Raw genomic sequence first — 55,477 nt, 5'->3', positions numbered from 1 at the left:
AGATCGACTATGGCTACGGCGCGGTGTGCGACGTCGACGGGAATGTGATCGACGGGCTGATCGTGTCGGGCGCGAACCAGGAGCACGGCATCGTCTCGCGCCGCAACGGCAGCGCCGATGAGAGCCTCGTCGAGCGTTTCCCGATCGGCGCACGGCTTCGCATCCTGCCCAACCATGCCTGCGCCACGGGCGCGCAGTATCCGTCCTACCTCGCGGTGAGTTCGGCCGGTGACGCGACACCGTGGCCGCGCTTCCAAGGCTGGTAGGCTAGACCGTCGCGCCGAAATGGCTGCCCAGCGCGCGGCGGCCGGAGTCGGTGAGGCGCACGGTGCGGCTGCGGCGCAGGCGCTCGGCCCAGCCGCGCTTGAAGAACGTGTCGGCGATGGCGGCGCCCAGCGCGCCCGAGATGTGAGGCCGCCGCTCGCTCCAGTCGAGGCACTGGCGCGCGAAGTGGCGCGAACTCGTCCGGCGCGCCGTGTCGAGATCGACGCCCAGCCGCTCGCAGAACAGTTCGCCCGAGTGCGTGAGCCGCCAGTCGCGCGAACCCTCGGGTTCGAGATGGCCGTGCTGCGTCAGAGAATCGGTGACGGCGATGCCGACCTGGCCGGCGAGATGGTCGTAGCAGGTGCGGCAGAAGCGGAGATCGGGATCGCGTCGCCACGCGGCAGCCTTGGACGCCGGCGCCGCGCGCGTGCCGGCCAGCGCCATCAGCGATTCGATCGCATGCGCCACGTCCGCCGATGCCAGGCGATAGAAGCGGTTGCGGCCCTCGGCGCGGGCCGCCAGGAGGTTGGCCTCGACCATGCGCGCGAGATGGCCGCTCGCGGTCTGCGCGGTGATGCCGGCGTTGTGCGCGAGGTCGGATGCGGTATGGGCGCGGCCGTCCATCAGCAGCGACAGCATGGAGGCGCGCGCCGGATCGCCCATCAGGGCAGCGATCTCGGAAAGGGCGTTCACGGTGGTCATGGTGAAACTCTAGGCGCGGCCGCGCGCGGTCGCCATGGTCAATCGTTCGGCCAAGACCGAAGCATAATGCGCGGTGTCATCGCGCGCGGGGTAACCCCCGCGCTCAGGATGACACTAACGCCACTTCGGATTGGCGATGGCGATCTTGTCGGCGATGGTGGCTTCGAGATGGGCCATCAGGGCGACGTCGCTTTCGTCGCGCTCGCCGCTGCGCAGCTGGCGCGCCAGTTCGCGGTTCAGTTCGTCGAGCGTCGCGTTGCGGCCCAGGAGCGTCGTGAGGCGCTCGTGCTCGCGGGCGTCGGCCGCCGGTCCCAGCCGCACCTCGCGTTCGAGTATCGCGAGCGAGTTCACTGCCACCCGCATCTGGAAGCCGAGCCGCGGTTCGGCCTTGTCGAGGGCCGGCGTCGCCTCCTCGCGCAGGAAGTCGGCGATGGCAGTCAGCAATTCGGCGGCGGTGGGACGGTCCTGGGCCACGGTCAGGCTCCCTGCTTCAGCAGTTGCAGAAGGTCGACTTCGGTCTCGACGGCGCGACGACCGATCGAGGCATGCTCCATCGACCTGATGGAGCCCGAGAGATGCTTCCAGGCCTGGTTGAGGCAGATGATGCCCCAGTGCGCGGTGCCGAAGACTTCCCACCAGTGGGCCCGAACCGGATCGACCTTTCCGCCGCCCGCGCGCTCGTAGGCCGACCAAAGTTCCTCGCGGCTGCCGAAGCCGCCGGCCGGCTTGTCGATCGCGCCGAAGCGCCAGCTCTTCACGCAGAGCCAGCCGAGATCCTCCACCGGGTCGCCGAGATGGGCGAGCTCCCAGTCGAGGATCGTCGTCACGCCGGCCTCGTCGACCAGGTAGTTGCCGGTGCGGTAGTCGCCATGCACCAGCACCGGCCGGTCGAGCGGCGCGGGCTTGCGACGGTCGAGCCAGGTGAGGGCCAGTTCGAAAACCGGCTGAGGCTGGCCCAGCGCGTCGAGCGAGCGGCGGAGTTCGGCGATGTGGTCGGCCGCCTCGCGGCGCGGGAGGGCCGGCAGGGTGGCCGGATCGGTCGCATGGATGCGTGCCAGGATTTCGCCCAGCTGGCTGGCGATGCGGCCCCGCGCTGTCTCGTAGGGCGCGTCGCGCAGCAGCTTGCGGGCGATGGCGATTCCGCCGATGCGGCGCATCACATAGGCTTCGCCCAGCGCGTCCTCCTCTGTGAGCTCGAACAGCGGCTCGGGCGATTTCACCCCGGCGGCATGGGCGGCCTGCAGCACCCTGAATTCGGTGGCGCGGTCGATTGCGACAGCCCGCTCGCGGTCGGTCTTCCCCCGGGTTGGCGGATCGCGCCGCAGGATTAGCGCGTGCCGCTCGCCCCGGATCAGCGCGTCGAAGCTCCAGGTCTGGCGCGAGGCGCCGCCAGACTGGCGGCTCAGCCTTTCGATCACGGCGGGGGCGCCGAAATGGCGGCCGGTCGCTGCCGCGAGCACGCGGGCGACGTTTTCTGTTTCGGACGGCATGTGAACGGTCATTTACCGGGACTGTGGCACAGGCTCCGGCGCGTGGTAAGAGGACCGCGTCAACTGGGGAGATCAAGCACGTGTCGAGCGCCTTCGCGGCCATGAATGGCCTGTTCCTGGAAGATTTGAAGCCCGGCATGTCGGCGATGTTCGGCAAGACCGTGACCGAGGCCGACATCATGGCCTTCGCGGGCGTCTCGGGAGACACCAACCCGATCCATCTGCACGACGGCTTCGCACGCACGACACGCTTTGGTCAGCGCATCGCACACGGCATGCTGAGCGGCAGCTTCATCTCCACCGTGATCGGCACCAAGCTGCCCGGCCCCGGGGCTGTCTATATCTCCCAGACCATGAACTTCATGGCGCCGGTCATCATCGGCGACACGATCACCGCGGTGGCGACCATCACCGCGATCGACGAGAAGCGCCGCCGCGTGACGCTCAAGACCCAGTGCCTGAACGGCGACAAGGTCGTGATCGACGGCGAGGCCGTCGTGCTGGTGCCGCGGCGCGACGCGGCCTGAGCCGGCGCGATGATCCCGGTGTTTGACGACTGGCGGTCCGTGCCGGCCGACCGCAAGGGCGGCGTGGTGGCGCTCGGCAATTTCGACGGCGTGCATCGCGGCCACCAGGCGCTGCTGGCGCAGGCGCGCGAGCGGGCCGCCTCCCTCGGCGCGTCCGTGGTGGCCTTTACCTTCGAGCCGCATCCGCGCGGCTTCTTCGTGCCCGACACCGGCCCGTTCCGATTGACCCTGCTGCCCGCCAAGACGCGCCTGCTCGCGCAGCATGGCGCGCAGGCCGTGCTGGCCCAGCGTTTCGAAGCGGCGTTCGCGGACCTGCCGGCCTCGTCGTTCATCGAGGACGTGCTGCTGAGCGGGCTGGGCGCGCGCCATGTCGTGTGCGGCTACGATTTCACCTTCGGCGCGCGGCGCAGCGGCAACGTCGAGATGCTGCGCGCCGAGGGCGCACGGCGCGGCTTCGGTGTCACGGTGGTCGATCCGGTGACGCACGAGGGCGAGATCTATTCCTCGACGCGCATCCGCGAGGCGCTGCGGCACGGCTGGGCCCGCGAGGCCGCCGACCTGCTGGGGCACTCCTGGGAAATCGAGGGCACGGTGGAGCTGGGCGACCAGCGCGGACGCACCATCGGATTTCCCACCGCCAACGTCTCCCTGGGCGAGCACCTGCGCCCGCGCTTCGGCGTCTATGCCGTGCGCGCGCTGGTCGAGGGCCAGGAAGGCGAGGGTTGGCGCAACGGCGTCGCCAACCTCGGCAAGCGGCCGACCTTCGGCAAGCTGCAGGAGAATTTCGAGGTCCACCTGTTCGACTTCGCGGGCGACCTCTACGGCAAGGTCCTGCGGGTCGCGCTGGTCGATTTCATCCGCGCCGAGATGAAGTTCCCGGGCCTCGATGCGCTGAAGGCCCAGATCGCGGCGGACGGCGAGGCGGCGCGGCGAATACTTGCCCCGGCGCCCTGAATCAGCCGTGGGGCGACGGCAGGTGCGTCAACAGCTCCGCGCCCGATTCTGCCAGCAATGACCTGAACGCCGGCGAGGCCGGTCCGCGGATCAGCCACTCCGCATAGGCCAGCCAGACCTTGGCGTCCCGGCGCCGTGCGACGGCGGCGGCTTCTTCGGCGGTTGCCTGCGCACGGTCGGTGAGGCCCGCGCGCAGCTGAACATATGCCAGGTCGCACAGGATCCGGGCTTCGTTTTCGAGGCCCGCCTGGCGCTCGCGAGCGAGACGCAGCGTGTTGCTCAGGGTCGTGGTTGCTTCGGAATATTCGCCGCGCATGGCCTGGCCGAGGCCGGCGTAGGCCCGGCCATAGACCATGAGATACGGATTGCCGCTCTTCTCGCCCAGGCGATGGGCGGCCGCGCAGTGTTCGGTGGCGAGGGTCACGTCGCCCGTTCCCCAGGCGATATCGGCCATCGTGGCATGGGCCTGCAGCCGATGCAGAACATCGACCTTGGATTCATCGCTCGCGATCAGCTCGGTGGCGAGCGCGCGGGCCTCGTCGTACCTGCCCATCATCGCCAGCGTCTGGCCGCGCATGCCCTTGACCCAGACGTCGACGCGGAAGCCGAGAGTCTGCTGATCCTGCTCCTCCACCTTGTCGACATTGGCGAGCGCGACATCGTTGTCGGCGAGGGCGGCACGCAGGTCACCGGCCAGACGGAGTGCGTGGCATCGGATGGTGGTCAACACCGCGGCCAGTCCGGCATGCTTTTGCGGGTCGAGCAGGTCGCGTGCCTCGCTCACCTTGGCAACATAGTCCATCGCCGAGCCGGTGCTGCCCAGCGCGCGGCCATAGGCGGCGGTTACCAGCGTGATGGCGCGCATGTCGCCGAGCGAGCGCGCGATCTCGAGCGCCTCGGTGTAGTAGGGCTCGACATCGGCTGCGGTGAGGCCCTCGCGCCAGGCGAAGTTCACGATCTGGCCGCTCGCCATCAGCAGAGGATAGCGTGCGGGGCCTTCCAGCGGCAGGCTGAGCAGCAAACGGCGGACGCGCTTCCAGGCTTCGAGCGCCTGCGCGGGATCGCGCGTGCCGTGCCACATCGCGGCCTTCATGTTGTACGACGCCGCCTGCGGGATGTTCCCCGCCTCCTCGAGGTGGTAGGCAATGAAGCCCGCCTGGGCGCCCCCCGGATCCGGCAGAGTCTTCTCCAGTTCGGCGGCGACCGCGGAATGCAGCGCGCGCCGCTTGTCCGAGACCAGCGAGCGGTAGACGACTTCCTGAAGCATCGGGTGCTTGAAAGCGAAGGTTCCAGGCGGCGGACCGCCGGTTTCATAGACGAGCCCGGCCGTCGACAGGCGGTGCAGGGACATGTTCACGACCGCTTCCGCCAGCCCCGCGACATGCTCCAGGATCGGCACCATGAACTCGCGACCGATGACGGCGGCCGTCTGGAGCAGCGTGCGCTCCGTTTCGGGCCGGCTGTCGACGCGCGCCGCCACGATCGCCTGCACATTGTCGGGGACCGTCTTCATGTCGGGTATACGGAGAAGACGGTAGGCTCCGGGCTCGCCGGCGAGGTGGCCGCCGTCGGCGAACTTGCGCACCAGCTCCTCGATGAAGAATGGATTGCCGCGCGCCCGGTCGGCAATCAGCGGCAGCAACGGGGCGACGGATCGATCGTCGCCCAGCAGATGGGATGCCAGTTCGTCGGCGGCGTTCTTGCGCAGCGGTGCCAGCGAGACCTGATCGTAGTGGTCGCCGCGCATCCATGGCGCTGCATAGCCGGGGCGAAAATTCACCAGCAGCAGGAGACGGGTGCCGATCATGGCCTCCGCCAGAACCTCGATCAGCGATTCGCTGCCGGAGTCCATGAAGTGGAGGTCCTCGAGCAGGATCACGGCCGGTGTGGTCGCTCCGGCCGCGCGTGCCAGGCGCCGGAAGAGCGATTCGAGCCGGTCCCGCCGGGTGCCCGGATCCATGCGCGGTAGGGGAGGAGCACCGGAACCGAGGCCGAGGAAGTCGACGAGCAGCGGCAGCTCGCTGCTCAAGCCCGGATCGATGCGATCCAGAAGTTCGGCTGCCTTGGCGCGACCGCGCTCGGCGGTGTCGTCCGGTGCAATCTCGAAGAACGCCCTGAGGATATCGATCACGGGCTCAAACGGCGTGGCGCGGCTGTGCGCCAGAGCGCGACCTTCGAGCACGCGAATACCCTGGGCACGGCATCGTTCGGCAAACTCGAACGCCAGGCGACTCTTGCCGATGCCCGCCTCGGCCACCACGCCGACGGCGCAGCCGTCTCCTTCCGTCGCACGTTCGAGGTTGCGCTCGAGCAGGGCCAGTTCGGCATCGCGCCCGACAAAGCCCGAGCGCTCGCGTTCGAGGCTGAAGCGCTGGCTGGTCGGCCCACGCCGCAGGCCGGTCAGGAGGAACACTTCCATCGGCGCCGACAGGCCGCGCACCTCCCGGTCGCCCATCGAATCCACCGATACGAACTGCCGGGCGCCCCGCAGCGTGGCCGGCGAGATCGCGATGCCGCCCAACGGCGCCAGGCCTTCCAGCCGGTTGGCGATGTGAACGGTGATGCCGGTGGCGTCGAAGTCGGTGGAGAAATCGGTGGCCACGGTGCGGGCGAGCACTTCTCCGGAATGAACGCCGACGCGGATCGGCAACGCCCCGCCCGGCAGGGCCTTGACCGAGGCCTGCATGGCGAGCGCCGCGCAACAGGCGCGCACCGCATGGTCTTCCTGGGGATTGGGCGCGCCGAACAGCGCCATGACACCATCACCCTGGACCTTGACGACCGACCCCTCGAAACGCCGAACCGCCTCGTGCATGGCCTCGATGGCGGGCGCGAGCCGCCTGGCCGCCTCTTCGGGATCGAGCCGCTCGATCAGCTCGGTCGATCCGGAGACGTCGGCGAACAGTACGGTGATCTGCTTGAGTTCACCGTCGCTGGCCGGAGGTTTGCTGGTCGCAGTCTTCGTTGCGAGTGCCGTGCCGCACTGCCCGCAGAATCGGGCAGCAGGCGGGTTGCTCGAATGGCAAGAAGGGCAGGCCCGTCCCAGCGCCGCTCCGCAATCGATGCAAAAGCGGGCGTCGCTAGCGTTGTTGGTATCGCAGGCGGAGCAACGCATCCTTGACCCTGTTAGTCGTGCCCGTTGCACTAAAGATTAGTAGAAGCTCGTGATACCTGCTGGACAAATTGAAGTTCACCGAACATGCCTGCAATCACGATTCCCCGGGTGTCACTTCTCTTGCCCTAGCCATCGCGGCGACTTGGAGCGCGACTGTAGGGAAAGCTGCCCGTGAGCATTCCATAGGATGCAGGACCCATCCAGTTCTCGACAATCCTGCTGAGTTGCCGTCGGCCGAGTTCAATGAACTTCTTCGCCTTTGGCGGACCGAATAGTCGCGGTAGCGCTACTGATATTGCCCATGCATCTGCTTGTTCTTCGCTCGAGATGCTCTTGTAAAGAGGATGCGATGGCGGCCCGGCCAAGTGGTGTCCGGTTTCGTGCGCCAATGCCAGGGCGAGAGCCTCGACCCCGGCCGAGCGATGTCTTCCCAGTCCACCATACAGTCTTACCGCAGGCCCCTGTGCTCCATGGAATGCCTGTGCATTAACAATCGGGGGCTCCCATAACAGGTCGTACTTGATTTCGGGGAATGCAACGGCGAATCGGCGCAACAACAGTTCAGCCCTGCGTCGTGGCCAAAGAGCGTCGGCCGGCCACAATTCGTGAGGCTTTGCGACTTCGTCAAAAATGGGCACGGCACCTCATCCATCATACTGGATTGCAAAGCTACCGGGGCGAGAAATTTCCTCGTCTCGGTTCGTCTCGCGCGGCCTCCCCGTCGATGCGACGCCAACCCTCCAATGTGGGAATCGGTCCCAATTGGCGACAAATGATTCGGTAGAGGGCAAGCCCTTGCCCGGCTAGGGGCAACCCATCTGTCCGGCAGGCAACGTGAAAAGCGTGACGATGCGCGAGTACTTGCCCATGACGCCGGTCCCGAGGTTGCCGAGATTGACGTGAACGACCGTGTCCGGCACGGCAAAAAACTCAATCGCTTCGCAGTTCAGATCTGAGCAGGCTTTCGCAATTTCTCGTCTCAGGATCGGGCCGATAGGCTCCTTCAGGTCCGGATCGACCAAGGGATCAATGTAGTCGAGGAAGCACTTCCATCTCCGCGCCGGCGGCGAATTGCTGTTGTTGCCTGGGTATAGGCTGAGCTTGTCCGCAACGGACCAAAGCGAAGGGTAATTGACATAGTCCAAGTAATAGATCGCATCACCCCGGTGATTCGGCAGACCCGGTGGCTTGTCGTCGTACTGCTTGTTCAGTTTCTTGATGATTTGCTCGGTATCTGGCGTGTTGAAAAGCAGTCCCATGTTTCATCCCCCGGCTGGAGTTCGCGACTCTACGGCCTTAATCGCTTGGCGGTCGAGAAATTTCTCGGCACGCGCAAATAGGTCTCATGCGCGGAGACTTTTTCCTCGGCTCGCGCGGTCGGCTGTGAGCGGAGCTGGGCCGCCCCGCCTTGACCCCCCCGACCCCCATCCCTAGATTGCCCGCCCTATGTTTATCGGGGCCTTCCTGGAGCGAATTATCCGCCCGGTCCGCTGATCGCGGCCGGGTTTGTCCTGCCTGTTTGCGGCTGTCCTCCGGAAGGCCGCCATCGCTCCTCACAGTGCCGAGTTTCTTGTGACAACTGATTATAAATCCAGCGTTTTCCTGCCGAAGACCGACTTCCCGATGCGTGCGGGCCTCCCGAAGAAGGAGCCCGAACTCCTGAAGCGCTGGGCCGAGATGAAGCTGTGGGACCGGCTGCGGGCCGAGAGCCGGGGGCGGCCGAAGTTCGTGCTGCACGACGGGCCTCCCTACGCCAACGGCAACCTCCATATCGGCCACGCGCTCAACAAGATCCTCAAGGACCTCGTCTCGCGCACCCAGCAGATGCTGGGCAAGGACAGCCATTACGTGCCGGGCTGGGACTGTCACGGCCTGCCGATCGAGTGGAAGATCGAGGAACAGTACCGCGCCAAGAAGCAGGACAAGGACCAGGTCCCGATCGTCGAGTTCCGGCGCGAGTGCCGCGCCTTCGCCGATCACTGGATCACGGTCCAGCGCGAGGAGTTCAAGCGCCTCGGCGTCGATGGCGACTGGGACAATTACTACTCGACCATGAAGTACGAGTCCGAGGCGGTCATCGTGCGGGAACTGGGCAAGTTCCTGATGAATGGCGGCCTCTACAAGGGCTCGAAGGCGGTGCTCTGGTCGGTGGTCGAGAAGACCGCGCTGGCCGAGGCCGAGATCGAGTATCACGACCATACGTCGGACACGATTCATGTCCGCTTCCCGGTCGTGAAGTCGAACGGCGGCAAGCTCGACGGCGCCGCCATCGTGATCTGGACGACTACCCCCTGGACCATGCCGGGCAACCGCGCGCTCGCGTACGGCAAGGACATAGCCTACGCGCTGGTCGAAGTGGCGGCGGTCGGCGAGGGCAGCAAGGCCCGTGTCGGCGAGAAGCTGGTGCTGGCGCGCGAGCTGGTCGAGGCGGTCGCCGAGGAGACGAAGTTCACGCCGAAGATCCTGGCCGAGGTAACGGCCGACGATCTCGAGGGGCTGATTGCCGCGCATCCGTTCCGCGGCAGGGGCTTCGAGTTCGACGTGCGCCTGCTGCCGGGCGAGTTCGTGACGGCCGACGCGGGCACGGGCTTCGTGCACATCGCGCCTGGCCATGGCGCCGACGACTACGAGCTGGGTATCGCCAACGGCGTCGAGGTGCCGGACACGGTCGCCGAGGACGGCAGCTACTATCCGCACGTGCCGCTGTTCGCGGGCAAGCGCGTCTACACGCAGGACGGCAAGAAGGGCGACGCCAATCGCACCGCCATCGCGCTGCTCGACGAGATGGGCAAGCTGCTGGCCGCGGGCCGCATCACGCACAGCTACCCGCATTCCTGGCGTTCCAAGGCGCCGGTGATCTTCCGCAACGCGCCGCAGTGGTTCATCTCCATGGACAAGCCGATCGCCGAGATCGGTGGCACGCTGCGCGAGAAGGCACTGGCGGCGATCGACGCGACGCGCTTCGTGCCGCGCGCCGGCTACAACCGCCTGCGCTCGATGATCGAGACGCGGCCCGACTGGAACGTCTCGCGCCAGCGCGCCTGGGGCGTGCCGATCGCGGTGTTCGTCGACAAGAAGACCGGCGAGCCGCTTCGCGATGCCGAGGTGATGGACCGGATCGTCGAGGCGTTCCGCACCGAGGGCGCCGACGCCTGGTTCGACAGCCCGCCCGAGCGCTTCCTCGGCAACAAGTACGATGCCGCCGATTTCGAGCAGGTCACCGACATCCTCGATGTCTGGTTCGACTCCGGCTGCACGCATGCCTTCACGCTGGAGGGGAACGACAGGCTGAAGTGGCCGGCCGATCTCTACCTCGAAGGCTCCGACCAGCATCGCGGCTGGTTCCACTCCTCGCTGCTGGAGAGCTGCGGCACGCGCGGCCGCGCGCCCTATGACGGCGTGCTGACGCACGGCTTCACGCTCGACGAGCAGGGCCGCAAGATGTCGAAGTCGCTGGGCAACATCACGGCCCCCCAGGCGGTGTGCGACCAGTACGGCGCCGACATCCTGCGCCTCTGGGTGGTCGGCACCGACTACACCGAGGACCAGCGGATCGGGCCGGAGATCCTGAAGCACCAGGCCGAGGCCTATCGCCGCCTGCGCAACACGCTGCGCTACCTGCTGGGCAGCCTGGACGGCTATTCGTCGGACGAGACGGTGGGCCATGCCGAGATGCCCGAGCTTGAGCGCTGGGTGCTGCATCGCCTGGCCGAGCTGGACACCGTCCTGCGGCGCGCGGTCGACGACTACGACTTCCACACGATCGCAACGGAGCTGCACAATTTCTGCGCCGTCGATCTTTCGGCCTTCTACTTCGACATCCGCAAGGACTCGATCTACTGCGACGCCGCGGGCACGCCGCGCCGCCGCGCCGCCCGCACCGTCATGGCCGAGGTCTTCTCGTTCCTGACCGCGTGGCTGGCGCCGATCACCTGCTTCACCGCCGAGGAGGCCTGGCTCGCGCGGCCGGGCGACATGCCCGACGGCAAGGCCGAGAGCGTTCACCTGCGGCTCTATCCCATCATTCCGCCGGCGTGGCTCGATACGGCGCTGGGGGAGAAGTGGAAGACCGTTCGCGCCCTGCGCCGCGTCGTCACCGGCGCCCTGGAACTGGAGCGCGCCGAAAAGCGCATCGGCTCGAGCCTGCAGGCCGCGCCGCATGTCCACGTCGCGCCGGAATATCTCAAGGCGCTCGAAGGCCTCGACCTCAGCGAGATCTGCATCACGTCCGGCGGCCATCTGGTCGTGGGCGAAGCGCCGGCCGGCGCCTTCACCCTGCCGGACGTGGCCGGGGTTGCGGTCGTGCCGAGCCTGGCCCAGGGCACCAAGTGCGCGCGCTGCTGGCAGGTCCTGGAAGAGGTCGGCAAGTCGGCCGTCCATCCGCTGCTCTGCCTGCGGTGCGAAGACGCGGTTTCGGCATGAGGCCGATCGATCGCCAGGCCATGGTGCTGCTGCTGGTCACGCTCGTGGCGGACCAGGTCTCCAAGCAGCTGCTGCTCGGCTTCCTGCTGAAGGCCGGCGCCATCGTCCCGGTGATCGACGGTTTCTTCCGGCTGGTCATCGTCTGGAACCGCGGGGTCAGCTTCGGCCTGCTGGGCGGCGATCAGGCGGTACCGCCCTGGGTTCTTTCCGGCGTGGCGATCGCCGTCTGCATCGGACTGTTCATCTGGCTCAGGCGCACCGACCGCCCCCTGACAGGATGGGGCATCGGCCTTGTCATGGGGGGAGCCATCGGCAATGTTATCGACCGTGCCCGGTGGGGAGCGGTGTTCGATTTCGCCGATTTCCACATCGGGCGCTGGCACTGGCCGGCGTTCAACGTGGCCGACGCGGCGATCGTCGTCGGTGTCGGCCTGATGCTCGTCGACTCGTTGCTCGTCGAGAAGAAGCGGGCGCCCTGAAGCGGCCATGATCGGCGCACAAAAGCTCACTACCAAGGACGGACGATGAAACCGACTCTCCTCCCGATTCCGTTGGCCCTGGTGGCCTGCAGCACGCTCGCTCTCGGCGGCTGCGGCGCCTTCGAGAATTTCGGCGGCAACAAGAAGGTGTCGCCGGACGAGTTCAAGATCGTCTCGCATTCGCCGCTGACCATGCCACCGAACGCCGAGCTGCGGCCGCCGCGGCCGGGCGAGCCGCGTCCGCAGGAAGTCACGCCGGCCGACCAGGCCAAGGAAGCGCTGTCGCCGGCGCTGGCCGGTCGCACCCAGGCCCGCGTCAATGCCGGCCCCGACGCGGCGCGCTCGGGCAGCACGTCGGAGCAGGCGCTCGTCGCGCGTGCCGGGCAGGGCGGCATCGACCCCAACATCCGCGGTCAGGTCAACAAGGACACCCGGACGCTGGGCGAGAGCGACAAGTCGTTCCTCGACAGCCTGATCTTCTGGCAGGATTCGCCGCCCCCGGGCGTGATCGTCGATCCGGCCAAGGAACAGCAGCGCATTCGCGACTCGCAGGCCGCCGGCCAGCCGGCCGCGGGCCCGACGCCGACCATCACGCGCCGCAAGCGCGGTCTGCTCGAAGGCATCTTCTGAGTTCGATGCCGCTCCTCGGCCGCCGCGCCCTGCTCGGCGGCCTGCTGGCCGGCGCGGCGCTCCCGCCGGCGCCCGCGTTGGCGAAGCTCTTCTCCGTGGGCCGGCGCAACGCCGAGACCTTCACGCTCGCCAACGGCCTTCAGGCCATCGTGCTGCCGTCCCGCCGCGCGCCGATCGTGACCCAGGTGGTGGTCTACAAGGTCGGCAGCGCCGACGAGACGTTCGGCCATACCGGCGCCGCGCACTTCCTCGAGCACATGATGTTCAAGGGCACCGACAAGGTGCCCGCCGGCGAGTTTTCGCGCATCGTGTCGCGCAACGGCGGCCGCGACAACGCCTACACGACCTTCGATTCCACCGGCTACCATCAGACGATCGCCGCTGAGCAACTCGAGCTGGTGATGCGCATGGAAGCCGACCGCATGGTCAATGTGCACATCACCGAGCGCGAGATCGTGCCCGAACGGCAGGTCATCCTCGAGGAACGTCGCATGCGCACCGACAACGTGCCGGCGTCGCTGCTCGACGAGGCGGTGCGAGAGCAGCTCTACGGCCGGCACAAGCCCTACGCCATGCCGGTCATCGGCTATGCGGACGACATCCGGAGACTTGGAGTCAACGACCTGCTCGCCTTCTACCGCCGTCACTATGCGCCGAACAACGCTGTCCTGATTGTCGCCGGCGACACCACGCCGGAGAAGGTTCGCACGCTCGCCGAGCGCCACTACGGACCGATCGCGCGCCGCAGGACCGAGCCGCGGACGCGGCCCTCGCAGGGCGGCACCGACCTGCCGCAGAAGGTGGTCCGCGCCGATGCGCGCGTCGCGGAACCGCGCTGGTCGAGGCTGTGGCTGGCGCCGTCCTATCGCGTGGGCGAGACGAAGTACGCCTATGCGCTGCAGGTGCTGGCGCGGCTGTTCGGTGGCACCGAGACGAGCCGGCTGTCGCGCGTTCTCGTGAACGAACGCAGGATCGGCCTGTCGGCGTATGCGTCGTACAGTCCCTCGAGCCTCGGTCTCACATCCTTCGACATCGGCGTGCATCCCGCGAAGTCGCGCAGCATGACGGATGTCGAGGACGCGGTGATGGCGGAAATGAAGAAGCTGCTCGACGGTGGCGTCACGGCCGAGGAGGTCGAGCGCGCGCAGAACCAGCTGCTGGCGGCGGCCATCTATTCCCAGGACTCGCTCGCGAGCGGTCCGCGAATCTACGGCACGGCGCTCAGCACCGGCAGCACGGTGGCCGATGTCGATGCCTGGCCCGAGCGGATCGCGGCCGTCACGGCAGACGATGTCGTGGCGGCCGCCCGCCATGTCTGGCGCGACGATGGCGCGGTCACGGCCCTGCTGACACCGGCCGAGGGTAGCCGATGAAACGGCTGAGGCTGCTCGTGGCGGCTCTTGCTGCCTGGCTTCTTCTCGTTCCGGGGATGGCGTTCGCCATCGACATCAAGGAAATCACGACTCCCCTCGGTATCAAGGCCTGGCTGGTCGAGGACAAGAGCACGCCCGTGGTGGCGCTGTCCTTTTCCTTCTCCGGTGGAACGGCCAGCGATCCCTCGGGCCAGGCCGGCATCACCGACCTGATGGCGGGGCTGCTGACCGACGGCGCCGGCTCGATGGACGCTCAGGCGTTCCGCCAGCGCCAGGAGGATGCCGCCGCATCGCTGGGCTTCAATGCGTCGCTCGACCGGTTGACCGGCTCGCTGCGCGTCCTCTCGGCCAACCGCGACGAGGGGTTCGAACTGCTGCGGCTGGCGCTCACCGAGCCGCGCTTCGACGCCGACATCCTGAACCAGCGGCGGGCACAGACTCTCGCGGCGCTGAACCAGGCGGCACAGCGTCCGGGGTCGGTCGCCAGCCGGACGCTGATGGAGACGCTGTTCGCCGGCCATCCCTACGCCGCCGATCCCGACGGCACGCCGCAGGGCCTCGCGGCGGTGACCCCCGACCTGCTGAAGAAGCGCGCCGCCGAACTCTTGTTGCGCAACAGTCTCGTAATCGCGGCGGTCGGTGACATCGGCGAGGCGGAACTGGCGCGCCAGATCGACCGCTCCTTCGGCGTGCTGCCGACGGGCACGCCTCCGGCGCTGCCGCCGGAATGGGTGCCGCCGACCAAGCCGCGCACCGTCGTCGTCGAACGCCCGGTACCGCAGAGCACCGCTCTGCTCGCGCTGCCCGGCATCCCGCGCGACGATCCGGACTGGTATGCGGCCCTGGTGATGAATCACGTGCTGGGTGGCGGTGGCCAGCAGTCGCGCCTGTTCAATGAAGTGCGCGAGAAGCGCGGCCTCGCCTACAGCGTGTCGAGCGGCCTGCGCACCTACAAGCGCGCCGCGTTGCTGGTCATGTCGACCGGTTCGGCGAACGAACGCGTCGCCGAGGCACTCAAGGTGATCCGCGCCGAGATGGCCCGGATGCGCACCGACGGCGTCACCGAGGCCGAACTCAACGACGCCAGGACCTATCTGACGGGTGCGTTGGCCCTGTCTCTCGATTCGTCCGGTTCGATCGCGGGCCTGCTCCATTCCATGCAGATCGACGGCCTCTCGCCCGATCATCTGACGCGCCGCGCGTCGTTGATCGCAGCCGTCAAGCTCGCGGACGTTCGCAAGGTTGCGCAACGCCTGCTGCGTGACGAGACGCTGACCACGGTCGTCGTCGGCAAGCCGGTTGGCGTCACGCCTGAACCCTAGGGAGTTCGAATGTTCTACAGCCACGTGATCGACGATGCCCTGGAAAGCAAGGTCGGCAAGAACGGCCTGCCGCGGGCCTCGCTCGACCGCGAACTGGCGCGCGCCTCGGCTGCGCTCGACAAGTTCCGCCAGTGGAAGGCCGATGGCACGCTGCCGCTGCTCAGCCTGCCGGGCGCCCGGGACGACCTCGCCCTGCTGAAGCCGCACGCCGCGCGCTTCGCGAAGTTCGAGCATGTGATCGTGCTCGGCACCGGCGGCTCCAGCCTCGGCGGCCAGACTTTGGTGGCACTCAAAGACCAGGGGTTCGGTCCGCTGAGCGGACGCCCGAAGCTCTGGTTCATGGACAATGTCGATCCCTCGACCTTCACCGAACTCGCCGCCCGCCTGCCGCTGGCGCGCACCGGCCTGATCGTCATCTCCAAGTCCGGCACGACCGCCGAGACGCTGACCCAGTTCCTGACCCTGCTGCCGGAGTTCGAGGCCAAGGTCGGCAAGGACAAGCTCGCCGAGCATGTCATCGCCATCACCGAACCCAGCGACAATGCGCTGGGACGCCTGGCGGGCCGCATCGGCTGCCCGATCCTCGATCACGATCCCAAGGTGGGCGGGCGCTTCTCGGTTCTCTCCCTGGTCGGACTGCTGCCGGCGATGATCGCGGGCCTCGATGCCGGCGCGGTGCGCGAGGGTGCGGCCAGCGTGCTCGATCCGGTGCTTGAAGCCAGCGATGCCCACGATCTCGCGCCGGCTGTCGGCGCGGCCCTGTCGGTCGGGCTGGCGCGCGAACGCGGCATCGGCACCACGGTGCTGATGCCCTATTGCGACCGCCTCGGTTACTTCGGCTTCTGGTATCGCCAGCTCTGGGCCGAGAGCCTGGGGAAGGGCGGCAACGGCACGACGCCGGTGCGCGCCATGGGCACGGTCGACCAGCACAGCCAGCTCCAGCTCTATCTCGGCGGCGCGCCGGACAAGATGTTCACCGTGCTGATCCTCGACACGGCGGGCAAGGGCGCGAAGATCGCGCCCGAGGCGCTGGGCGGGGACAAGGCACTGGCCTATCTCGCGAACCAGTCGCTGGGCGACCTGCTGCTGGCGGAGGCAGAGGCCACCGCCGTGACGCTGGTCAAGAACGGCCGGCCGACGCGCGTCATGCGAATTGCCGCCCTCGACGAGAGGGTGATGGGCGCGCTCATGATGCACTACATGCTGGAGACCATGTTCGCCGCCCAGCTTCTGGGCGTCGACGCCTTCGACCAGCCGGCGGTGGAGGAGGGCAAGATCCTGACCCGTCAGTATCTTTCTGCCCGCGTATCTTCCACAGGCCGGCAGTCCTAAAGTGATGGCGCCATGAGCGCCGCCCGCATCCTTCGACGGCTACCCTCGACGCTGGTCAACCGCATCGCCGCCGGCGAGGTGGTCGAGCGGCCGGCCAGCGCCGTGAAGGAGCTGGTCGAGAACGCGCTCGACGCCGGCGCGCGGCGCATCGCCGTGACCCTGAAGGAAGGCGGCCGCACCTTCATCTCGGTGGTCGACGACGGCGTCGGCATGTCGCCCGAAGAACTGCGCCTCGCGGTCGAGCGGCACTGTACTTCCAAGCTGCCCGACGACGACCTGACCGACATCCGCACGCTGGGCTTCCGCGGCGAGGCGCTGCCCTCGATCGCCTCGGTCAGCCGCTTCACCATCACATCGCGCCCCGCGGGCGCCGACACGGCGTGGAGCCTGGAGGTCGACGGCGGCGCCAAGGGCGAGCCGAAGCCCGCAGCGCATCCTCAAGGCACGCGTGTCGAGGTGCGCGAGCTCTTCTTCGCCACACCCGCCCGGCTGAAATTCCTGAAGGAGCCGCGCACCGAGTCCGGCCACGTCGCCGACGCGATGCGCCGTCTTGCCATGGCCCATCCCGGCGTCGCCTTCCGGCTCGAAAGCGAGGAGCGCGCGCTGATCGATCTCGCCGCGGCCAACGGCTCGCTCCTGTCGGGCGACGCGGCGCGGCTGGAGCGGCTGGCCGCCATCATGGGCCGCGAGTTCGCCGACAATGCCGTGGCGATCGACGCCACCCGCGAGGGCTTCCGGCTGACGGGCTTCGCGGGGTTGCCGACGCTCAATCGCCCGACGAGCCAGCACCAGTATCTCTTCGTCAACGGCCGTCCCGTGCGCGACAAGCTGCTCACCGGCGCGGTGCGCGGCGCCTATCAGGATTTCTTGGCGCGCGACCGCCATCCGATGGTGGCGCTGTTCCTCGAAGCGCCGCCCGAGATGGTCGACGTCAACGTCCACCCGGCCAAGACCGAAGTGCGCTTCCGCGATGCCGGCATCGTGCGCGGCATGATCGTCGGCGCCCTGCGCACGGCGCTCTCGGCGGCCGGCCATCGCGCCAGCACCACGGTATCTGATGCGGCGCTGGGCGCATTTCGCCCGCACACGGGATTTGCGACGCCGCTGCCGATGGGCGGGGGTGGCAACGGCATTGGATACTCGTCCGTGCCGCGCGGGTTGGCCGAAGCGGCGATGCAGTTCATGGCGCCGCTCGACGGTCTCTCGGCGCGCGTCGAGGAGCAGCCCGCCAACATCGCCCCGGGCAACTATCCGCTGGGCGTGGCGCGGGCGCAGCTGCACGAGACCTACATCGTCGCACAGACCGACCAGGGCGTGGTGATCGTCGACCAGCATGCGGCGCACGAGCGTCTGGTGCACGAGCGGCTGAAGACCCAGCTCGAGGCCGAGGGCGTGAAGCGCCAGGCGCTGCTGCTGCCGGAAGTGGTCGAGATCGGCGAGGACGGCGCACGACGGCTCACGCAACGCGCCGCCGAGCTGGCCGACATGGGGCTGGTGGTGGAGCCGTTCGGTCTGGGCGCCGTCGTTGTGCGCGAGACGCCCGCGGTGCTGGGCGAGGTCGATATCCAGGGCCTGGTTCGCGACCTGGCCGACGAGCTGGCCGAGATGGGCGATCATCTGTCGCTCAAGGAGAAGGTCGAGGAAGTCTGCGGTACGCTCGCCTGCCACACCTCGGTGCGGGCCGGGCGCCGACTCACCGTCGAGGAGATGAACGCGCTGCTCCGCCAGATGGAGGCGACACCGCACTCCGGGCAGTGCAATCATGGCCGGCCGACCTATGTCGAACTCAAGCTGGCCGACATCGAGCGGCTGTTCGGAAGACGATGAAGACGTTTCTCGCACTGCTGATGATTGCGGGTGTCGCCGGCGCCACCGGCGCGCTTGCGCAGGGCCGCGCGCCTGCGCCGCCTTCCGGTGCGCCGCCCTCGGGTACGCCGACGCCTGCACCGGCTTCGCCGCTCGACGGCACCTGGCGCGGCACCAGCGACGGCGGCTCGTGCAACGCGCCGCTCGACTACCTGCTCACCATCGAGGCGGGCTTCGTCGACGGTTCGGCCTACGACACGACCGCGCGCGGCCCGGTGCCCAACCCCAACAAGTCCGCGCCGCCGCCGCCCGGTCCCGGCCTGTGGCAGATCCACGGCGTGGCCAAGACGGGCGCTGCGTTCAATCTCCTCAGCCTCGCCTCGGTGAAGGGCCCCACCCACCAGCGCATGCAGCTCAGCGCCCGTGGCGATGGCCAGAGCCTGGTCGTCAGCGAGACCGGCGGCTGCCGGCGTACGGCCCGGCTCACCCGAAGCTGACGAGCCCCAGCCGCTCGCGCCGCAGCCAGCGGCCGATCAGCAGCAGCGCCACGACCGTGAGGCCCGTCGCCAGGCCGATCCACAGGCCAAGCCCGCCCATGCGACCCTGGAACGCCAGCACCACGCCTAGCAGCAGGCCGATGCACCAGTAGCCGATGCCGGCATAGACCATCGGCACGCGCGTATCGTGCAGGCCGCGCAGCATGCCGGCCGCCACCGCCTGGCCTCCGTCGGCCACCTGGAACAGGGCGGCGATCATCAGGAAGCCGACCGCCAGCTCGATGACGGGCGCGTTGGCCGGCGTGTCGAGATCGAGGAACACGCCGACCAGCAGGCGCGGCGCCAGCACCATCGTCAGCGCCGTCAGCGCCATGAAGCCCACGCCCATGACATAGGCCGTCCAGCCGGCGCGACCGATGCCTTCCCGGTCATGTGCGCCGAAGGCTCGTCCCACCCGCACGGTCGCGGCCTGGGCGAGGCCGAGCGGCACCATGAAGGAGAGCGAGGCGAGCTGCATGGCGATCGAGTGGGCGGCGAGCGCCGCCGCGCCGATCAGGCCCATCAGGAAAGTCGCGCCGTTGAACACGGCGACCTCGAAGACCAGCGTTGCGCCTATCGGGAGTCCGAGATGCCACAGCTCGCGGAACCGCGGCCAGTCGGCACGCCAGAAGCGGCCGAACAGGTGATAGCGGCGGAACCTGCGGTCGGTAACGAGCACCACGGCCAACATCGCGAACATCAGCGTGTCGGCCAAGGTGGTGGCATATCCGGCGCCGACCAGGCCGAGCCTGGGCAAGCCGAAATGGCCGAAGATCAGCACCCACGCCCCGGCGGCGTTCGCAACCACGCCCGCCACGCCGGCCGCGAGCGCCCACAGAGGGCGCTCCAGCGCCGAGACGAAGGCGCGCAGCACGAGGAAGAAGAAGAACGGCAGCAGCGACCATTGCAGCGCGCGGACATACTCGCTGGCCGCCTTCGCGAGCGCGGGTTCCTGGCCCAACGCCAGCAGGATCGCCTCGCTCTGCCACAGCACGATCCAGATCGGCAGGGTGACGACCGTCGCCATCCACAGGCCCTGGCGCACCGTGCGGCGCACGTCGCGCACCGAGTGGCCCTTGCGGCCGAGCTCCCGCGCGATCATCGGCGCGGTGGCCGTCGTGAGGCCGAGGCCGAAGATCATCGTCGCGAAATAGAGATTGGATCCCAGCGCACCAGCGGCCAGCGCATCGGGGCCGAGCCAGCCCATCATCACCACGTCGGTCGCGGTCATCAGGGTCTGGGCGAGATTGGTGAGGATAAGCGGCCAGGCGAGCACCAGCGTCGACAGCGCTTCGCTGCGCCAGGTCGCGCGGCCGGCAATCTCCTGTTGGATTTCCGCTTTCATGCCGCGGCTTATAACCGGCAGCGACCCTCGTTCACAGATCGCAGGCGATGCGTTCTTCGCTGCCGGCTATCAATCGGAAGAACGCATCCTGCGGCTTCTCCAGAACGAACATGGCGCGTGCATCGAGCCCGAGATTGAGACCGCGCACGACGGCGCCGCTGACGCCATGGCTCACCACGACGGTGCGCAGGCCCGACGTCGCGATCTCGGTCAGCACCGCCTCGCAGCGGCGGCGCAGGTCGATGTGCGTCTCGCCACCGGGCGGGCAGTAGCCGTGCGGATCGGCGCGCCAGTCGGCCATCGCCGTCGGATGATCGATCTCGATCTCGGCCCAGGAGAAGCCCTCCCAGGTGCCGTAGGAGAGTTCGGCCAGCCGCATGTCGTCGCGCCACTCGGAAGAGGCGATGCCCAGTTCGCGGCCGATGATCTCCGACGTCTCGCGCGTGCGGCCGAGCGGGCTGCGCAGGAAGATCGTGGGGCCGGGCTCGCGGTCGAGTTCGGCCTTCAGCGTGCGGCCCATCGCCAGCGCCTGCACGCGGCCGCGCGGCGTGAGGTCGGAGTTCTTGCTGCCCTGCATGCGGCGTTCGGTGTTCCACACGGTCTCGCCGTGCCGCAGCATGTAGAGCGGGGCCGTCAGTTTCACCGGACGCGCCTCACGGACCCCGCTTCAGAATGACGATCTTGGCGGCGCCGTAACGCCGCTCGTCGATCGTCTCGAAGCCTTCGGGCGCGATCATGTCCTCATTGTGCGCGAGTTCGACTGTGACGACGCAGCCCGGCGACATCCAGCCCGCGGCGGCAAGGGCCGCGATGGCGGCGGACGCCTGGCCCGAGCGGTAGGGCGGATCGAGGAAGACGAGATCGCAGGGCTCGCGGCAGGGCGGCGGCCGCGTGGCGTCTGCGCGCACGACCTTGGCCGCGCCGGCTTCGCCGAGCGTGCGCAGATTCTCGCCGATCGTCTTGATCGCGTTGGCCTCGTTGTCCAGGAACGTCACATGGGTCGCGCCGCGCGACAGCGCTTCCAGCCCCAGCGCGCCGGAGCCGGCATAGGAATCGAGCACGCGCGCGTCGATCAGCGGTGAGGTGCCGCCATCCTCCGCGCTGTCGCGCCAGCGCGCATGCATCAGCACGTTGAACAGCGATTCCCGGGCGCGATTGGAGGTCGGGCGCGTCGCGTCGCCCGGCGGCGTTTCGAGCATGCGCCCGCGATGCTTGCCGCCGATGATCCGGATCATCAGGTCCGCCGGCGCTTGGCGTGGGGCGGGGCCGGTTTGGGCTTCGGCTTGGCCCAGCCTTCCTTGCGTGGCGGACGCTTCACGCCCAGCAGGTTCTCCAGAGCCTGCGGCGGGATCTCGTCGACCAGGCCGCGCTCGAGTTCACCCAGATGGAACGGCCCGAAGGCCACACGGATCAGGCGCACCACCGGCAGTTCGAGATGGGCCAGTACGCGGCGCACCTCGCGGTTCTTGCCCTCGGTCAGCGTGATATCGATCCAGGCGTTGGACCGTTGCTGCCGGTCGAGGCTGGCCTGGATCGAGCCGTAGCGCACGCCCTCGATGGTGATGCCGTTGGCGAGATCGGCGAGCTTGGCCTCGTCGACGTTGCCGTGCACGCGGGCCCGATAGCGGCGCTTCCAGCCATTGGCCGGCAGTTCGAGCTGGCGCGCCAGGCCGCCGTCGTTTGTCAGCAGCAGCAGCCCTTCGGAGAAAAAGTCGAGGCGGCCGATCGTGACCACGCGCGGCAGGCTCTTCGGCAGCGAATCGAAGATGGTGCGCCGGCCCTCGGGATCGCGCGCCGTCACCATCTCGCCTGGCGGCTTGTGGTAGCGCCACATGCGCGCCCGTTCGGGGGTGCCCAGCACTTTGCCGTCGACCTCGATGACACTCCTTTCGGTGACGACGCAGGCGGGCGTCTCCAGCACCTTGCCGTCGACCTTGACTCGGCCGGCCTCGATCCAGCGCTCGGCATCGCGGCGCGAGCACAGGCCGGCGCGCGCGAGGCGCTTGGCGATGCGCTCGCCTTCCTTGACGGGTGCTTCGCTCATCGTGCGGCCGCCGCTCCCAGGAAGGCGCGGAACAGTTTCGCGTCGCCCTCCGAGATATGGAACTCGGGATGCCACTGCACGCCGATGCAAAAGCGGTAGGCCGGCGCCTCGATGCCCTCGATGACGCCGTCCGGCGCGACGGCGTTCACGACGACGCCCGCGGGCTGGTCGGCGGCGGCCTGGTGATGGGCGCTGTTCACCTGCAGCTCCTCGGCGCCGACGATGCCGTGCAGCTGCGTGCCTCGGGCCACCCTCACGACATGGCCGGGCTCATTGCGCGGGTTGGGCTGCTCGTGTGCCAGCGGCTGGGCGATCGTGTCGGGGATGTGCTGGATCAGCTTGCCGCCCAGCACGACATGCAGCAGCTGCTGGCCGCCGCAGATGCCCAGAACGGGCTTGTTCTGCGCAAGCGCCCCCTTGGTGACGCCGAACTCGAAGGCGGTGCGGCGGTCCTTGGTGACCACCGTCGAATGCTTCGCTCCGCCGCCATAGTAGGACGGGTCGACGTCGAAGGCGCCGCCGGTCACGACCAGCGCATCGATGCGCTCCAGATAGTCGGCGACCCGGTCGGGCTCGTGCGGCAGCGCCACCGCCAGGCCCCCCGCCGCGTCGATCGCGTCGAGGTAGTTCTGGCGCAGCGCGTACCAGGGAAACTTGGAGTATCCGCCTGGCTTTTCAGCATCCAGGGTGACTCCGATCAGGGGACGGGGCATGCGGGCCAAGATACGCGCGTGCGCCGCCGCGCGCTATAGTGCGGCCACGATGCCGGATGCCGCCGAACCCCCGCCTTCCATGACGCCGATGGACCGCGCCCTTGCCGCCGCCCGCGCCGCCGGCGCGCGCGGAGAGGTGCCGATCGGTTGCGTGATCGTGGGGCCGGAGGGCGCGGTGCTGGCCGAAGCCGGCAACCGCACCGAGGAGCTGAAGGACCCGACCGCCCATGCCGAGCTGCTGGCGATCCGGGCTGCCGCCGCCGTGCTGGGCTCGCCACGGCTCGTCGGCTGCGACCTCTACGTCACCCTGGAGCCGTGCCCGATGTGCGCCCAGGCCATTTCCTTCGCGCGCCTGCGTCGCGTCTATTGGGGTGCCAGCGATCCCAAGGGCGGCGGCATCGAGCAGGGCCCGCGCATCTTCGATCAGCCCACCTGCCATCATCGCCCGGAGCTCTATCCCGGTGTGGGCGAACGCGAGGCGGGGGAGTTGCTGCGCGCCTTCTTCAGAGAGCGGCGTTAGAGATGCAGCCTTCCGCCCCCGTAAAGCGAGGGAGGTAGTCGAAGGGTGCGCATCGGGTAGATGGGCAACGGAGTAGTCCGGGAGGATCGGTGACAGGTTTCATCGTCGACGGGAGAACCGCCGATGCTGTGGAGCGAGGCCTGTACGATGGACGAGCGTTTGAGGTCCATGGCGGCTTGGCTGGTGAACCGGACGTACGTGCCGTACAACATGCCCCACAAGATCAAGGCGGGCGTTGTGATCATGATCCTGGGTCTACGCTGCCGGCAACCGAGTTGGGGCCTTCGCAAGTCCTCATGTTCATCAGCGGGTCCTTGATCGGCGAGCCGGTCGACGCCGCCGAGACCGACCTCGGCGACCGGATCCTGCGCTTCCGCGGCGTCGATCTCGGCATCATCGACCGTAAGGCCCAACCGAAACAGTTACCCATCCTCCCAGTCTTTGGTGTTACCCATCAACGGGTTGCTCAAAGAGGGATACCGCCATGACCTTCTCGCTCGTTGGACGCTGTGCCCGCACCGGGATGCTGGGGGCGGTCGTCACCACCTCGTCGATCTCCGTGGGCTCGCGCTGCTCGCATGCGCGCGCGGGCATCGGTGCGGCGCTGACGCAGCATCGCACCGATCCGAGGCTCGGGCCGCTGGCGCTGGATCTGCTGGCCCATGGCTTCTCGGCACCGGAGGCCATGCAGGCCGTGGTCGCGGCGACACCGCATCGCCACTGGCGGCAACTGGCGCTGATCGATGCCGCCGGCCGGACCGCGGTCTATTCGGGCGCCAACGTCCGCGCCGAGCGCGGCGAGGCGCAGGGCCGGGATTGCGCCGCCATCGCCAACATCGTGCGCTCCGCGTCACTGCCGCAGGCCATGGTGGGCGCCTTCGAGGCGCAGCCGGAGCAGCCGCTGGCCCGCCGCCTGCTCGATGCGCTCGCGGCCGGCGAAGAAGCGGGCGGGGAGTTCCAGCCCGTGACCTCGGCCGCCCTGCTGGTGGTCGACCGGGAGTCCTTCCCCTATGTCGACCTGCGCGCCGACGACCATGCCCGGCCGATCGCCGAACTGGCCCGGCTCTGGGAGAAATACGAGCCCGAAGCCCATGCCTACGTGATCCGTGCCGTCGATCCCGAGGCGGCCGTGCCGCCGCCGGGCCTGAAACTCGCGAACGCCTGACCGGCCTGTGCAACTATTTCGCGGGCGCGGACGTTTGGTCCGCATGCCCCGCGATCATCTCCTGCCTGAAGACGTGGCCGAAGCGGCCGACAAGGCCGCGCGCGAGCGTCTGGAAGCGGCGATGAAGCGGGCGCTCTGGGCGCAGCAGGCCTCGCGGTCGTGGGCCGCGCTCACCGCCGTGACGGCACCTCAGCCCAGCCGCTGATTTCCCACCGCATCGAAGCGGCAGCCCAGCCGGTAGCGTGACGACGGGTGCAGGCAGCGCACCATCGTGACCGGCGTCGTTCGCGTCCAAGTGCGCCGCGTCAGCATCAGGCAGGGCTCCGAGGACTCGATCTGCAGGCGATGCGCCTGTTCCGCCGTCGGCAGCACCGCATCCACCACATGCTCGATCTCGTCGAACGGCACGTTCTGCACCAGGTACTCGCCCGGGGGCACGGCGCTGAAATCCTGATCGAGGAAGTCGGGCACCACCTGTGGGTTGACGTAGCGGTCCTCGAACTGGACGGGCACCTCGTTCTCGAGGTGAAGGCACACTGTATGGAAGACCGACTGCCCCGAGCGCAGGCCGAGCCAGGCGGCGATCTCCCCGGGCGCTGCGACGCGCTCGGCGGATATCAGGGCGCAGCGGTAGTCGTGGCCGCGCTGGCGGACCTCGCGGGCGATGCTGGCGATGTGCAGCAGGGTCGATTGCGGCTTGTCCTCGGCCACGAAGCTGCCGACGCCGGCCACCCGCACGATGCGACCCTGCTGGACGAGGTCGCGCAGCGCGCGGTTCACGGTCATCCGCGACATGCCGAACCGGCTCACCAGTTCGTGCTCCGAGGGCAGGCGATGGCCGGGCGGCCACGATCCGTCCTGAATGTGGCGCACGATATAGTCCTCGACCTGCTGGTAGAGCGCGGTCGGTTCCATCGGTCCCTCAGTGATCCGCGGCGATGGCTTCGACCCGGATCTCCTCGGTGAGTCGAGCCTTCAGCGCCATGAACTCGGGCGTCGTCTTGACCGTGTAGTGCCGCGGATGCGGCAGGTCGACGGCCAGCTCGGTCTTGATGCGGCCCGGGCGGGCGCTGAACACGACGACGCGGCTTGCCATGAAGATGGCCTCGTCGATGTCGTGGGTGATGAACATCACCGTCTTCTGCGCCTGCTCCCAGATTCCCAGCAGCAACTCCTGCATCAGCACGCGGGTCTGGTTGTCGAGCGCGCCGAACGGTTCGTCGAGCAACAGGATCTTCGGATCGTTGGCCAGCGCACGGGCGATCGCCACCCGCTGCTGCATGCCGCCGGAAAGCTGCTTGGGGAAATGATCCTCGAAGCCGCGCAGGCCGACCTGGGCGATGAAGCGGTCGCTGATCTCGCGCTGCTCCGAAAGCTTCATGCCCTTCTCGCGCAGCCCGAAGCAGATGTTCTGGCGTACGTTCAGCCAGGGAAAGAGCGTGTAGCTCTGGAACACCACGCCGCGATCGGCGCCCGCACCCACGATGTTCGTGCCATCGAGCTGGATCTCGCCGGCGGTCGGCGTCTCCAGTCCGGCGACCAGGCGCAGCAGGGTGGACTTGCCGCAGCCCGAGGGCCCCAGCACGGTGATGAAATCGTTGTCGCCGACCTCGAGGTCGATGGGCAACAGCGCCTGGGTCGGCGGGACGTTGCGCTTGTGTCCGGGGAAGGTCTTGGAGACGCCGCGGATCGAAAGGCGGCTCATCGCAGCAGGCTCCACGAGAAGAGGTGCTGGTTCACCTTCTTGAAGGCCACGTCGGAGAGCAGGCCGACCAGGCCGATCACCACGATGCCCGCGATGATGTGGTCGGTGGCCATCAGCGCCTGGCTGTCGGTGATCATGTGGCCGATACCCGACGAGGCGCCGATCAGTTCGGCGACGATGATGTAGGTCCAGCCGAGCCCCAGCACCTGGCGCAGCGCCTCGGCGATCTCGGGGGCGGCGCCGGGCAGGACGACCCGGCGGATCACACCGCTGTCCTTGCAGCCCAGCGTGTAGGCGGCCTCGACGAGATCGCGGCGGGTGCCGCTCACGATCATGGCGATCATCAGGGTGAGCTGGAAGAAGCAGCCGATGAAGATGACGGTGAGCTTCTGCGCCTCGCCGATCCCGACCCAGAGGATCAGCAGCGGGACGAATGCCGACGCCGGCAGGTAGCGGGCGAAGGAGACGAAGGGCTCGAAGAAGGCCTCGATCGGCTTGTAGACGCCCATCGCGATGCCGAGCGGTACGGCGATGACGGCCGCAAGCACGAACCCGCCCACGACACGCCAGATGGTCATGCCAACGTCGTGTGTGAAGCCCTGCGTCGCGAACAGGTTCCAGCCCGAGACCAGCGTCTGCCACGGCGTGGCGAGGAAGTGTTTCGGCACCGCCCCGCTCAGGCTGAGAAAGGACCAGAGCGCGACGAAGAAGATGAAGAACGCAACGCCCAGCGCGATGCGACTCTCCCGCTTGACGGGAACCAGCAGTTTCATGCGGATCTTCTCAACCTGCCTCCCCATTCGTATGGAGAGGTGTCGGTGTCTTGCGCCGACGGAGGGGCCCTATGACCCCTCCGCCTCGCAAGACGAGGCACCTCCCCCGATGACGGGGGAGAAGGAACGCTTCGTTACTTGATGTAGGTCGTATCGAACAACGTATCCATGTTGTCCGGCTTGGCCTTGATGACGCCGATCTCCAGCAGCAGTTCCGCCGCTTCCTTGTTGAAGGCCTGGATCTCGCCGTTGAAGAACTTCTTGTTGGCTTCGCGGTCGGCCCACTTGATCTTGGCCTGCGACTTCTCGAACTGCTCGGCCGTCTGCTTGACGTCGGCGCCCATGATGGTGAAGGCCTTCTGCTTGTCCTTCTCGATCATCTCGAGGGCCTGGAAGTAGCTCTCGGTGAGCGCCTTCACGGCCTTGGGATTCTCCTTGATGAACTTCGGCGTGCAGCCGAAGGAGTCGAACACCATCGGGTACTGCAGCGAATCGGCGATCAGCTTGCCGGTCTCGGGCTTGTCGCGCACCAGGCTGAGATAGGGCTCGTAGGTGACGGCGGCATCGAGGTCCTTGCCGGTCACGAAGGCGTTGGCGGCCGGGGCCGGCTCGAGAGTGACCAGCTTCACGTCCTTCAGGGACATGCCGTTCTTCTTCAGGATCCAGGCCAGCGTGAAGTGCGGGTTGGTGCCGGGGGCCGAGGCGGCGACGGTCTTGCCCTTCAGGTCCGCGACCTTGGTGATGTCGTTGCGGGCGACGATGCCGTCCGAGCCCATGCCCTGGTCCATCTTGAAGAGCTGGGTGGTGGCGATGCCGTTGGCGTTCCACACGATCCACGTCTCGACCGTGGTAGCGGCGCACTGCAGGTCGCCCGAGGCGATCGCGAGGTGGCGGTCCTTCTGCGGGATCTTCTTGATCGTGACGTCGAGGCCGTTGGCCTTGTAGATGCCGGCTTCCTTGGCGAGCGTGATCGGCGCGAAGCCGGTCCAGCCGGAGATGCCGATGGCGACCTTGGTGTCCTGCGCCTGGGCGAACGAGGCGCCGCCGGCGACGGACGCTGCCGCGACGAGGGCGGCGAATGCTGTGAATTTGGCCATTGATGAAGCTCCTGCTGTGACTGTTAGGAACGATAGACGACGGGAAACATCGGGGCGTCGAACGGCGCACCGTGCTTGAATTCGAGATCGGGGAAGGGCGGTGAGGTTCGCCCGGCCCGTTTGGCGAAGACCGCGTCGTCGCCGACCCAGCGCGCCGAGAAGACGCGACGGGAGCGCGCCGACGGGTTGCCCGGCGCGCCGTGCACGGTGCGGAAGTTGAAGGCGATGGCGTCGCCCGGCTGCATGTCCCAGCCCGCGATGTCGAGCGTGGGGCGCAGCGCCTCGATGTCCGGCATCACCTCGAAATCGTCGTTGGCGTAGAGCCGCGTGCCGTCGAAGCGCATCGGCCGGAAACCCTTGCCCCAGTCATGCGAGCCTTTGATGCACTCCATCACGACATCGCGCGGTACCGGATCGAGCGGGATCCAGAAGCTGACGCTCTGCCGGCCCTCGACGAAATAGTAGGGCTGATCCTGGTGCCACGGGGTGACGGTGCTGCCGCCCGGTTGCTTCACGAGCACATGGTCGTGAAAGAAGCGGGCGGTGCGGGAGCCCATCAGGCGCGCGGCGATCCGGGCCGCCGGCGACTTGAAGACGAACGACTCGAACTCAGGGATGCGCTGCCAGTTGCACAAGTCCTGGAAGAAGGGCGCGGAGCCGTCGGCAGGGCGAACCGTTCGTTCGAGCGGGCTGGGGTCTGCCATCAGGCTTGTAATTCCCTTCCGCAACGGTTCGATCCATTGCGAAAAGACATCCCGCAGCACGATCACGCCGTCTCGCTCGTAGTCAGCGACCAGCGCGTCGGTCGGCAAATTCTCCATCACGGCTGTCCCCACAGCTCGATCCCCCGAAGGCTTGTCCAATAGCCTGTCTATACAAGTTTAGACAGCAGGAAACGTGCCATACGCCGTCGTGGGATGCGGCTTTGCGTCATCGTTTGCAGCCGGAATGATGCGTCGCTAAGAGCAACGCTCAGCCCGCTCGCCAATCAGGAGTATCCAATGAGTATCGTCAGCCTCAAGGGCAAGGTTTCGGAGGCGGAATGGGCTGTCCGCGTGCAACTCGCCTCGGCCTATCGCGCCGCCTTCGAGATGGGCTACGAGTTGTCGATTTTCGGTCACATCTCCGCACGCGTGCCGGGCGAGCCCGACGCGCTGCTGCTCAACCCGTTCGGTCTCGCCTTCGACGAGATCACCGCGTCGAGCCTCGTGAAGGTCGACAAGAACCGCAGGATCCTGACCGAGAATGGCTACGAACTGAACCAGGCCGGCTTCAACCTGCACTCGGGCATCATGTTCACCTCGCCGCACGTCAACGCGATCATCCATGCCCATACGCTGGACGGCGCGGCGGTCGGCGCCATGAAGGGCGGTTTCCAGCCGCTGACCCAGGACGGCGCGATGGTCTATCCCAAGGTCCGCTACCTCGACTATGACGGCATCGTCGTGCTGCCGGGCGAGGGCGAGGCCTCGGCCAAGGCGCTGGGCCCGGACGGCCGCGTGCTGATCCTGAAGAACCACGGTACGCTGAGTGTCGGTGCAACCATGGGCGAGGCCTTCTTCTACTTCTATTTCTTCGAGAAGGCCTGCAGCATCCAGGTGCGCGCGCTGGCAAATCCGGCCGGCGTCCAGCCGATCTCCGAGAAGATCATGTCGGAGATGCCGGCCGAGGAACAGGTCGTGCTGAAGGGCCTGACCAAGCTGGCCGATGCGCACGAGAAGACGCCCTACGACGACATCTTCGCGGGTTTCATGCGCCGTGCGAAGCGCCGCTATCCCGACGTCGACGCCTGATCGCTGGCACGGCCCTTGCTGCCTTTCCCCACGGGTCGGCAGCAAGGGCAGGTGCACCATGGAAATCGGCGTGTTCATTCCCATCGGGAACAATGGCTGGCTGATCTCGTCGACCTCGCCGCAATACACGCCGAGCTTCGATCTCAACCGCGAGGTCGTGCAGCGCGCCGAGCGCTACGGTTTCGACTTCGCCATGTCGATGATCAAGCTGCGCGGCTTCGGCGGCAAGTCGCGCCACTGGGACGACAATCTCGAATCCTTCACCCTGATGGCGGGCCTCGCCGCGGTGACGACGCGCATCGATCTGATCGCCACGGTCGCGGTGCTCACCCTGCCGCCCGCGATCACCGCGCGCATGGCGGTGACGATCGACAGCATCTCGAAGGGGCGGTTCGGCGTGAACCTGGTCACCGGCTGGCAGAAGGCCGAGTACGACCAGATGGGCCTGTGGCCGGGCGAGGAGCATTTCAAGCATCGCTACGAGATGGTCACCGAGTACGTCACCGTGATGAAGGAGCTCTGGGACAAGGGGCAGTCCGACTTCAAGGGCGACTATTTCAAGATGAATGACTGCCGGCTTTCGCCGCTCCCGTCGCGTCCGATCAAGCTGATCTCGGCCGGCACCAGCGACGCCGGCATGAAGTTCGCCGCGGAACACTGCACGTATAATTTCTGCAGCGGCCAGGGCGAGGCCAACGATCCGCGCGACTGCGCCGACGCGGTCGCCCGCCTCAAGGCCGCGTGCGCCGCCGCCGGTCGCGACGTGAAGGCGCTGGCCCTCACCATGATCATCGCCGACGAGACCGACGAGGCCGCGATGGCCAAGTGGGAGCACTACAAGGCAGGTGTGGACCTCGATGCGATCGGCTGGCGTTCCGACCAGGCGGCGTCCGACAAGTTCGCCGCCGAGAACTCGACGGCCGGTCGCATCCGCCGCCGCGAGCCGCTGCCCAACAACGGCTCGCGCCTTATCGGCTCCTACGCCACGATCGCGCGCCTGCTCGACGAGATGGCCGAGATCGACGGACTCGCGGGCGTGATGCTCACCTTCGACGACTTCATCATCGGCATCGAACAGTTCGGGCAACGCATCCAGCCGCTGATGAGGAGCCGCGCCAGGCTTTCAGTAGCGGCGTAACGCCGGTCAGCCACCTCATCGGAGCGCGCAACTCCAGTTGCGCTCAAATATTGTCGATGAGCAGGAGATGAGCGCAACTGGAGTTGCGCGCTCCCTGGACTACACCACGCACCCGTAGTGGGCCGACGAGACCAGCTTCGTGTACTTGTCGTGCACGGAGCCGGGTTGGGGACGGTCGGCGGCGGCGGGCGGGCGCCAGTCGGCCATGCGGCGGGCGAGTTCTTCGTCCGGGATTTCCAGATTGAGCGTGCGAGCGTTGGGATCGATGACGATCGTGTCGCCGTCGCGCACCGCCGCGATCGGGCCGCCGCGCGCGGCCTCGGGCGAGATGTGGCCGATCAGGATGCCATGGCTGACGCCTGAGAAGCGGCCGTCGGTGATCAGCGCCACGTCCTCGCCCAGCCCGCGGCCCTGAAGCTGGATGGTCAGCATCACCATCTCCGGCATGCCGGGGCCGCCAACGGGGCCGACATTGCGCACCACGACGACGTTGCCCGGCACGATCTCGCCGGCGCGGATGGCCTTCATCGTGTCGGCCTCCGACTCGAACACGCGCGCGGTGCCGCGGAACTCGCCCTTTTCGAGCGTCTTGCCGCTGAGCTTCAGCAGGCAGCTCTCCGGTGCAAGGTTGCCCTTCAGCACGCTGATATGGTTGTTCGCCGGCGCCGCGGGCTTCGACACCGGCAGGACGATGTCCTGCCGGCCGATCTCCTCCAGCGTCGGGACCGAGGCGAGGTTCTCCGCCAGCGTCTTGCCCGTCACCGTCATGACGTCGCCGTGCAGGAAGCCGTTGCGCAGCAGCTCCTTCATTACGATGGGCACGCCGCCGATCTCGTGCAGGCTCACCATTGCATAGGGTCCGTGCGGCTGCAGATTGCAGATCAGCGGCACCTTCTCGCCGACCTGCTGGATGCGCTCGATCGTGATCGGCACCTGCGCCTCGCGGGCGACGGCCAGCAGGTGGAGATACATGTTGGTCGAGCCCCCCATTGCATAGACTGTCGCAATGGCGTTCTCGAAGGCCTTCTCCGTCATGATGTCGCGCGGCCGGATCCCGGCCGCCATCAGCGCATAGAGCGCATCGACCGAGGCCTTCGCCTGGGCGCGCACATCGGCATGAATGTCGCTGCCGGCTTTGTAGTCGGCGGGATGCGAGGCGCCGCGTGGCAGCATCATGCCCATCGCCTCGGCGATGGTGCTCATCGTGTTGGCGGTGAACATCGCGCCGCAGGTGCCGCTGCCCGGCATGACGTTGCTTTCGAGCTCGAGCAGTTCCTCGCCCGAGATGCGCCCCGCCTCGTTGGCGGCGCGGCCCTCGACATAGTCCATGATGGTGAGGTTGTTGCCCTTGGCGGCCCAGGCGCCGAAGGAGACGCGGCCGGGCGAGCTGGTGCCGGGATAGAGGACGAGGCCGAAGGCGTTGGTCCGCGCGAGTGGCATCAGCGCCGCGGCGCCTGTCTTGTCGCAGCCGGAAATGACGATCATCGCATCGCCGTGATGGGCGTAGTGGCCGATCTCGAAACAGTCGGCGACGACGTCGCGTGACACGAGACTGTAACCGGCGGTGGGTGTCCCTTGCGTCAGCGCGTCGGACACGGCGGGCGCGCCGACGATCAGCCCGTTGCCGCCGCGCTCTGCCAGCAACTCGACCAGCAGGTCGGTGATCGTGCGCACGCGGTTGTTGCAGCGATGGGCGTTGGTATAGGCGCTGGCGATCGTGACGACGGCGGTCGAATTCGCCGTGCTGTCGGGCTCGAAGCCGGCGGCCCGAAGCTCGACGCGGGACTTCTTCCAGAAGGTGCTGCTGTCTTTCTTCATTTCGTATCCATCCGATTTCGTCCGGCACTCTAACCGCGGGCAGCGGCCGCAGGCTACGTGCAGTGCCTCGCGGGGCGGAACCCAGGCGGAGGACGAATCGGGGAACCTCGTCGCAAGCGGCGCAGCGACCATGACCTCACGGTGCGTAGGTCGCGAACATGGTCAGCCGGAGTGGCGCCCGGCCCGCGGGAACTCTTCGATCGATCGCTTCCGGACGGTCGCGCCTCGCACGCGCGTGACTGTGGAACTCTTATGGCGGAGGGCCGTTCCGCTCCTCAACTGAGGAGATACATCATGAATGGCATCATCTATCTGGTCGGTCTGGTCGTCGTCGTCATGTTCGTCCTGTCGTTTCTCGGACTCCGGTAGGAGCACGACCTATGGCCCTCGCCACCACCCCTGCGGTTCCCGCAGCAATTCCCGTCGATAACGCCCCCCAGCGATATCTCGATTGGGGTCCCGTCATTCTGGGCGCCCTCGGCGCCGCGGCGATGTCCATCGTCCTTCTGGCCTTCGGCTCGGCGCTTGGGCTGAGCGTGGTGTCGCCGTATCCCTATGCGGGAATCTCGGCCAAGGGCGCGGCCATCCTGGCCGCCGTCTATCTCGCCCTCGTCATGGTTTCGAGCTTCGCGGCGGGCGGCTACATCGCCGGACGTCTGCGCACCCCGTGGCGCACCAGCGACGAAGTCGAGATGCATTTCCGCGACGGCGCGCACGGCTTCGGCGTCTGGTCGCTGGGTGTTCTGCTGGGCACCGTGCTGGCCGCATCGGGCGTGGGCGCCGTCGTATCGGCTGCGGGCAAGGCGACCACCGCCATCGCCGCCGCCGGCACGGCCGGCGCCGCTTCCAACCCCGCACTGGGCCAGCTCTCGCTGCGTCCGACCGACTATGCGATCGATCGCCTGCTGGCGCCGGCTCCTGCGGCCGCTCCGGGCCAGGCCGCGCCTGCGACCAATGCACCGACCGATGCGGCCGTGCCCGGCGCAACCCCGGTCCGCCTGCCGGCTCAGGCCACGCCCCGTTCGCGTGCCGACCTCGAGGCGCCGATTGCCCGCGTCTTCGCCGCCGGTCTCACCAACCCGCAGCTCGACGCGCGCGATCGCACCTACCTCGCCCGGATCGTGTCAGAGCAGACCGGCCTGCCGCAGGCGGAAGCCGAGAAGCGCGTCGACGAGACGTATGCCGATCTGAAGGCCGCCGAGCAGAAGGCCCGCGACGCCGCGGAGGCGGCTCGCAAGACGGCGATCATCGCGGCTTTCCTGGCCGCGGCGACCCTGGCGATCGGCTGTGCGGCGGCCTGCGCCGGTGCGGCCCTCGGGGCTCGCCATCGCGACGAGCGGACGTCGGTTTCGTTCCTCGGCTCGACGCGCTTCTGGTAAGCATCAACCCTGTGCATCGAAGAGAGGGCCGCAGGCCCTCTCTTTTTTGTGCAGCGGTCGTGCCCCTGGAATCGTGTTAGCCTTTTCGCATGATCAAGACAGGGACGAACGGCAGCGATCGGTTGTACAGCTTCACCGGCCTCGACACGCTGATCGGCGGACCCGGCGACGACTTCTACTTCGTCGACCAGGCCGGCGATCAGGTGGTGGAGTTGCCCGGCGGTGGAACCGACACGGTCTATGCCCGCGCCAGCTACCAGTTGGCGGCCGGCGAGGAGATCGAATATCTGCGGGCCTTGCTCGCAACCGCCCTCACGCTGACGGGCAACGAGCTCGATAACCAGATCTTCGGTGGCGATGGCAACGATACGCTCGAGGGCGGGTCGGGCAATGACGTCCTGAACGGAGGCGCCGGGCTGGACATGCTGGTGGGAGGTGACGGCGACGACGTTTATCTCATCGACGACCTTGGCGACGTGATCGTGGAGGGTGCGGGCGGCGGTACCGACATCCTCTACAGTTCAACGAACTTCTTCCTGGCCGATGGCGTGGAAATCGAAAGCCTGCGGGTCGCCGGATCGACCGGGCGGACGCTCAGCGGGAACGATCAGGACAACCGGATCTTCGGCAATTCCGGTGACGACACGCTCGACGGCGAGACGGGCAACGACCTGCTTCACGGTCGCGAAGGCGACGATTTGATCAGCACGACCGGCGCGAGCGCCACCATCAATGGCGGCGAGGGCAACGATACGATCAGGCTGGATGGGACCAGTACGAGCACCGGCGTCGTGTTCGGAGGGCTGGGAGACGACACCGTCCGTTCGGCCGATCTCGGGCAGTTCGTGCTGCGACAGGTAGAGACCCTCGACACCTACTATGGCTTCGTAAGCGGGTCGGTCGCCCAGTTCGCATCGTTCGCCGCCTACACGGCCGATCTGGCCGCCCCTGACACTCGGATCTCGATCTCGCTTCGCGACGCCGGGGGGACGCTTGACTTCACTACGGGCATCAGCGGCCAGAACTCGGTCGAAATCCGCGACGCCGGCCTGACGTCGAGGATCAGTATCACCGGATCGGTGAACGACGACGTACTGTTCGGCTCCAGCTTCAGCGACGCGCTGAGGGGAGGCGATGGAGATGACGTTCTGGCGGCCGGCAGTGGGCGCGACACGCTCGAGGGTGGCGACGGTGCCGATCGACTGAACGGGGGCGCCGATACCGATCAACTTGCCGGCGGTGCCGGCAACGACACGTTCGTCTTCGATTCGCCGTTCGGCGGCAACACCAACCGCGATGCGATTGCGGACTTCGTTTCCGGTTCGGACCGCATCGAGATCGACCAGAGCAGCTACTTCATCGGTTTGTCGCTGGGCTCCCTCGATCCTCTCCAGTTCGCCATCGGCACGGCCACCGGTGTCGGTCCCCAGATCGTCTACAATCAGGTCACGGGGGCGTTGTTCTTCGACACCAACGGCGCCGGGGTCGGCGGCGCTTCGCAGTTCGCGACGCTCACGGGAGCGCCGGTTCTGCTCGTGTCCGACTTCCTGATCGTCTGACTGTCGTGGCCGCATGACGACGCTCGGCGAGGCGTGGGCGGCGCTGGAAACCAAGCTCAGGATTCTGCAACCCTTGCCGCTCTCGCGCGAGCAATGGTCCGTCATCCACCGGTTGCACTCGAATTTCAATGACCGCGAGGCACAGACGCGCCTGCCTATTCCGATCGCGCGATTCGGCAAGGCCGCCGTCGAAGCGATCGGTGAAGAGGCGCGGCGATGCGACGGTGTGCAAACGGAGTATGTCGACGACGGCTGGTTCGCTGGGAAGTTCGTGGATGGACCGTCCGATCAGATGGCCAGTTACGCACGGCTCTACAACGCCGACGTCGATCGAATGATCGAGGTCCTGTTCCCAGCGGCGCGGTACCGCAAGGGACACTACGCCTTCGGAAAGTTCACCGTGCCCCAGCCCCACGGGCTTCACACCGATCACAGCGCCGAGGATCCCTCGGCGACCGGCGAGCCCATCTGCATTGCCCGGATCGGCACGCTTGGAACGCACTACGTTGCCGGCGACATCGAAGCCTACGATGCTCGCACGCGGAGTATGTTGAACGCGCTGCGCTACTGGACTTCCGTTCCGGAAGGCGAGCCGGAAGCCGTCTTCGGTGAATTGCTGGAGAAACGGGTCCTCGCAACCATTCCTGTGGATCATGTCGTCCTGATGGTGGCAGGCAACGGTTCCCCGGACGCCCATGTCACGCAACACATCGCGGCCCGGCCGCCTGCCGGCGGCGTGCATTCGGCGTTCTTTCAGAGGCAGTACAGGTTCACGTAGGTCGAACGGCAACGGAGGTGATCAACGACTGAGGCCCGTCATCGGTCCCGCGAGGTCGAGGCGATGGTATAAGCAGAGCAACAAACACGACAATAATGGGAGGAAGAAGGCATGAGGTTCTTTCGCTGGTTCGCCATACTGGCCGCGGCTGCGTCTCTTCTGCAGGCGGGAGGCGTTTCCGCGCAGCCCTATCCCAGCAAGCCGATCAGGCTGATCGTTCCGTTCGGCCCTGGCTCCGGCAGCGACATTCTCGCCCGCATCCTCGCCGAGCCCCTGACGCAGGCGCTGGGCCAGCCGATCGTCATCGAGAACAAACCCGGCAACAACACGACGCTGGGCACCGAGCTGGTCGTGCAGTCGCCGCCCGACGGATACACGCTCGGGCTGCTGACCAACTCGGGCCTTGCCGCCAGTCCGGGCGGCCTCACGAGCGGCGTGCGCTACGATCCGGTCAAGGACCTGACCTACATCACGTTGGTCGCGTCGGTGAACTACGTCCTGCTGGTCAACAACGACGTGCCGGCGAAGACGGCGGGCGAGCTGGTCGCGCTCATCAAGGCCAATCCCGGGAAGTACAACTACGCGAGCGGCAACACCGGCGGCATCGCCTATGGCGGCCATTTCAAGAACGCGCACAAGCTCGACATGACGCACGTTCCCTACAAGTCGGTGCCACCCGGTCTTGCCGACCTGATCAGCGGCCATGTGCAGATCATGGTGGCGGACGTGCCCGCGTCGCTCGCCATGATCCGTGCCGGCAAGGTCCGCCCGGTTGGCGTGCCGTCGGCCAAGCGCTACCTGCTGCTGCCCGACGTGCCGACCTTCGCCGAAAGCGGCCTCGCCACGCCGCCGGTCATGGACGGCTGGTGGGCTCTGGTCGCGCCCGCCGGAACGCCCGAAGCGATCCAGGACCGCCTCAACAGGGAGGTCGTAAAAGTCCTCGAGAACGACGCCATCAAGGCGAAGCTCCTCGACAGCGGACTTGTTCCCACGCCGTCCACCCGGCAGCAGGTCGTCGCCTATCAGAAGGACCAGCTCCAGGTCTGGACGACGATGGTGAAGGACCTGAACCTCAAGCTCGAGTGAAGGATAGCGTTCGTCATGGATTTCTCCTTTTCGGAGCAGCACGAGGCGGTGCGCGAGACGGTGCGCCGCCTCTGCGAGACGGAGCATCGGAAACTGGTGGCCGCTGCGGAAGAGACCGAGACCCTGCCGCGTGAGGTGTTCGCGCGCTGGGGTGAACTCGGCCTCCTCGGAGTGCGGTACCCGGAAGAGGATGGCGGCAGCGGACTGGACAAGGTCAGCGACTGCATCGTCCGCGAAGAGCTGAGCTACATGAGCCAGGGCTTCGCCTCGAGCTGGTCGGCGCACAGCCACCTTGGGATCTGGCCCATCTGGAAGGCCGGGACGCCGGCGCAGCGCGAGCGCTTCTTCCGCCCGGCCGTCGCGGGGCGAAAGATTGCGGGCTTTGCCCTCAGCGAACCCGACGGCGGTTCCAACATTCGCGGGCTGAAGACCCGCGCGGAACGGGTCGGGGGTGGCTGGAAGCTGAATGGCAGCAAGCTCTACATCACCAATGCGCCCATCGCCGACTTCCTGTTGGTGGCCGCCCGCACCGCGCCTGAACTCAGGGGCGACGCCATCAGCCTGTTCATCGTGGAACTGCCGGCGAAGGGCATGGAGATTTCCAAGCTCAGGAAGGAAGGCATCCGCGCCTCCGAGACAGGCTTGATTCATATCGAGGACGTGTTCGTGCCCGACGACTGTGTCCTCGGCGAGCGGCTGGGGACCTATCCGGTGATCCTCGATTCGCTCAGCGAGAACAGGGTGGGAGTCGCGGCCAATGCGCTGGGAATGGCGCGTGCTGCCTTCGACGCGGCCACCGCCTATGCGCGGGAACGACTGGTCGCGGACAAGCGCATCGGCGACTACCAGGCCATCGCACACAAGCTCGCCGAGATGTCGGCGGCGATCGAGGCGGCCCGCTGGCTCGTCTATTACGGCGCCTGGCGGGTGGATCAGGGCACCCTGGACTCCGCGACCGCGGCGCGGGTCAAACTCGTCGCGAGCGAGACGGCGGTTTCGGTGAGCGAACAGGCGATCCGCATCCACGGCGGCGCCGGCATCATGCGCGAGTATCCGGTGGGTCGCATCCATCGCGACGCGCTCGTCTACGTGATCGGCGAGGGAACCAGCGAGGTGCAGAAGAACATCATCGCCCGCGATCTCGGCTTCAAGAGCTGAAGACGGGCGGAGGCCATTGTCGTCGGGGGGCTGGCGGGTCTTTAATCGTCGAGTGACGAAGTCGCGAACATCAGGAGCCGCCATGACCCGCAACAGCATCACCGTGACGCCGATCGCCGGCTCGCTGGGCGCAGAGGTGACCGGTGTCGACCTGCGTGCCATGGACAATCACGACTGGGCACAGGTCCACCAGGCCTTCCTCGACTACAAGGTGATCGCGATCCGCGACCAGGATCTTTCGCCGCAGGACCTGATGGATGTCGGCGCGCGCTTCGGCGAGCCCAACCACTATCCCTTCGTGAAGGGCATGGACGATTTCCCGTTCCTGTTCGACATCGTCAAGGAGCCGTCGGAGACGCGCAATTTCGGCGGCGGCTGGCATTCCGACACGACCTACATGAAGACCCCGCCGCTCGCGACGCTGCTCTATGCGCTGGAGACGCCGGAGCGGGGCGGCGACACGCTTTATTGCGACATGGTCGCGGCCTACGAGAGCCTGTCGAACCGCATGAAGGAGATGCTGGGCACGCTCAAGGGCGTAAACAGCGCCGGCCTCAAGCATCTGGGCGGGCGCAAGGCGCACCATTCGGTGGTCGGCGGCATGAAGATCACCGGCACCGAGGATGCCGATTCCTACGAGGCGGTGCATCCGATCGTGCGCACCGTCGAGGAGACCGGCCAGAAGGCGCTCTACTGCAGCATCGGCCACACGGTTTCCTTCGAGGGCATGACGCCCGAGGAGAGCAAGCCGATGATCGACTGGCTGCAGGCGCATGCGACGCGGCCCGAATTCACCTGCCGCGTCCACTGGAAGCCCGGCACGCTCACGATCTGGGACAACCGGCGCACGATGCACAACGCGATCAACGACTATCACGGCATGCGCCGCCACATGCGCCGCCTGACCTCCGGGCCGACGAACCCGGTCTGAGCGGGAACGGCTGCGTCGGTCCTGCGGGGAAAAGCGACGGCGGCGGACGCCGCGTTTCGATGACCGGCTGGCCGCACTTTCGCTGTGTCGTGCGCTTGTCTATCTGAGACGTCGCACCGACCATTCGCGGGATCTGCCATGACCGAGGCTACCGGGCCGCTCGCCGGCATTCGTATTCTGGACCTCACGACCGTACTGTTCGGTCCCTTCGGCGCGCAGACGCTGGGCGACTGGGGCGCCGATCTCATCAAGGTCGAGGGGCTGACGGGCGACCAGTGGCGCTACACCGGCCAGTTCCGGAACCGCGGCATGAGCGGCCAGTTCATGGCCGCCAACCGCAACAAGCGCAGCGTGGCGATCGACCTCAAGACCGCCGGGGGCGCGGAGGTGCTGCGGCGTCTCATCGCCCGGGCCGACGCGCTGGTGACCAACATCCGTCCCGCCGCCCTGGAAAGGCTCGGTTTCGGTTACGAGGCCTGCAAGGCCCTCAATCCCCGGATCATCTACGCGGCCGCCACCGGCTTCGGTCAGGACGGGCCGTGGGCCAAGCGCCCGGCATTCGACGAAATCGTCCAGGCCGCCTCCGGTCTTGCCTCGTCCATCGGCACCGACGACGAGCCGGCCTTCGTGCCGAGTCTCGTCGGCGACAAGCTCTGCGGTCTCGCGCTTGCCGGTGCGGTGGCGGCGGCGCTGGTCTATCGCGAGCGGACCGGCAAGGGCCAATTGGTCGAGGTGCCGATGCTGGAGACGGTCGCGGCCTTCAACAGCATCGAGATGCTGGGCGGTCACGCCTTCGTGCCCCCGATCGGCCCCTCGGGCTACAAGCGGGTGAAGGAGCGCCGTCCGGTCAAGACCAAGGATGGCTGGCTCACGATGCTTCCCTATTCCGGCGAGAACTGGTGCACCTTCTTCGAGACGGTCGGCCATCCCGAATGCATCGAGGAATTCTCCGTGCGCGACCCGATCAAGCGGGCGGCCAACATCGACGCGATCTACGCGCGCATGAACAGGATCGCCCTCGAGCGAACCACCGCCGAATGGGAAGAGCTGCTGCTCAAGATCGACGTTCCGCATGCCTCCTTCGCCAAGATGACGGAGGTGGGCGAGCAGCCGCATCTCAAGGCCGTCGGCCTGTTTCAGAAGCTGGAGCACCCGACGGAAGGCACGATCCAGCAGGCCCGCCCGCCGGCGCGCTTCTCGGAAAGCCCGGCCGCCATCCGCCGCCTGCCGCCGCGGCTCGGCGAGCATACGCGCGAAATCCTCGCGGAAGTCGGCTACAGCGAGACCGACATCGACGCGCTGCTCGGGGCAAAGGCCATCGGCGAGACTGCGTCCGCGTAGCGCAACGGGAGCGGCGTAGACGATCGAGAGCGCACTGCCCACGCCGAGCCTTGCGATCGAGGCGGGTGCGATGGATCGCCGGCGGCGAGATCGCTAGCGCGTGAGACTCTCATTGCCGCGGCGCTGTCGCGCCGCCGGGTCCTTCGTGATCGAAGGCTGTGGCGGCTGGCGCGCGGATGAGCCAGCGATCCTGGCGGTTGTCCTCGTCGCGAAAATTTGCTGCGCGAGGACAATGGTCAACAGGCCAAGCGGCACGCCCAGAAAGACGACGATGTCCGAAGTCGTCAGATAGTCGAGCAAGGTGGTCGATGGGGGCATGGGCCAGTCCTTCGAAGGATGGCTTGAATTTGCCCGTCCGCCGGCCGAGCGACCTTGCGCTGGATCAAGCCTTCGCACCCACGTTGCGAGCTCCCGGCCTGGCGACCCGGTTCCGTACGGGAGCGAGCAGCGTGTCGACGGTGGCGATCGCGCCCCGGCTGCGATCCGCGCCGAGTCCGATCACAATGCAACTCCCGGGCCATCGCGACGCGTCGCGGAAACTATAGAAAGTGACCGGATCGGCGGCTTTTGGGAAAGTCTGCGGAGTCATCTTCCCTGGAGGCGGCTCTTGGAAATCGGCGTATTCATCCCGATCGGCAGCAACGGCTGGATCGTTTCGACGACGTCGCCGCAGTACAGGCCGAGCTTCGACCTGAACAGGCAGACGACGCTCAATGCCGAGCGGTACGGCTTCGATTTCGCCCTGTCGATGATCAAGCTGCGCGGGTTCGGCGGCAAGAGCGAGTTCTGGGACCACAATCTCGAATCCTTCACCCTGATGGCCGGTCTCGCCGCCGTGACCACCCGCATCAAACTCTACGCGACGGTGCCGACGCTCGCGATCCCGCCGGCGATCGCGGCCCGCATGTGCTCGACGATCGATTCGATTTCCAACGGCCGCTTCGGCCTCAACGTCATCACCGGCTGGCAGCGGCCCGAATACTCGCAGATGGGCATCTGGCCCGGCGATGAATACTTCGCCCGGCGCTACGATTTCGCCGCCGAGTATGTCCAGGTGATGCGCGACCTGTGGGAGACCGGCACCTCCAACTTCAAGGGCGAGTTCTTCAGGATGGAGGACTGCAAGCTGAGCCCGCGGCCGCAGCAGCCGGTGAAGGTGATCTGCGCCGGCCAGAGCGACGCCGGCATGGCCTTCACGGCGAAGTATGCGGACTACAATTTCTGCTTCGGCAAAGGCTACAACACGCCCACCGCCTGTGCCGACACCGTAGAGCGCATGCAGAAGATCGCCGCCGGCAGCGGCCGGGACATCGCGACCTACGCGCTGTTCATGATCATCACCGGCGAGACCGATGCCGAAGCGGAAGCCAAGTGGCAGCACTACCGGGACGGTGCGGATCTCGAAGCCCTGAAGTGGCTGACCGATCAGGGCAGTGCCGACAAGAAGTCGGGTGCCGACACCAACGTGAAGCACATGATCGATCCGAAATCGGCGGTGAACCTGAACATCGGGTTGCTCGTCGGCAGCCATGCCAAAGTGGCGCGGATGATGGACGAGGTCGCGATGATCCCCGGCCTGGCGGGCACGCTGCTCACCTTCGATGAGTTCGTGAGCGGGACCGAGATCTTCGGCGAGCGCATCCAGCCTCTGATGAAGAGCCGACGGCACATCGCCTCCGCCGTCGCCCCTGTCGCGGAGGCTGCCGAATGAGCACGCCCGTCAGCTACTTTCCGCCCGACGATCCGAACGCACGCCATCTCGAGGCGAAGCCGGAGGCACTGCTGATCCGTCCGCAGGAGACCGCACTGATCGTGGTCGACATGCAGAACGCCTATGCCTCGAAGGGCGGCTATCTCGATCTTGCCGGGTTCGACGTCGCGGGTGCCGCTGCCGCGATCGAGAAGACCAGGGAAGCCTGTGCCGCCGCCCGCGCGGCCGGCGTGACGGTGATCTATTTCCAGAACGGGTGGGATCCGGATTATGTGGAAGCGGGCGGGCCCGGTTCGCCCAACTACCACAAGTCGAACGCGCTCAAGACCATGCGGGCGAGGCCCGAGCTGCAGGGCAAGCTGCTGGCCAAGGGCGGCTGGGACTACGAGCTGGTGCTGGAGCTGCAGCCGCAGGCCGGCGATATCGTGGTGCCGAAGCCGCGCTACTCGGCCTTCTACAACACCAACCTCGACAGCCTCCTGCGCTCGCGCGGCATCCGCTCGCTGGTGTTCACGGGCGTGGCGACCAACGTGTGCGTCGAGTCGACGTTGCGCGACGGGTTCTTCCTCGAATATTTCGGCGTGGTCCTCCACGACGCCTGCCATCATGCCGGCCCGGACTTCGTGCAGAAGGCATCGCTCTACAACATCGAGAAGTTCTTCGGCTGGGTCTCGTCGGTCGAGGCGTTCCAGAAGGCGCTGAAGGACAACACCAATCCGACGCTGACGACCAAGGGAGTAGAGTGATGCCGATGAAACCCGTGATCCCGGTCGGTTCCGGCAAGACCCTGGCGCCTTATTCTCCCGGCGCGATGGCCGACGGCATCGTCTACGTCTCGGGGACGCTGGCGCTCGACAAGGAGACCAACGTCGTCCACGTGGGTGATGCCGCGAAGCAGACCGAGTTCGTGCTCGAGCAGATCAAGTCGGTGATCGAGGCGGCCGGAGGCACAATGTCCGATGTCACGTTCAACCAGATCTTCCTGACGGATTGGGCGAACTACGCCGCCATCAATACCGTCTATGCGACGTACTTTCCCGGCGACAAGCCGGCGCGCTACTGCATCCAGTGCGGCCTCGTGAAGAAGGACGCGCTGGTCGAGATCGCCACGACGGCGCATGTCGGCAAGCGCTAAGTGAGCGTCGACGTCCTCGAAAGCGCCCGCGAGGGGGCACCGACCGTGCTGCTGTCATCGGGCCTGGGCGGTGCGGCGGGATACTGGGCGCCGCAGCTTGCCGCGCTGCGCGCTCACTACCGCGTGATCACCTACGACCAGGCGGGAACCGGGCGAGCGAAGCGGGACCTGCCGGAACCATACTCGATCGGCGCCATGGCCGACGACGTGCTGGCGATCCTCGACGAAACCGGCACCACAACCTGTCACTTCGTGGGACACGCGCTCGGCGGACTGGTCGGGCTGGATCTCGCCCGCAGGGTGTCGCAGCGGCTCGTGTCGCTTACCGTGGTGAACGGCTGGGCGAAGGCGGACGAACATACGAAGCGCTGCTTCGAGGCGCGGCTGCTGTTGCTGGAGCATGCCGGCCCCGCGGCTTACGTGCGGGCCCAGCCGATTTTCCTCTATCCGGCCCTGTGGCTGGCCGAGAACGCGGAGCGGGCGCGCCACGAAGACGAGCACGGGCTGGCTCATTTCCAGGGCGAGGAGACGCTGCGCCGCCGGATCGGCGCGCTCCTGCGCTTCGACGCGACGGCGGACCTCGCCACCATCCGCACGCCGGTCCTCGTCATGGGGGCACGGGACGACGTGCTCGTACCTGCCAGCAAATCGCGGGAACTCGCGGCCGGCCTGCCCCGTGCGGACCTGCAACTCGTCGACTATGGCGGGCATGCGGTGAACGTGGTCGAGCCGGACGCCTTCAATGCGGCGCTCCTCGACTTTCTCGGTCGCGCTTGAGCCCCGTTAGCGGCGCACCGGACAAAGCGACAGATAGAAGAAGAACGCCATCACCGGCAGCACCAGCCAGTTGATCTCTGCGCCCGGCGCCGTGCCCATCGTCGTCACCGGCTTGAGGTGTCCCGCCAGCCCGCGCAGCACAGGCTCCAGGGTGAAGACCAGCAGCACCAGCGGTACGGTTCCGCGCCAGCGCAGCAGCAGGACCCAGAGCAGCAGGGCGAGCAGCAGCTGGATCGCTCCCCACTGACCGAAGATGGCCACGATGTTCGAGCCGCCGGCCACGCCCGTGACGTCGATCGTGGCGATCGACTGCGCGCCGCCGTCCGGCGCCAGCAGATGGATGCAGGAACGCACGGTGATGGCGACGAGCCAGGCGACGGCGACCCAGAAGGAGATCGCCGGCCCGTCGTAGAGCGCGGGATTGGCGGGCAGCAGCCGCGCCGGAGACGGCCGCCACAAGGCCGTCAGCCCTCCATGATCCAGTCGGCGCCGGATGCCAGCGCGATCTCCTTGACCTTGGCGAGCAGGTTGGGGCCGACGGGGATGCCGGTCTTCATCCGGGCGGCGGCGATGCGGCGCTCGGGATCGCCGGCGACCTGCACGGGCTTCGCGGGATCGGCCGGCCGCGTCGCGCGCAGCGTGTCGCAGAAGGCGGCGACATCGGCCTGGAAGTCGGCGGTGTCGCGGAACATGCCGGGATCCATCGCGAGGAAGAAGTGGCCGATGTCGATCGGGCCGGGCCGCGTGTTGCGCGTCGGGTCCGTCACCATCGCGCCGCCCGACAAAGCCGAACTCAGGATGTTGACCATGGCGCCGAGACCGTAGCCCTTGTGGCTGCTGCCTTCCGGCGTGCCGCCGAGCGGCGTCATGTAACCGCCCTTGCTGACCTCGTGCGGGTCGGTGCTGGGCAGGCCGTCCTTGGTCACCAGCCAGCCGGTCGGCGTCTGCAGACCCTCGTTCGCCTTGTTGCGGATTTTGCCGGCGGCGACGGTCGTGGTCGCCATGTCGAGCAGGAACGGTTCGCCCGGCTTGCCGGGCGCGGCGAAGGCGATCGGATCGGTGCCGAGGCGGGCCTGGGCGCCGTTGGTCGGCGCCATGTTGATGCCGCTGGCGGAAGTCGTGGCCATGCCGATGAAGCCGGCATCGACGGCCTGCAGCACATAGAAGCCGCAGGCGCCGAAATGGCCGGAGTTGCGCACCGCCGCCACGCCGATACCGGTCTTCTTCGCCTTCTCGATCGCGATGTCCATGGCGCGCCGTCCGGCGGGATGGCCGAGGCCCCCGGCACCGTCGACCAGCACCGATACCGGTGTCTCCTTCAGGACCCTTGGCTCGGCGCGCAGGTCGAGCTTGTTGGCCAGTCGCCGCTCGTCGTAGGGCGGCACCATCGAGATGCCGTGCGTGTCGATGCCGTGGAGGTCCGCCCAGCTCATGATCTCGGCGGTGCCGACGGCGGTGGCCTTCGGCATGCCCCAGGCCTCCAGGATCAGTTCGAGCTGCTTGCGATGGGTTTCGTACGACGCGGGCATTTCCTGTTCCTTTGTTGCCGCGCCATTATTCGGGGTGCCGGAGCGCGATCAACCGTCTCGTCGCTTTCGCAAGCGCCGGGTGACCCTCAGGCAGGATCGCGTGGATCGAGCTTGCCCTGCAATTGAAGGATCTGAACGGCCTGAAGGGAGAGCACGCTCAACGCGTCGCGAATTTCCCCAGCCGAAACCATGCGGAACGCTTCGGCCAGCGGCACGCGTCTCACCGCCAGGTCTTCGGTGGCCTCGGGTTCCGCTTCGCCCTGCGTGAGGCCCCAGGCGACATAGGCGACGGCGCGCTCGTCGGACACCGAGTTGGAGAGATCGCACTCCAGGATCTTGCGCCAGTGGCCCGCCACGAGGCCGGTCTCCTCGCGAAGCTCACGGGCGGCGGACTGGAGCGGGTCGACACCGTGTGCGCCGCCCCCCTCCGGGATCTCCCAGCTGTAGGCCCCGAGCGGAAAGCGATACTGGCCTACCAGATAGGTATGCCCCTCGGAATCGATCGGCACGACGCCGATGGCGATGTTCTTGTAGTGGATCAGTCCGTAGATGCCGGGTGTCTGCGCCGGCGTCAGCACCTCGTGATGGGTCAACCGGATCCATGGATTGTCGTAGACGTCCTTCTTGGAAAGAACGGTCCACGGGCCCTTGCGCTCATTCGTCATGGCCCGACTATCGCATTCGCCCGGTGCTGCGGCCCAGCCCGATTTCCCGCTGTTCGACTGCCGATCCCGGCGGTTGTGCATTGTCGTGCGCGGGAGGTCTTGCAGGGGCCGGCGTGCTTGATCAGGATCAAGTGAAGCCTGTGCCCGCCGGCTGTATTTTCCGCTGCGTCCGTTGGAGTATCCGGGCATGCGTTGAGGGGAGTAGGGTTGGCACATGGTGAATGATCTTGTCGTGGACCTGTCGCGCGCGCAGTTCGCCGCCACGGCGCTCTACCACTTCCTGTTCGTGCCGCTGACGCTGGGCCTCACCGTGCTGCTGGCCGTGATGGAAACGATCTACGTCACGACGGGGCGCGAGATCTACAAGCGCATGGCCCAGTTCTGGACGCGCCTGCTGCTGATCAACTTCGCGCTGGGCGTCGCCACCGGTCTCACCATGGAGTTCCAGTTCGGCACCAACTGGTCTTTCTATTCGAGCTTCGTCGGCGACACGTTCGGCGCGCCGCTGGCGATCGAGGGCCTGATGGCCTTCTTCCTGGAATCCACCTTCATCGGCCTGATGGTGTTCGGCTGGGACAGGATGTCCAAGGCCCAGCACCTCATCGTGACCTATGCCGTCGCGCTGGGCTCGAACTTCTCGGCGCTGTGGATTCTGGTCGCCAACAGCTTCATGCAGCACCCGCAGGGCGCCGAGTTCAATCCCATCACCATGCGCATGGAACTGCACGACTTCGGCGCGCTGTTCTTCAATCCCGACGCGCAGTCCAAGTTCGTCCATACCGTGCTCGCGGGCTACGTGACGGCGGCCATCTTCGTCTGCGGCGTCAGCGCCTGGTACATGCTGAAAGGGCGCCATCTCGATCTCGCGCGGCGCTCGTTCCGCGTCGCCGCGGTGTTCGGCATGCTGGGCGGCGCCGGCGTGATCACGCTGGGCGATGCGCTGGGCTATGTCGGCGCCAAGGTCCAGCCGACCAAGCTGGCCGCGATGGAAGCCCTGTGGACGGCCGAGAAGGCGCCGATGGCGTTCAACGCCATCGCCTTTCCCAACCAGGCCGAGCAGAAGAACTATTTCACGGTTCAGATTCCCGCGATGCTGTCGATCCTGGTCACGCATTCTCTCGACGGAGTCGTGCCGGCGATCGACCAGCTCCAGGTCCAGGCGCAGGAGCGCATCCGCAACGGCATCCCGGCGGTTCAGGCGATGGAGAAGCTGAGCGCCAATCCGCGCGACGAAGCCGCGCTCGCCCAGTTCAAGGCGCACGGCAAGGATGTGGGCTACGGCTTTCTGGTCCTCCGCTATGCGCCACAGGGCGACCTGACGAAGATCACCGACGCCGACATCGCCCGTGCCGCGCGCGACACCATTCCCGACGTGTCGATCGTCTTCTGGTCCTTCCGCTTCATGGTCGCCTTCGGCCTGCTGATGCTGGCCTACCTCGTGCTGGCAACCCTGATGACCCTCTCCAACCAGGTCGAGCGGCAGCGCTGGTTCCAGTGGAGCGCAGTGCTGATGATCTCGGTGCCGTTCCTCGCCTGCGAGTTCGGCTGGCTGGTCGCCGAGGTCGGCCGCCAGCCCTGGACCGTCAACGAGATGCTGCCGACGTGGCTGTCGGCGTCGACGCACAGCGTCGCCTACATGGTGTTCTCGCTCTCCGGATTCATTCTGCTCTACACCGCCTTCGCGATCGTCGAGGTCTACCTGATGCTGCTGTTCATCCGGAAAGGGCCGGAGGAGCATGGCGCCGCTGTTCCCGTACCCGCCGTCGGTCCCGCCGGCCATGCGCTCGCGGCGCGTTGAGGGAGGCGCGTCATGGAAACCTATATGATCCTCCTGATCGTCTGGTGGGGCCTGCTCGGTGTGCTCCTGACCGGCATCGGGGCCATGGTCGGCATGGACATGGGCGTGGGGACGCTGTTGCCCTATGTCGGGCGCACCGACTCCGAGCGGCGGGTGGCGCTGAACGTCATTGGTCCGCACTGGGACGGCAACCAGGTGTGGTTCATCCTGGGCGGCGGCGCGATCTTCGCGGCCTGGCCGCTGGTCTATGCGACCGCCTTCTCCGGCTTCTACATCGTCATGCTGCTGCTGCTCTGGAGCATGATCCTGCGGCCGCTGGGCTTCGAGTATCGCAGCAAGCTGCCGTCGGCCGGCTGGCGTCGTGTCTGGGACACGGCCCTGTTCCTGAGCGGCCTGCTGCCGATGGTGGTGTTCGGCGCGGCGATCGGCAATGTGCTGCAGGGTGTGCCGTTCCACTTCGACTGGCGCCTGACCTCCTTCTACACCGGCAGCTTCCTGTGGCTGTTCAACCCCTTCGCCGTCCTGTGCGGGCTGATGTCGGTGGCGCTTGCGGTCTATATGGGCGGTACCTGTCTGGCGAGCGGCGCGGACGATCCGATCGGCTCGCGCGCGCGTCGCGCCGCGATCGCGGGCGGGCTGGCGGCGCTGGCGATCTTCACGATCGCGGGCTTCTGGGTCTCCACCATCGAGGGCTTCAAGCTGGTGGCGGGACCTCTTCCCGGCGTGCCTCAGACTCCGCTGCACCAGCAGGTGACGCGTGTGCCCGGCGGGCTGCTCGCCAACTATGCGGCCCATCCGGCGCTGTGGCTGTTGCCGGCGCTGGTCTATGCCGGGCTGCTGCTGGGCGCGCTGGCACATGCGATTCGGCAGCCGATCCTCGCCTGGTGGCTGGGGGCCCTGGCCTGGATCGGCGTGATCGGGACCGTCGGTGCCGCGATGTTCCCCTTCATCATGCCGTCGTCCAGCAATCCCGGGCACAGTCTCACGCTCTGGAACTCGGGCTCCAGCCGCGTGACGTTGACCTGGATGGTGGGTTTCGTCCTGATCTTCATGCCGATCATCGTGTGGTACACGAGCTGGGCGTTCTGGGTGATGCGCGGCAAGATCGGCGTGAAGCACGTCGAGACCTCGGACCACGCCTACTGAGGGAGGCCGGACATGTTCGTGCGCTACATCATCGCCATGACGCTGGCGGGCCTCGCCATCCTGTTCGGCATCATCCTCGGTGACTACGGGCCCTGGTACCTGTCGTGGTTCCTCGGCACGGGCTTCATGGTGCTTGTCGCCGTCTCCGCGGGCGTGTTGTTCGAGGCGCAGGAGGATGCCGCCCAGGCGGCGCGCGGGTCTGGCAAGGCGCTGGACCTCGCAAGCGCCGTCGAAGCGCCGCCGGCCCCACGGCATCCCTCGCACTGACCTGACGATCCCTCCCTCATGACCGAGGTTTCGGTGGACGCGCCTCGCCGTCGTCGTGCCGGTGCCGAGCGCTGGCTGCGTAGCGAGATCGCGGCGGCGGCGAAGAGCGGCGTGCGGCGCGCCAGCGTGCTGGGCGCACTGGCGGCGGCGCTGGCCGTGCCGCAGGCCTGGCTGCTGGCCAATGCCATCGCCCCGGTGGTCATGCAAAAGGCATCCGTCTCGTCGGCGCTTCCCTGGCTGTTGCCCGTGCTCCCGTTGCTGGGGGTGCGGTTCGTCCTTGCCGCGGCGTCGGGGCGCTCCGCGCTCGCGGCGGCCGCCAAGGTGAAATCGCGCATCCGCTCGATGCTGCTGCGCCATCTGGCATCGCTCGGTCCGGCGGCGACGGCGGGCCGCAGCACGGGCGAGGCCGCGACGGTCGTGCTCGAAGGTGTCGACGCGCTCGATGCCTACGTGTCGCGCTACCTCGCCCATCTCGGCGTGCTCGCCGTGCTGCCGCTGCTCGTTCTGGCCGTCGTGCTGCCGCGGGACTGGATCTCGGGGCTGGTGCTGCTGGCGACCGCGCCGGTCATCCCGCTGTTCATGGTCCTGCTGGGACTGGGCGCGGAGCGGCTCAACCGGCAGCAATGGCTGCGGCTCATGCGCCTGTCGGGGCGCCTGCTCGACGGGCTGCAGCGGCTCACCACGCTGCGGCTGCTGAATGCGGGGGACCGGGAGGCCGAGCGCCTCGCGGAGGCGGCCGAGGACTACCGCCGCAGCACCATGGCGGTGCTGCGGGTCGCCTTCCTGACGACGCTGGCACTCGAATTCTTCGCGGTCGTCGGCATCGCGCTGGTGGCGGTGTTGATCGGCTTTCGCCTGCTCGACGGTGAACTGGACTTCGAAACCGCGTTCTTCGTCCTGCTGCTGGCGCCCGAGTTCTACGCGCCGCTCCGGCAGCTCGGTCTCGACTATCACGCGCGCATGGAATCTCTGGCGGCGGTCGAGCGGATACTCGACCTGCGGGCAACGACGCCGTTGCCGGCCGGTACGAGACGGCCGCCGCTCGGGACCGCCATCACGATCGAATGCGACGCCGTGGGCTTCGCCTGGGAGCCGGACAGGCCGGCTGTCCGGGAGCTTTCCTTGCGCATCGCCCCGGGCGAGATCGTGGCCCTGGTCGGGCCGAGCGGATCGGGCAAGAGCACGCTGCTGTCGCTTCTGCTGGGTTTCGTGCATCCGCAGTCGGGGCGGATCCTGGTCAACGGCCACGACCTCGCCGGCCTCGACCCTGCGCACTGGCTCGGCCATGTCGCCGTGGTGCCTCAGCGCCCGCACATGTTCGCGGGCAGCGTGCTCGACAACATCCGGCTGGGCAATCCCGACGCCGGTCTCGACCAGGTGCGGGCCGCCGCCCGGCGGGCGGCCGCCGACGCGTTCATCATGGCCCTGCCGCAAGGCTACGATACGCCGCTCGGCGAGCATGGCGAGACACTGTCGGGCGGCCAGGTCCAGCGCGTGGCGTTGGCACGGGCTTTTCTCAAGGAGCAGGCCGGGGTTCTGCTTCTCGACGAGGGCACGGCCGGGCTCGATCGCGACACCGAGGCAGCCGTGGTCGACGCCATCCGGCGGCTCGCCATCGGTCGCACGACGCTGATCGTCACCCATCGCCTCGCCACCGTGCATCTCGCCGATCGGGTCGTTTTCCTCGACGAGGGCGGCATCGTGGAGCAGGGGCCGCGTGCAGAGATCGCGTCGGGCGACGGTCGGTTTGCAAGCCTCCTGCGCGAGGCGGGGCTGTCGCCATGAGCGACTGGACCGTCCTGCGCCGGCTGCTCGCCCTGGCGTGGCCGTGGCGCGGCTGGATGAGCCTCTCGGTCCTCGTCGCCTGCGCCACCGTTCTGGCCAGTGTGGCCCTGATGGGCGTCGCCGGCTGGTTCATCGCGGCCATGGGGATCGCCGGCGTCACCACCGGCATGATGAACTACTTCCTGCCATCGGCGGGAATCCGCTTCTTCGCCATAGTGCGAACCGGCGGTCGCTATGCCGACCGGTTGCTGAGCCACGAGGCCACGTTCCGGCTGCTCGCCGGGCTCCGCCTCTGGCTGTTCCGAAAGCTCGTCCCCCTGTCGCCGGGCCAACTCCAGTCGCGACGCGGCGGCGACCTGGCTGGCAGCCTGCAGGCCGACGTCGATACCTTGCAGCATGCTTACCTGCGTCTCGCCTCGCCGGTCGCCGTGGCGCTGGTGTGCGGAGTCGCGGTCGTGGCGACGGTGGCCGTCCTGCATCCGCCGACTGCCGTCTTGCTGGCAGTGCTGCTGGTCGTGGCAGGTCTCGCCGTTCCGGCGCTGGCGCGCCGGGCCGCCGCCGCACCGGGCGCGGATGCCGTCGCATCGCGCGCCGATCTGCGCGTGGCGGCGGTCGATCTCCTGCAGGGCCTTGCGGATCTGCGCGCCGCCGGCGCCGTCGAGCGCCACCTCGTCGTTCTCGACGGGCTGGGCGATCGCCTCGCCGGCAACCAGTGCCGTGCCGCGACGGCGGGGGTCGTGGCGGAGGCCGCGGTCGGTCTCTCGGCAGGTCTGGCATTGTGGGGTGCGGCCTTGCTGGCCGCGGCGAGCGTTGCGGCGGGACTTGCCCCCGCTCTCGTACCGGCGCTGGCGCTGGTTGCCCTCGCGGCCTTCGAGGCGATCGCGCCCCTGCCCGCGGCCATGGAGCGCTGGGGCGAAGTGAGCGCCGCGGCGCGCCGCATCTTCGAATTGGCCGACCAGAGCCCGACCATCGTCGCCGGACCGGCGCCGTCGCCGGTGCCGCACGATGCCAGCGTCGTCTTCTCCTCCGTGCGATTGCGCTACGCGCCCGATCTGCCGCCAGCCCTGGATGGGCTCGATCTCGAGATCGCGGATGGCGATCATCTCGCGATCCTGGGCCCGAGCGGTGCCGGCAAGAGTTCGATCGCGCGACTGCTGCTGCGATTCTGGGAGTATGAAGGGGAGATCCGTTTGGGCGGTCACGACCTGCGCCGCTATCGGCCCGACGACCTGCGTCGCATGGTCGGCGTTGCCACGCAGGATGCCCAGCTCTTCAACGGGACGATCCGCGACAACCTCCTCATGGCCGCTCCGGACGCGGATGCGGCGGCGATGGACCGTGTCCTGGAGATCGTGCAACTCGCCGGATTCGTGCTCGATCTGACCGACGGCATCGACACCTGGATCGGGGAGGCGGGGGCGCGCCTTTCTGCCGGCCAGGCGCGCCGCCTCGTTATCGCCCGTGCCCTTTTGCGCAATCCCCGGCTTCTCATTCTCGACGAGCCGACCGAAAATCTGGATGCGGCGACGGCCGGGCGTCTCCTGGCTTCGTTGCGTGAGGAGACCGCGAACCGCACCGTCATCCTGATCACCCATGATCCGCGAGCAGCCTCCCAGTTCACGGACAGGATCGTGCAGATGCAGGCCGGGCGCATTGTTCGGTGATGCAGGGCCGTTGCCGTCGACCGCTGCGTTTGCAGTTTGCGAATCGGCGTCGGGCCACTCTGAGTTTGCGTTGCAAATTGCAAACCGAAGACGGCGCAAGGCTACATATGGTAGTTAACGAGCATCGATTGGCCCTATTAGAGGGCGGGCTGCGCAGGCGCTACTCTTGCTCCCAGGATAGATTCGAACCCGCATCCGGACGAAAACAAATGAGCGAGACCGCCGTATCGAGACCCTTCCTCCCGCGGCGCCTGAGCCGGCGTGGTCGTACGGCTCTGGCGGGAGGGATCCTGACAGTCTGCATCATGGTGGCGGGCGCAACGCTGATGCTGTGGCGGTCGCATCAGACCACCATCGAAGAGTGGAAGGTGAATCTTTCCAACATGTCCACGATCCTTGCGGCTTCGACCAACCAGACGATGAAGGCCGCCGACCTGGTCCTCAAGAGCATCAGCGACCGCGTGCACGACGCCGACATCGCCAACGTCGACGAGTTCCGTCAAGAGATGGGCACGCGCGAGATTTTCGACATGCTCCGCAACAAGGCGAGCAGCGTGCCACAGGTCGACGTGGCCACGATCGTCGCGCCGAACGGCGACATCATCAACTTCACGCGTTCCTATCCCCCGCCCCGGATCAATCTGGCGGACCGCGACTACTTCAAGGCCCATATGGCCGATCCCAAGCTCGACGTGTTTCTGAGCGTTCCGGTCAAGAATCGCGGGACCGGCACATGGACCTTCTATCTCGCGCGCAAGATCAAGAGCCGGACAGGGGAGGTGCTCGGCCTCGTCCTGACAGGCATCGAGAGCAGCTTCTTCCAGGACTTCTTCAAGGCCGTGAGCATCGGCGACGAGAGCGCCATCTCGCTGTTTCGAAGCGACGGCATCCTGCTCGCGCGCTATCCGACGCGAGACGAGCTGATCGGCAAGTCATTCAGGGATCAGGCGGTGTTCCGCGACATCATCAGCCGCGGCAGCGAAGGCGGGGCCGTCGTCACCACGGGCCCGCGCCTGGCCGACAAGGATTCGAGTCAGATGCGGATCGTGGCCCCCCGCTCGCTCAAGGACTATCCGCTCGTGGTCAACGTCACGGCGACCGACGAGCTGATCCTGGAACTCTGGTACACTACCGCCTGGTTCATTGGGCTCGGCACGGCTTTGTTCGCGCTGCTGCTGCTGGGCCTCACGGGATGGATCGCCACGCTCCTGACCCGCCAGGAGACAACCATGGTCGACCTGCGCCGTGCGCGGGCGGATGCCGAAGAGGCGACACAGGCGAAGACCGACTTTCTCGCCATGATGAGTCACGAAATCCGGACGCCGATGAACGCCGTCATCGGCATGTCGAACATGCTGGCCGACACGAAGCTCGATCAGATCCAGAAGCGCTTCGTCCGCATCATCGAGGACTCGGCGGCTCATCTGCTTCAGATCATCAACGACATCCTGGACTTCTCACGCCTCGAGGCGAACCGTCTCACCATTCAGAAGGCCGACTTCGATCTCAACGCCCTGGCCGAGAGCGCCATAGACATTGCGCGTGGACTGCCGGGCGCGGACCAGATCGACATCGCGATGGCCTTTGCCGGAAACATTCCGCCCGTCGTATCGGGCGACAGCGATCGCCTGAACCAGGTTTTCCTGAACCTGCTGGGCAATGCGGTGAAATACACCGAGCAGGGCGCCGTTACCCTGTCGGCCAC

54 protein-coding genes and 1 pseudogene (2 of these 55 only partly in view) are annotated in these 55,477 nt (G+C 67.3%); 35 read left to right on the top strand and 20 right to left on the bottom strand.

Features of this window, described 5'->3' with window-relative positions:
• Positions 1–266, top strand: the 3' end of a protein-coding gene (locus LJ725_RS11490; protein WP_230550792.1) for a DSD1 family PLP-dependent enzyme. The gene continues 859 nt to the left of window position 1, outside the view; 266 of the gene's 1,125 nt are visible here — the last part of the coding sequence; the start codon falls outside the window, past its left edge; it ends in the stop codon at positions 264–266.
• 1 nt (position 267) lies between these two features.
• Here LJ725_RS11490 and LJ725_RS11485 read toward each other — a convergent pair whose 3' ends face one another.
• From LJ725_RS11485 to LJ725_RS11475, 3 genes are all read right to left on the bottom strand, one after another.
• Positions 268–966, bottom strand: a complete 699-nt coding sequence (locus tag LJ725_RS11485; protein WP_230550791.1) for an ArsR/SmtB family transcription factor — start codon at positions 964–966, stop codon at positions 268–270.
• Positions 967–1,080: 114 nt separating this feature from the next.
• On the bottom strand, positions 1,081–1,440 hold the full coding sequence (locus tag LJ725_RS11480) for a DUF6285 domain-containing protein (RefSeq protein ID WP_230550790.1): 360 nt from the start codon (positions 1,438–1,440) through the stop codon (positions 1,081–1,083).
• Positions 1,441–1,442: 2 nt separating this feature from the next.
• On the bottom strand, positions 1,443–2,456 hold the full coding sequence (locus LJ725_RS11475; RefSeq protein ID WP_230550789.1) for a phosphotransferase family protein: 1,014 nt from the start codon (positions 2,454–2,456) through the stop codon (positions 1,443–1,445).
• 80 nt (positions 2,457–2,536) lie between these two features.
• Here LJ725_RS11475 and LJ725_RS11470 point away from each other — a divergent pair, with 80 nt between their 5' ends.
• Both LJ725_RS11470 and LJ725_RS11465 read left to right on the top strand, forming a co-directional pair.
• A complete protein-coding gene (locus tag LJ725_RS11470; protein WP_230550788.1) occupies positions 2,537–2,983 on the top strand; it encodes a MaoC family dehydratase in 447 nt (148 codons plus the stop codon).
• A 9-nt stretch (positions 2,984–2,992) separates the two neighbouring features.
• On the top strand, positions 2,993–3,937 hold the full coding sequence (locus LJ725_RS11465) for a bifunctional riboflavin kinase/FAD synthetase (RefSeq protein ID WP_230550787.1): 945 nt from the start codon (positions 2,993–2,995) through the stop codon (positions 3,935–3,937).
• Between the two features lies 1 nt (position 3,938).
• Here LJ725_RS11465 and LJ725_RS11460 read toward each other — a convergent pair whose 3' ends face one another.
• Together LJ725_RS11460 and LJ725_RS11455 are read right to left on the bottom strand one after the other, a co-directional pair.
• On the bottom strand, positions 3,939–7,052 hold the full coding sequence (locus LJ725_RS11460) for an adenylate/guanylate cyclase domain-containing protein (protein WP_230550786.1): 3,114 nt from the start codon (positions 7,050–7,052) through the stop codon (positions 3,939–3,941).
• Positions 7,053–7,855: 803 nt separating this feature from the next.
• Positions 7,856–8,311 (bottom strand): hypothetical protein, encoded by a 456-nt coding sequence (locus LJ725_RS11455; protein ID WP_230550785.1) that lies wholly within the window; start codon positions 8,309–8,311, stop codon positions 7,856–7,858.
• Positions 8,312–8,675: 364 nt separating this feature from the next.
• On the opposite strand from LJ725_RS11455, the gene ileS reads away from it, so the two are divergent.
• The 8 genes from ileS to LJ725_RS11415 are packed head-to-tail and all read left to right on the top strand — an operon-like array spanning position 8,676 to position 18,913.
• On the top strand, positions 8,676–11,474 hold the full coding sequence (gene ileS / locus LJ725_RS11450) for an isoleucine--tRNA ligase (protein ID WP_230551011.1): 2,799 nt from the start codon (positions 8,676–8,678) through the stop codon (positions 11,472–11,474).
• Positions 11,471–11,953, top strand: a complete 483-nt coding sequence (gene lspA, locus LJ725_RS11445) for a signal peptidase II (protein WP_230550784.1) — start codon at positions 11,471–11,473, stop codon at positions 11,951–11,953. The genes ileS and lspA overlap by 4 nt, the downstream gene beginning before the upstream one ends.
• A gap of 45 nt (positions 11,954–11,998) precedes the next feature.
• Positions 11,999–12,583, top strand: coding sequence for a DUF3035 domain-containing protein (locus tag LJ725_RS11440; protein ID WP_230550783.1), 585 nt, complete (start codon positions 11,999–12,001; stop codon positions 12,581–12,583).
• Positions 12,584–12,588: 5 nt separating this feature from the next.
• A complete protein-coding gene (locus LJ725_RS11435) occupies positions 12,589–13,956 on the top strand; it encodes a M16 family metallopeptidase (RefSeq protein ID WP_230550782.1) in 1,368 nt (455 codons plus the stop codon).
• Entirely contained in the window at positions 13,953–15,278 is a 1,326-nt protein-coding gene (locus LJ725_RS11430; protein ID WP_230550781.1) for a M16 family metallopeptidase, read from the top strand. The genes LJ725_RS11435 and LJ725_RS11430 overlap by 4 nt, the downstream gene beginning before the upstream one ends.
• A 9-nt stretch (positions 15,279–15,287) precedes the next feature.
• Positions 15,288–16,610, top strand: coding sequence for a glucose-6-phosphate isomerase (locus LJ725_RS11425; protein ID WP_230550780.1), 1,323 nt, complete (start codon positions 15,288–15,290; stop codon positions 16,608–16,610).
• Between the two features lie 12 nt (positions 16,611–16,622).
• Positions 16,623–18,437: a DNA mismatch repair endonuclease MutL gene (gene mutL, locus LJ725_RS11420; RefSeq protein WP_230550779.1), complete on the top strand. Its 1,815-nt coding sequence runs from the start codon at positions 16,623–16,625 to the stop codon at positions 18,435–18,437.
• The gene (locus LJ725_RS11415; protein WP_230550778.1) at positions 18,434–18,913 is read left to right on the top strand and encodes a hypothetical protein; all 480 of its coding nucleotides are present in this window, start codon (positions 18,434–18,436) and stop codon (positions 18,911–18,913) included. The genes mutL and LJ725_RS11415 overlap by 4 nt, the downstream gene beginning before the upstream one ends.
• Here the strand turns inward: LJ725_RS11415 and LJ725_RS11410 are convergent.
• Genes LJ725_RS11410 through LJ725_RS11390 form a run of 5 tightly spaced genes read right to left on the bottom strand, consistent with a single transcriptional unit; the run spans position 18,900 to position 23,054 of the window.
• Entirely contained in the window at positions 18,900–20,297 is a 1,398-nt protein-coding gene (locus LJ725_RS11410; protein WP_230550777.1) for an MATE family efflux transporter, read from the bottom strand. The genes LJ725_RS11415 and LJ725_RS11410 overlap by 14 nt on opposite strands.
• Before the next feature lie 31 nt (positions 20,298–20,328).
• Positions 20,329–20,940 carry a histidine phosphatase family protein gene (locus tag LJ725_RS11405; protein WP_230550776.1) on the bottom strand — a complete coding sequence of 204 codons (612 nt, stop codon included), beginning with the start codon at positions 20,938–20,940 and terminating at the stop codon, positions 20,329–20,331.
• 10 nt (positions 20,941–20,950) lie between these two features.
• The gene (gene rsmD / locus LJ725_RS11400) at positions 20,951–21,532 is read right to left on the bottom strand and encodes a 16S rRNA (guanine(966)-N(2))-methyltransferase RsmD (RefSeq protein ID WP_230550775.1); all 582 of its coding nucleotides are present in this window, start codon (positions 21,530–21,532) and stop codon (positions 20,951–20,953) included.
• Entirely contained in the window at positions 21,532–22,341 is an 810-nt protein-coding gene (locus tag LJ725_RS11395) for a pseudouridine synthase (RefSeq protein WP_408015734.1), read from the bottom strand. The genes rsmD and LJ725_RS11395 overlap by 1 nt, the downstream gene beginning before the upstream one ends.
• On the bottom strand, positions 22,338–23,054 hold the full coding sequence (locus tag LJ725_RS11390; RefSeq protein ID WP_230550774.1) for a gamma-glutamyl-gamma-aminobutyrate hydrolase family protein: 717 nt from the start codon (positions 23,052–23,054) through the stop codon (positions 22,338–22,340). Before LJ725_RS11390 ends, LJ725_RS11395 begins: the two co-directional genes overlap by 4 nt.
• An 88-nt stretch (positions 23,055–23,142) precedes the next feature.
• On the opposite strand from LJ725_RS11390, the gene LJ725_RS11385 reads away from it, so the two are divergent.
• The 4 genes from LJ725_RS11385 (at position 23,143) to LJ725_RS11370 (ending at position 24,944) form a co-directional block, all read left to right on the top strand.
• The gene (locus tag LJ725_RS11385; protein ID WP_230551010.1) at positions 23,143–23,574 is read left to right on the top strand and encodes a nucleoside deaminase; all 432 of its coding nucleotides are present in this window, start codon (positions 23,143–23,145) and stop codon (positions 23,572–23,574) included.
• A gap of 89 nt (positions 23,575–23,663) precedes the next feature.
• Positions 23,664–24,062, top strand: coding sequence for a hypothetical protein (locus LJ725_RS11380; protein ID WP_230550773.1), 399 nt, complete (start codon positions 23,664–23,666; stop codon positions 24,060–24,062).
• Positions 24,059–24,739, top strand: coding sequence for a DUF1028 domain-containing protein (locus LJ725_RS11375; RefSeq protein ID WP_230550772.1), 681 nt, complete (start codon positions 24,059–24,061; stop codon positions 24,737–24,739). Before LJ725_RS11380 ends, LJ725_RS11375 begins: the two co-directional genes overlap by 4 nt.
• A 43-nt stretch (positions 24,740–24,782) precedes the next feature.
• A complete protein-coding gene (locus tag LJ725_RS11370) occupies positions 24,783–24,944 on the top strand; it encodes a hypothetical protein (protein WP_230550771.1) in 162 nt (53 codons plus the stop codon).
• Here the strand turns inward: LJ725_RS11370 and hutC are convergent.
• From hutC to LJ725_RS11345, 5 genes are all read right to left on the bottom strand, one after another.
• Entirely contained in the window at positions 24,929–25,654 is a 726-nt protein-coding gene (gene hutC, locus LJ725_RS11365; protein WP_230550770.1) for a histidine utilization repressor, read from the bottom strand. The two genes, LJ725_RS11370 and hutC, sit on opposite strands and share 16 nt — an antisense overlap.
• A 7-nt stretch (positions 25,655–25,661) precedes the next feature.
• A complete protein-coding gene (locus LJ725_RS11360) occupies positions 25,662–26,444 on the bottom strand; it encodes an ABC transporter ATP-binding protein (protein WP_230550769.1) in 783 nt (260 codons plus the stop codon).
• Entirely contained in the window at positions 26,441–27,217 is a 777-nt protein-coding gene (locus LJ725_RS11355) for an ABC transporter permease (protein WP_230550768.1), read from the bottom strand. The genes LJ725_RS11360 and LJ725_RS11355 overlap by 4 nt, the downstream gene beginning before the upstream one ends.
• A 134-nt stretch (positions 27,218–27,351) precedes the next feature.
• Positions 27,352–28,314 carry an ABC transporter substrate-binding protein gene (locus tag LJ725_RS11350; protein WP_230550767.1) on the bottom strand — a complete coding sequence of 321 codons (963 nt, stop codon included), beginning with the start codon at positions 28,312–28,314 and terminating at the stop codon, positions 27,352–27,354.
• A gap of 23 nt (positions 28,315–28,337) precedes the next feature.
• Positions 28,338–29,135, bottom strand: coding sequence for a phytanoyl-CoA dioxygenase family protein (locus LJ725_RS11345; RefSeq protein WP_230550766.1), 798 nt, complete (start codon positions 29,133–29,135; stop codon positions 28,338–28,340).
• Between the two features lie 180 nt (positions 29,136–29,315).
• Between LJ725_RS11345 and LJ725_RS11340 the strand changes: the two genes are divergently transcribed.
• Both LJ725_RS11340 and rutA (LJ725_RS11335) read left to right on the top strand, forming a co-directional pair.
• Positions 29,316–30,107 (top strand): class II aldolase/adducin family protein, encoded by a 792-nt coding sequence (locus LJ725_RS11340; RefSeq protein WP_230550765.1) that lies wholly within the window; start codon positions 29,316–29,318, stop codon positions 30,105–30,107.
• Between the two features lie 58 nt (positions 30,108–30,165).
• Positions 30,166–31,245 (top strand): pyrimidine utilization protein A, encoded by a 1,080-nt coding sequence (rutA, locus tag LJ725_RS11335; RefSeq protein WP_230550764.1) that lies wholly within the window; start codon positions 30,166–30,168, stop codon positions 31,243–31,245.
• A 99-nt stretch (positions 31,246–31,344) separates the two neighbouring features.
• On the opposite strand, the gene LJ725_RS11330 is transcribed toward rutA (LJ725_RS11335), so the two are convergent.
• The gene (locus tag LJ725_RS11330) at positions 31,345–33,063 is read right to left on the bottom strand and encodes a dihydroxy-acid dehydratase domain-containing protein (protein WP_230550763.1); all 1,719 of its coding nucleotides are present in this window, start codon (positions 33,061–33,063) and stop codon (positions 31,345–31,347) included.
• Positions 33,064–33,443: 380 nt separating this feature from the next.
• Here LJ725_RS11330 and LJ725_RS11325 point away from each other — a divergent pair, with 380 nt between their 5' ends.
• The 8 genes and pseudogenes from LJ725_RS11325 (at position 33,444) to LJ725_RS11295 (ending at position 41,295) form a co-directional block, all read left to right on the top strand.
• Entirely contained in the window at positions 33,444–34,442 is a 999-nt protein-coding gene (locus tag LJ725_RS11325; RefSeq protein WP_230550762.1) for a hypothetical protein, read from the top strand.
• A gap of 89 nt (positions 34,443–34,531) precedes the next feature.
• Positions 34,532–34,621 (top strand): annotated as a pseudogene (locus LJ725_RS29315) (hypothetical protein); the annotation flags it as partial.
• A gap of 27 nt (positions 34,622–34,648) precedes the next feature.
• Positions 34,649–36,001 (top strand): calcium-binding protein, encoded by a 1,353-nt coding sequence (locus LJ725_RS11320; protein WP_230550761.1) that lies wholly within the window; start codon positions 34,649–34,651, stop codon positions 35,999–36,001.
• A 13-nt stretch (positions 36,002–36,014) separates the two neighbouring features.
• Positions 36,015–36,779: a hypothetical protein gene (locus tag LJ725_RS11315; protein ID WP_230550760.1), complete on the top strand. Its 765-nt coding sequence runs from the start codon at positions 36,015–36,017 to the stop codon at positions 36,777–36,779.
• Between the two features lie 111 nt (positions 36,780–36,890).
• Positions 36,891–37,865, top strand: coding sequence for a Bug family tripartite tricarboxylate transporter substrate binding protein (locus LJ725_RS11310; RefSeq protein ID WP_230550759.1), 975 nt, complete (start codon positions 36,891–36,893; stop codon positions 37,863–37,865).
• A gap of 15 nt (positions 37,866–37,880) precedes the next feature.
• On the top strand, positions 37,881–39,023 hold the full coding sequence (locus tag LJ725_RS11305) for an acyl-CoA dehydrogenase family protein (RefSeq protein ID WP_230550758.1): 1,143 nt from the start codon (positions 37,881–37,883) through the stop codon (positions 39,021–39,023).
• 82 nt (positions 39,024–39,105) lie between these two features.
• A complete protein-coding gene (locus tag LJ725_RS11300; RefSeq protein WP_230550757.1) occupies positions 39,106–39,954 on the top strand; it encodes a TauD/TfdA dioxygenase family protein in 849 nt (282 codons plus the stop codon).
• A 138-nt stretch (positions 39,955–40,092) separates the two neighbouring features.
• Positions 40,093–41,295: a CaiB/BaiF CoA transferase family protein gene (locus LJ725_RS11295; RefSeq protein ID WP_230550756.1), complete on the top strand. Its 1,203-nt coding sequence runs from the start codon at positions 40,093–40,095 to the stop codon at positions 41,293–41,295.
• A gap of 93 nt (positions 41,296–41,388) precedes the next feature.
• Here LJ725_RS11295 and LJ725_RS11290 read toward each other — a convergent pair whose 3' ends face one another.
• Positions 41,389–41,613, bottom strand: coding sequence for a hypothetical protein (locus tag LJ725_RS11290; protein WP_230550755.1), 225 nt, complete (start codon positions 41,611–41,613; stop codon positions 41,389–41,391).
• Positions 41,614–41,902: 289 nt separating this feature from the next.
• Here LJ725_RS11290 and rutA (LJ725_RS11285) point away from each other — a divergent pair, with 289 nt between their 5' ends.
• From rutA (LJ725_RS11285) to rutD, 4 genes are read left to right on the top strand one after another with little or no spacing between them, the layout of a single operon-like run.
• A complete protein-coding gene (gene rutA / locus LJ725_RS11285; RefSeq protein WP_230550754.1) occupies positions 41,903–43,006 on the top strand; it encodes a pyrimidine utilization protein A in 1,104 nt (367 codons plus the stop codon).
• Positions 43,003–43,752: a pyrimidine utilization protein B gene (rutB, locus tag LJ725_RS11280; protein WP_230550753.1), complete on the top strand. Its 750-nt coding sequence runs from the start codon at positions 43,003–43,005 to the stop codon at positions 43,750–43,752. Before rutA (LJ725_RS11285) ends, rutB begins: the two co-directional genes overlap by 4 nt.
• Entirely contained in the window at positions 43,752–44,141 is a 390-nt protein-coding gene (rutC, locus tag LJ725_RS11275; protein ID WP_230550752.1) for a pyrimidine utilization protein C, read from the top strand. The genes rutB and rutC overlap by 1 nt, the downstream gene beginning before the upstream one ends.
• Positions 44,142–44,918, top strand: a complete 777-nt coding sequence (rutD, locus tag LJ725_RS11270) for a pyrimidine utilization protein D (RefSeq protein ID WP_230550751.1) — start codon at positions 44,142–44,144, stop codon at positions 44,916–44,918.
• A gap of 6 nt (positions 44,919–44,924) precedes the next feature.
• Here rutD and LJ725_RS11265 read toward each other — a convergent pair whose 3' ends face one another.
• From LJ725_RS11265 to LJ725_RS11255, 3 genes are all read right to left on the bottom strand, one after another.
• A complete protein-coding gene (locus LJ725_RS11265; RefSeq protein WP_230550750.1) occupies positions 44,925–45,377 on the bottom strand; it encodes a hypothetical protein in 453 nt (150 codons plus the stop codon).
• Between the two features lie 5 nt (positions 45,378–45,382).
• On the bottom strand, positions 45,383–46,447 hold the full coding sequence (locus LJ725_RS11260; protein ID WP_230550749.1) for an Ldh family oxidoreductase: 1,065 nt from the start codon (positions 46,445–46,447) through the stop codon (positions 45,383–45,385).
• A gap of 86 nt (positions 46,448–46,533) precedes the next feature.
• Complete coding sequence (locus LJ725_RS11255; RefSeq protein WP_230550748.1) at positions 46,534–47,112, bottom strand: NUDIX domain-containing protein; 579 nt, start codon at positions 47,110–47,112, stop codon at positions 46,534–46,536.
• Between the two features lie 214 nt (positions 47,113–47,326).
• Here LJ725_RS11255 and LJ725_RS11250 point away from each other — a divergent pair, with 214 nt between their 5' ends.
• The 6 genes in view from LJ725_RS11250 to LJ725_RS11225 are tightly spaced (at most 18 nt apart) and all read left to right on the top strand, a layout consistent with a single transcriptional unit that may run on beyond the window.
• The gene (locus LJ725_RS11250; RefSeq protein WP_230550747.1) at positions 47,327–48,910 is read left to right on the top strand and encodes a cytochrome ubiquinol oxidase subunit I; all 1,584 of its coding nucleotides are present in this window, start codon (positions 47,327–47,329) and stop codon (positions 48,908–48,910) included.
• Between the two features lie 12 nt (positions 48,911–48,922).
• Positions 48,923–50,056 carry a cytochrome d ubiquinol oxidase subunit II gene (gene cydB / locus LJ725_RS11245; RefSeq protein WP_230550746.1) on the top strand — a complete coding sequence of 378 codons (1,134 nt, stop codon included), beginning with the start codon at positions 48,923–48,925 and terminating at the stop codon, positions 50,054–50,056.
• Positions 50,057–50,068: 12 nt separating this feature from the next.
• Positions 50,069–50,323 carry a hypothetical protein gene (locus LJ725_RS11240; RefSeq protein WP_230550745.1) on the top strand — a complete coding sequence of 85 codons (255 nt, stop codon included), beginning with the start codon at positions 50,069–50,071 and terminating at the stop codon, positions 50,321–50,323.
• Positions 50,324–50,341: 18 nt separating this feature from the next.
• The gene (gene cydD / locus LJ725_RS11235; protein WP_230550744.1) at positions 50,342–52,108 is read left to right on the top strand and encodes a thiol reductant ABC exporter subunit CydD; all 1,767 of its coding nucleotides are present in this window, start codon (positions 50,342–50,344) and stop codon (positions 52,106–52,108) included.
• A complete protein-coding gene (cydC, locus tag LJ725_RS11230) occupies positions 52,105–53,772 on the top strand; it encodes a thiol reductant ABC exporter subunit CydC (protein WP_230550743.1) in 1,668 nt (555 codons plus the stop codon). The genes cydD and cydC overlap by 4 nt, the downstream gene beginning before the upstream one ends.
• Positions 53,772–55,477 carry the 5' portion of a hybrid sensor histidine kinase/response regulator gene (locus LJ725_RS11225; RefSeq protein ID WP_230551009.1) on the top strand. 1,042 nt of this gene lie beyond the right edge of the window, so only the first 1,706 of its 2,748 coding nucleotides appear in the window; its start codon is at positions 53,772–53,774; its stop codon lies off the right edge, out of view. The genes cydC and LJ725_RS11225 overlap by 1 nt, the downstream gene beginning before the upstream one ends.

The sequence above is a fragment of the Reyranella aquatilis genome (genome assembly GCF_020880995.1).
Lineage (GTDB): Bacteria > Pseudomonadota > Alphaproteobacteria > Reyranellales > Reyranellaceae > Reyranella > Reyranella aquatilis.
The sequence above is the reverse complement of the archived record's forward strand: the minus strand, read 5'-3'. Positions and strand labels throughout refer to the sequence as shown.

Excerpts from the sequence above, each read along its gene's own strand:
- rsmD (WP_230550775.1), bottom strand. The coding sequence starts at position 21,532 with ATGATCCGGATCATCGGCGGCAAGCATCGCGGGCGCATGCTCGAAACG.
- LJ725_RS11455 (WP_230550785.1), bottom strand. The coding sequence starts at position 8,311 with ATGGGACTGCTTTTCAACACGCCAGATACCGAGCAAATCATCAAGAAA.
- LJ725_RS11425 (WP_230550780.1), top strand. The coding sequence starts at position 15,288 with ATGTTCTACAGCCACGTGATCGACGATGCCCTGGAAAGCAAGGTCGGC.
- LJ725_RS11305 (WP_230550758.1), top strand. The coding sequence starts at position 37,881 with ATGGATTTCTCCTTTTCGGAGCAGCACGAGGCGGTGCGCGAGACGGTG.
- rutC (WP_230550752.1), top strand. The coding sequence starts at position 43,752 with ATGCCGATGAAACCCGTGATCCCGGTCGGTTCCGGCAAGACCCTGGCG.
- LJ725_RS11415 (WP_230550778.1), top strand. The coding sequence starts at position 18,434 with ATGAAGACGTTTCTCGCACTGCTGATGATTGCGGGTGTCGCCGGCGCC.
- cydC (WP_230550743.1), top strand. The coding sequence starts at position 52,105 with ATGAGCGACTGGACCGTCCTGCGCCGGCTGCTCGCCCTGGCGTGGCCG.
- LJ725_RS11345 (WP_230550766.1), bottom strand. The coding sequence starts at position 29,135 with ATGGAGAATTTGCCGACCGACGCGCTGGTCGCTGACTACGAGCGAGAC.
- LJ725_RS11475 (WP_230550789.1), bottom strand. The coding sequence starts at position 2,456 with ATGCCGTCCGAAACAGAAAACGTCGCCCGCGTGCTCGCGGCAGCGACC.
- LJ725_RS11350 (WP_230550767.1), bottom strand. The coding sequence starts at position 28,314 with ATGGCCAAATTCACAGCATTCGCCGCCCTCGTCGCGGCAGCGTCCGTC.
- LJ725_RS11395 (WP_408015734.1), bottom strand. The coding sequence starts at position 22,341 with ATGAGCGAAGCACCCGTCAAGGAAGGCGAGCGCATCGCCAAGCGCCTC.
- LJ725_RS11465 (WP_230550787.1), top strand. The coding sequence starts at position 2,993 with ATGATCCCGGTGTTTGACGACTGGCGGTCCGTGCCGGCCGACCGCAAG.
- LJ725_RS11410 (WP_230550777.1), bottom strand. The coding sequence starts at position 20,297 with ATGAAAGCGGAAATCCAACAGGAGATTGCCGGCCGCGCGACCTGGCGC.
- LJ725_RS11460 (WP_230550786.1), bottom strand. The coding sequence starts at position 7,052 with ATGCGTTGCTCCGCCTGCGATACCAACAACGCTAGCGACGCCCGCTTT.
- LJ725_RS11485 (WP_230550791.1), bottom strand. The coding sequence starts at position 966 with ATGACCACCGTGAACGCCCTTTCCGAGATCGCTGCCCTGATGGGCGAT.
- LJ725_RS11355 (WP_230550768.1), bottom strand. The coding sequence starts at position 27,217 with ATGAAACTGCTGGTTCCCGTCAAGCGGGAGAGTCGCATCGCGCTGGGC.
- rutB (WP_230550753.1), top strand. The coding sequence starts at position 43,003 with ATGAGCACGCCCGTCAGCTACTTTCCGCCCGACGATCCGAACGCACGC.
- LJ725_RS11255 (WP_230550748.1), bottom strand. The coding sequence starts at position 47,112 with ATGACGAATGAGCGCAAGGGCCCGTGGACCGTTCTTTCCAAGAAGGAC.
- LJ725_RS11250 (WP_230550747.1), top strand. The coding sequence starts at position 47,327 with ATGGTGAATGATCTTGTCGTGGACCTGTCGCGCGCGCAGTTCGCCGCC.
- LJ725_RS11290 (WP_230550755.1), bottom strand. The coding sequence starts at position 41,613 with ATGCCCCCATCGACCACCTTGCTCGACTATCTGACGACTTCGGACATC.
- LJ725_RS11430 (WP_230550781.1), top strand. The coding sequence starts at position 13,953 with ATGAAACGGCTGAGGCTGCTCGTGGCGGCTCTTGCTGCCTGGCTTCTT.
- LJ725_RS11385 (WP_230551010.1), top strand. The coding sequence starts at position 23,143 with ATGGACCGCGCCCTTGCCGCCGCCCGCGCCGCCGGCGCGCGCGGAGAG.
- LJ725_RS11310 (WP_230550759.1), top strand. The coding sequence starts at position 36,891 with ATGAGGTTCTTTCGCTGGTTCGCCATACTGGCCGCGGCTGCGTCTCTT.
- LJ725_RS11240 (WP_230550745.1), top strand. The coding sequence starts at position 50,069 with ATGTTCGTGCGCTACATCATCGCCATGACGCTGGCGGGCCTCGCCATC.
- rutA (WP_230550764.1), top strand. The coding sequence starts at position 30,166 with ATGGAAATCGGCGTGTTCATTCCCATCGGGAACAATGGCTGGCTGATC.
- cydB (WP_230550746.1), top strand. The coding sequence starts at position 48,923 with ATGGAAACCTATATGATCCTCCTGATCGTCTGGTGGGGCCTGCTCGGT.
- LJ725_RS11315 (WP_230550760.1), top strand. The coding sequence starts at position 36,015 with ATGACGACGCTCGGCGAGGCGTGGGCGGCGCTGGAAACCAAGCTCAGG.
- LJ725_RS11300 (WP_230550757.1), top strand. The coding sequence starts at position 39,106 with ATGACCCGCAACAGCATCACCGTGACGCCGATCGCCGGCTCGCTGGGC.
- LJ725_RS11295 (WP_230550756.1), top strand. The coding sequence starts at position 40,093 with ATGACCGAGGCTACCGGGCCGCTCGCCGGCATTCGTATTCTGGACCTC.
- LJ725_RS11260 (WP_230550749.1), bottom strand. The coding sequence starts at position 46,447 with ATGCCCGCGTCGTACGAAACCCATCGCAAGCAGCTCGAACTGATCCTG.
- hutC (WP_230550770.1), bottom strand. The coding sequence starts at position 25,654 with ATGGAACCGACCGCGCTCTACCAGCAGGTCGAGGACTATATCGTGCGC.
- LJ725_RS11370 (WP_230550771.1), top strand. The coding sequence starts at position 24,783 with ATGCCCCGCGATCATCTCCTGCCTGAAGACGTGGCCGAAGCGGCCGAC.
- LJ725_RS11330 (WP_230550763.1), bottom strand. The coding sequence starts at position 33,063 with ATGAAGAAAGACAGCAGCACCTTCTGGAAGAAGTCCCGCGTCGAGCTT.
- LJ725_RS11340 (WP_230550765.1), top strand. The coding sequence starts at position 29,316 with ATGAGTATCGTCAGCCTCAAGGGCAAGGTTTCGGAGGCGGAATGGGCT.
- LJ725_RS11440 (WP_230550783.1), top strand. The coding sequence starts at position 11,999 with ATGAAACCGACTCTCCTCCCGATTCCGTTGGCCCTGGTGGCCTGCAGC.
- cydD (WP_230550744.1), top strand. The coding sequence starts at position 50,342 with ATGACCGAGGTTTCGGTGGACGCGCCTCGCCGTCGTCGTGCCGGTGCC.
- LJ725_RS11360 (WP_230550769.1), bottom strand. The coding sequence starts at position 26,444 with ATGAGCCGCCTTTCGATCCGCGGCGTCTCCAAGACCTTCCCCGGACAC.
- LJ725_RS11435 (WP_230550782.1), top strand. The coding sequence starts at position 12,589 with ATGCCGCTCCTCGGCCGCCGCGCCCTGCTCGGCGGCCTGCTGGCCGGC.
- ileS (WP_230551011.1), top strand. The coding sequence starts at position 8,676 with ATGCGTGCGGGCCTCCCGAAGAAGGAGCCCGAACTCCTGAAGCGCTGG.
- mutL (WP_230550779.1), top strand. The coding sequence starts at position 16,623 with ATGAGCGCCGCCCGCATCCTTCGACGGCTACCCTCGACGCTGGTCAAC.
- LJ725_RS11325 (WP_230550762.1), top strand. The coding sequence starts at position 33,444 with ATGGCCCTCGCCACCACCCCTGCGGTTCCCGCAGCAATTCCCGTCGAT.
- LJ725_RS11390 (WP_230550774.1), bottom strand. The coding sequence starts at position 23,054 with ATGCCCCGTCCCCTGATCGGAGTCACCCTGGATGCTGAAAAGCCAGGC.
- lspA (WP_230550784.1), top strand. The coding sequence starts at position 11,471 with ATGAGGCCGATCGATCGCCAGGCCATGGTGCTGCTGCTGGTCACGCTC.
- LJ725_RS11375 (WP_230550772.1), top strand. The coding sequence starts at position 24,059 with ATGACCTTCTCGCTCGTTGGACGCTGTGCCCGCACCGGGATGCTGGGG.